The sequence below is a fragment of the Nocardiopsis deserti genome (genome assembly GCF_008638355.1).
Lineage (GTDB): Bacteria > Actinomycetota > Actinomycetes > Streptosporangiales > Streptosporangiaceae > Nocardiopsis > Nocardiopsis alborubida.
Window position 1 is genome coordinate 206,099 of sequence record NZ_ML703350.1, and the last position, 57,052, is coordinate 263,150.

Here is a 57,052-nt window from a genome sequence, read left to right on the forward strand (position 1 = left end):
CGCAGTGCATGCGTTCCCTGTCGTCCTGGGGGGTCCAGTCCGAGGCGAAGGTCTTCATGCCGGTGAGGATGGGCCGGTAGCCGGTGCAGCGGCACAGGTTGCCGTCCAGGGCGCCTTCGATGTCGGCCTTGGTGGCGCGGGGGTGGTTGACGAGGAACCCGGTCATGTTCATGACGAATCCGGGGGTGCAGAAGCCGCACTGGGTGCCGTTGTTGGCCGCCAGGCGGTAGGCGACGGGGTTCATGCCCCGGCACGGGGTGGGTTCGGACTGTGGGTCGCCCTGGGCGGTGCAGGCGGCCGGTCCCGCGGGTGCGGGGGCGCTCTCCTGGGCCTGGCGCAGGGTCTGGACGGCTTCGGTCTCGGTGGAGGGGACGAAGCCGCTGGGGGCCGCGGCGAAGGAGTACAGGGTGCCGTGGGAGAGGTGGGCGGGTGCGGGCCGCTGGGCGGAGCCGGTGCCCTCGATGGTGGTCACGGCCATGCCGTCCAGGGAGCACACCGGGCGCAGACAGGAGTTGGCGGCGCGGTGGTGGGCCGTGTTCTGGGCGCTGTCCCAGTGGGAGAGGACGACGGTGCAGGCGCCGCAGCCGCCCTGGCCGCAGCTCTTCTTGGTGCCGGTCAGTCCCACCTGGTCCGAGCGCAGGTAGTCCACGAGCAGCAGGTGGGGTGAGGGGTCGACCAGTTCGACCCGGGTGCCGTTGAGGTGGAAGGTCACACGGTTGGTCACGGTGACGTCTCCTGTCCATCCGGGCGGCCCCGCCGCCCGGGGAGTCACGGAAGGTTGCAGTGACGCGACGCTACTGTGTGTGATGAATCCTGTGCAAGGAGTCGGGGTTTCGGTCACCGTGACTTTCGGTGAGAGGAACGCGCCCAATCCGGGGCGTCAGTACGCCTGTCCGCCCCGCGGGGCGGACAGGCCGAAGGCGCGTCAGCGCCAGGCCGGTCCCCAGCCCGAGCTGTTGGACACCCCGGGGGGTAGGGGCGGCAGGATGCCGTTGCCGCCGGTGGGCTCGGCGGGAGGCCGGGGTGCGCGGGGCGGTTCGGGCCGCTGCGGGCGCGCGGAGGGCTCGGCGGGGGCGGGGCGGGCCGGTGCGCTCGGGGGCTGGGGCCGGGCGGGTTCGGGGCGGGGCTCGCTCTGCGGCTCGGGCTGGGCGGTCACGGGAGACTCGGGCTCGGGCGCGGGGGGTTCCTCGGGGAGGAAGCCGCGGACCCGGACGGGTTCGGCCTCCTCGGTGCCGAGCACGACCGGTTCGGGCAGCGGCGGGTGCTGGTCCTCGTCGGCGCTGGGGATGGCCGGTTCGGCCGGGGCGACGCGCTTCCACCACAGCGCGGCCTCCTCGGAGGGGAGTTCGGCCTCCACCTCCAGCCAGCCGCGCACCTGGGGGTGGCGCCTGGCGGCGTTCCAGGAGCGGGGGTAGGGCTGCTCGTCCAGGACCACCAGGTGTTCGCCCTCCAGGGTGGGGATCTCGGCGGGCAGGCCCTCGTTCCACACCCAGGTGCCGTCGTGGGCGACCAGGTTCCACCAGCCGCGCACGGTCTGGGCTGCGGGGTCGGGGGCGCTGTCGCGGAAGGCGGCGACCCAGCGCGGGTCGGGCGGGTCCCCGGGCAGGCCCTGGCGTTGGGGGCCGATGAGGGCGTCGGCGAGCAGGGTGTGCAGCTGGGAGTTGTCGCCGATGCCCTCGAAGCGCACGCGGAAGGCGCGTTGGGAGGCGCGGTCCAGGACCAGGGCGCCGGTGGCCTCGGCCATGCGCAGCAGGGCGCGGACCTGGTCGAACTCGGGGAGCAGGTCGCCGAGCTGGTTGGCGATGGCCAGGAGTTCGGCGTGCAGGGCGGGGTCGCGGCGGATGTGGGCGCGCACCGCGGCCTCGCTGAGCATGGTCCTGGCGGCCAGGCCGTGGCGGCGGATGGTCCACCAGCACATGGTGGCGCCGGGGGCGTCGTTTCCCAGGTCGGCGGCCACGCGGGCCTCGGCGTCGGCGGTGACGGCGTCGGGGTCGGGCGGGGCGTCGGCGCCGGTGCGCTCCCAGGCGCGGACGAAGACGATGGCGCCCCGGCCCATGGTGCGCAGGCGGCGCAGGACCTCCACGCCGGTGGGTCCGGGGTCGGTGCCCATCTCGACCAGGGCTCCGGCGACCACGGACAGGTCGGCGATGATGCCGGGGGCGGCGTGGTCTCCCGAGAGCAGGGGGGTCAGGGCCTCCAGGGCGAGTTCGCGTTCGGAGGCGGGGATCTGGGAGGCCAGGACGTAGACCTTGTGGACGGCTGGGGGGAAGTGTTGGGGGTCGGTGGCGACGGAGGCGTCGATCAGTTCTTGGAACGCCGCGCGAAACTCGTCGACCATGGGCCCGTCCCCTTTCTCACGGAACCAACCTAATGTCTCATCAGGGAAGGATCGCACTGTAACTGGTGATTTCGAGTACTACTGGTGTGTTTGTTGGCAAGCTGAGATGCCCCGGGGGGCTGCGGGGGCGGGCTCACAGGCCCAGCCGGGTGACGGCGTTGTCCTCCAGCGGGTTGGCGGTGCGGATGTAGTCGTGGACCGTGCGCGGGTTGGTCCAGCGGCCCTGGCGCATGATCTCGCGGTCGCTGGCCCCGCCCAGCGCGGCCTGGGTGGCGAAGCCCGCCCGCAGGGAGTGTCCGCCGAAGTCGTCGGGGTCCAGCCCGGCGCGGCGGGCGTAGCGTTTGACCAGCTCCCCCACGGCCCGGCCCGACATCGGACGCGTTCCGATGTGGCCGTGGCGGTCCACGGCGGGCAGCAGGGGGCGCTCGGAGCCGTCGGCCAGGTCCGTGCCCGGCCAGCCCTGGCACAGGTGGGCCGGGCCCTCCTCGGGGCGGGCGCGGCCCAGCAGGTGGGCCACCGCCTCCTCACCGCCCGCGCGGTGGGCCTGGAGCAGGGCGGCCCAGTCGGCGTAGGCGCACACCGGGCAGGTGTGGCGTTGCCGTCCCCGGGGCAGGGCGACCCGTTGGCCGTGGCGGCCCTCCTGGTCGGTCTTGGTCGCGCCCAGCCCCACCACCAGGGCGGGGGCGCCGGTGGCGGGGTCGGTGTGCAGGGTCAGGTCGTCGAAGGTCAGCGCGGCCAGCTCGCTGCGGCGCAGGGCCCCGCCGAACCCGGCCAGCAGCAGCAGGGTGTCGCGTCTGCGGGCCACCCCGTGGGGGTGCTCGGGGCCCGGGCGCACCGACAGCAGCGCCTCCAGGACGGGCAGGATGACCGGTTCCTTGCGGCGCGGGCGGGCCCGGCGGGTGCGGCGGATGCCGCGCAGGGTCATGCGCACGACCTCGGCGCGGGTGGGCGAGTCCAGGCCGTGGGCGCCGTGGACGGCGGCGATGGCGGCGGCGCGCCGTTCGATGCTGGAGGGGGCCAGGGCCCAGCCGGTGCCGTCGGGGGTGCGCTCCTGGGCGCAGGCGGCCAGGTACACGGCCACGTCCACCGGGTCGGCGGGCAGGGACTGGCGTTCCTGGGCCAGGCACCAGGCGGTGAAGGAGGTCCAGTCGGCGCGGTAGGCGCGCAGGGTGTTGGGCGACTGGGCGCTGGCCAGGTAGCGGCCCAGGGTCTGGGCCTGTTCGGTGTCGAAGCGCTCGCGGACCCGGGCCAGGGCGCGGGTGTCGACCAGGACGCTGGGGGTGGCCTGGTCCAGGCGGGCGCGCACGGCCCCGGGCAGGGCGATCTCGTGGGCGGCCGTGGGGTCGGGGGTGGGCTGGGGTGTGTTCACGGTCATCCATGATGGCCCAGGGCCCTGCGCGAAGGCGGGAGGCGGCGCGGGCGCCCGGGTGCGGCGGGAGCGGTCGGGGCGGGGTGTCAGCCAAGCAGGTGGGTGCGCAGGGCGTCCCACAGTTCGGCCGGGGGCATGACCCACAGCAGGGGCAGGGCCGAGACGACCAGGGCCGCGGTGAACCCGATCGCGGCGATCCTGCGCCGCAGGACCAGGGCGGTCACGGCCGAGGCCGCCGGGACGACCAGGGCCAGGACCAGGACCCAGACCAGGGCGTTGCCCACCGGTTCCAGGCTCTCGGGGGCCACCGGGGCGTCGGGGGCGGCGTAGATCACCGTTTCCTGTAGGTCCATGAACACGAACAGCAGGTTGGCCAGGGCCAGCGGGGTGCCCAGCAGCCACACCAGGGACAGCACCACCCACAGGGCGGTGATCCTGCGGTCGGGCGGGTCGGTGACGACCACCGGGGTGCGGCTGACACCTCCCGTCCGCGTGAGCGGGCCGGGGCCTGGTTCGCTCTCCTCCCGGGGAGGGGCGGTCGGGGCGGTGTCGGGGCGCTGGGCCCTGCGGCGCTTGCGTTTCTTGGGTGACACGTCGGTAGCTTACCGCCGGTGCGGGCGGGGGGCGGGCCCCGACGGGCGGGGGGTGCTCACAGCGCCTGGGCCAGGTGGATGGCCACGACGAAGACCACCGGCCAGGCCAGCAGGGCCAGCGACCACAGGGCGGCCCTGCGGTCCCCGGCGACGGTGGCCACGGCGGCGGCCAGCAGGGGGATGCCCACGGCGGCGCCGAAGGCCAGGGTGAACCACTCGGCCGCGGAGCCGGCGTGGGCATGGACGCTGAGCCCCCGGAGGTAGCCGGCCGGCCCCAGCACCAGGCACAGCAGGGCCAACAGGGCGATGACGACGCGGATGCCGGTGGGGTGGCGGGTGTTGCGGCCGTTGCCGGGGGCGGAGGGACGGTCAGACACGGGGGCCGTGGTGCCTTTCGAGAACGGGTGGCGGTCCAGGGCGGGCGGGGACACGCCCGCACCGGGGTGCGGGTGGTGGTTCTTGCCGTCAGAACACGCGTGGCACCGCCCCTGACGTGTGACGCCCGGGGCGAGCGCGGTGCTGTGTAAAACGTACTCCACCCAAGGGGTGTCCGAAACCGCGGGGCGAGAGCCGGGGCGGGACCGCCCCCGTTGCCGCACCGGCCCTGAACTGGGGGGCGGCGGCGCGTCTGGGCGGAGACGGCGGGCGGGGGTGAGCGCGGTCGCAGCGCCGGGGCGTGTCAGTGCGCGGCGGGCCAGGGGCGGGCGCCCTCGGTCAGGCGGGTGAAGGAGGACAGCAGGCGCAGTTCGTCGATGCTGCGCGGGGCGGTGGTGAGCAGGTCGGGTGAGAAGACCACCGCCGCGACCAGCTGGGCGCGCGACAGGGCCACGTTGAGGCGGTTGCGGTCCAGGACGAAGGCGGTGCCGCGGCTGGCCTCGGCGGCGTTGGAGGTGGTCATCGAGCAGATGACGGCGGCGGCCTCCTGGCCCTGGAACTTGTCCACCGTGCCCACGCGCACCCCCTCCAGGGCGGGGTGGGTGCGGGCGGCCCGGGCCAGGGCGCGGCGCAGGGCGCGCACCTGGAGGTTGTAGGGGGCCACCACGAGGATGTCGTGGCCGGTCAGGGGACGCGGGTGCGCTTCGGCGGCGCTGGTGACCTTGTCGGTGACCAGGTGGGTGGCCACCTCCACCACCGCCTCGACCTCCTCGGGGCTGTGGGTGGTGCGGCCCTGGTGGGGGGTGGGCAGGGTGTACACGCCCGGCGCCAGGGTGGCCAGGGCGCGGTCGGCGGTGCTGGGGTGGGCGTGCAGGCGCCCCTGGTAGGACAGGGCGGAGACGGTGGCGCACACGGCCGGGTGCATGCGGCGGGTCTGGTCCAGGAAGTAGCCGCGCGAGGGGTCGATGATCTGGCGTCCGGCCATGAGGTGTTGCAGGGCGGAGGCGTCGGCGCCCTCGCCGTGGGTGCCCTGGACGACCTGGGGCAGCTGTTGGGGGTCGCCCAGCAGGACGAGGTTGCGGGCGGCCGCCGAGACGGCGAGGGTGTCGGCCAGCGCGAACTGTCCGGCCTCGTCGATGATGAGCACGTCCAGGGGGTCGGCGAGCATGGCGGCGTTGGACATGGCCCAGGCGGTGCCGCCGATGAGGACGGGGTGGCCCTGGGCGGTGTGTTTGTCGCGCCAGCTGGCCAGGGCCTGGGGGCTGGAGGGCTGTTCCCAGGGCAGGTCCTCGGGGGCGTCCTTGCCGCGGCCCTTGGCGCGTTTGGCGGCGGCCACCTCCACTCCGGCGGCCTCGGCGGCGTGCAGGGCGGCGGTCATGACGTTCTCCACGGCCTTGTGGCCGGTGGAGCACACGCCCACGCTCTTGCCCTGGCGGGCCAGGTGGGTGATGAGCTGGGCGGCCAGGTAGGTCTTGCCGGCGCCGGGCGGGCCCTGCACGGCGAGGTAGGAGCCCTCCAGGCGGTCCACGGCGGCGATGGTGGTGGCGATGAGGTCGCCGTCGTGGTCGGCGGGGTCGGGCAGCGGGCCGGGGGCGCTCAGGCGCGGCGGGATGCGGCGCAGCACGTCCAGGCCGGGGTGGTGGGGCCAGGCGGGCAGGGTGTCCAGGGCGGTGCGGGCCACCGTCTCCAGGGCGCCGTCCTTGGGGGCGGGGTTGACCGGGGATCCGGGCAGGACGGCGACGGGGGGCCGGGAGTAGGTGGAGTCGGGGTCGCAGGTCTCGGTGATGGCCAGGGTGTCGGCGTCGGCCTCGGCGACCTTGGCCTGGGTGGTGGTGGCGGCCTGTCCGGGGGCGCCGGGGTAGAGCAGGTGCACGTCCTGGCCGGAGGTGAAGGGGTGGGGGTGGGCGGTGTCCAGGCGCAGGGACAGTTCGCGGCGGGACTTGCGCTGGCGGCCGCTGGGTTCGATCCACTTCCCCGCGCGCACCTGCCAGGGCACGGCGCAGTCGGTGTCGGACTCCAGGTCGGTCAGGGGGGCGCTGGTGCGCCGGTAGTGCTCGCGCCAGGGGGGCAGGTTCTCGCGCTGGTAGTAGCCGACCAGGGCGGCCAGTTGGGCGCGGGTGTGGTGGTCGGGTTCGCGGTCCTGGGCCTGGGCGGGGACCTGGTCGAGCAGGGGTCCGGTGAGGGCGGCGTGGCGGGCGGCCTTCTCCTCGCGTTTGCGGGCGCGTTCGGCCTCGGCCTCGGTGAGTTCGAGCTGGACCAGGGGGCGGTCGGTGATGCCCTGGTGGGTGCGGTGGTCCTCCAGCCAGTCGCGCAGGCGCGCGGTGGAGTGGCAGTCGTCGCGGTTGTAGGCGGCGATGTCGGCCAGGACCTGCGCGGCCCGGTCGGGGCGCTCGGCCTCGGTGGCGGCCAGGTAGGCGGCGTAGGCGTCGATGCTGGAGGTGGCGGTGGTGACGCCGCCGGAGCGGGCGGCGGGCAGGTAGAGGGGCTCGAGGTACTTGATGGAGTAGGAGCGCTGGGATACGCGCAGGCTCTTGCGCACGACGGTGTACAGGTCCACCAGGCGGTTCTCGCGCAGGAGCCGGTTGACCTCCTCCTCGCGGGTGGCGAACTCCGAACTCAGGTGTTTGAGGCGGTCCACCTCGTAGGAGGCGTAGTGGTAGACGTGGGCGCCGGGGTCGGCGTCCACGCGGGCGGTGGCGAAGTCGACGAAGTCCTCCAGGGCCTTCTTCTCCTGGGCGCGGTCGTGGGCCCAGAAGGCGTGGAAGGTCTCGTTGCCGTGTTCGTCCTCGGTGGTGGCGCCGAAGAGGTACTCCAGGCCGCGTTCGCCCTCGCGGGAGTGGTAGGGGTAGCCCTCCATGTCGAAGAAGACGTCGCCGGGGCTGGGGGCGGGCAGGCTGGCCAGGCCGTCGGGGGCGAAGACCTCGGCGGTGACGGTGCCCTGGGGGTTGGCGGGGGTGCGGGTGCGGTCCTGGCGTACCTGGAGGGCGGCCTGGGCGCGCAGCTGGTCGAAGGAGCGGCGGGGCAGGGTGGCGGGGCGCTCGTCGTCGCCGGCCCGGGCGAGGGCGTCGATGGTGCTGAGGCCGGCGTCGGTGAGTTTGGCGGCCTGGTCGGTGCGCAGTCCGGCGACCAGGGACAGGTGGCGGGCGGCGGTGCGCCCCTGGGAGCACCAGGCCTGGTAGCCGCAGCCCTCGCAGGCGGGGCGGGGCTGGCCCCAGGTGGGGGCGGGCAGGGCGGGTTCGCTGGCCAGGAGGGTGAGCAGGCGGGTGGTGACGGTGCTCAGGATGGGGGTGAAGTCGGCGGTGGGCAGGGTGTGGGTGTGGTTGTCGCCGGTGAGCAGGTGCATGTGCTGGGGGGTGTGGCCGGTGGCGACGCTGACGGCGTGGGCGTAGGCGGCGAGCTGGACGACGGCGCCGGGGCCGGGGCGGCGGGCGAGCTTGGTGTCCCAGGGTTCGTAGGTCCAGGCCGAGGGGGCGGGGGTGCGGGTGCGGCCGGTGGCGGGGTCCAGGTCGGAGCGGATGAGGAAGTCGGCGCGGCCGTGGAAGGACACCGCCTGCCCGTCGGGGTCGGGTTCGGTGAGGCGGTGGTGGAAGCTGCCCTGGTAGATGACGGGGACTCCGGCGGCCATGGCGTCGGCGGTGGCCTGGGCGGCCGCGGCCAGGGAGGCGTCCTCGGGGCGGGGGTCGGGCATGCGGGCGACCTCGACCAGGGCGCTGAGGCGTTCGAGTTCGGCCTGTTCGTGGGCCAGGCCGTGCTGGGCCACGAGCGCGTCGATGGCGGCGGGTGCGGGTGCGCCTTCGACGCGGGCGGCCAGGGCGGTCTTCAGGGCGCTGCGGTGGTCGCACTCCAGGGTGTCGACGAGGTCGGTGGGTGAGACGACCCAGCCGGTGGTGGTGCGGAACACGCCCCTGCTCCCCTGTGTGGTGTTGGTGTGGGTGCTGGGGATTGTGCCACGAAGCGGTGACGTGTGGGGGCTCACACGCGCGGCGGGTGCGGTGGCCGCGTGCCCGGTGGGCGCGGCCCGGAGCCGGTGGCTCGCCTCGGCCCTGGTGGGGCGGCCCTCGGGCGCGCACGCGTGTGGAGGGGGCGGGTGTTACCCCACGACCTGCCACTCGACCTGGCCCACACCGGCTCCGGTGCCGATGATCTGGTCGAAGGCCGCGGTGGACAGGTCCAGGCAGCGTCCGTCGACGTAGGGGCCGCGGTCGTTGATGCGCACGGTCACGGACTCGCCGCTGCCGGGGTTGGTGACCTGGACCTGGGTGCCGAAGGGCAGGGTCTTGTGCGCGGCGGTCATGGCGTTGGGGTCGAACGTCTCACCGTTGGCGGTGGTGCGTCCGGCGAAGTCGGCTCCGTAGTAGGAGGCCTGGCAGGTGCCGCCCTGGCCGGTGGACTCGGAGCCGGCGCCGCTGTCGGCGGCGGGCTCCTCGGCCTCTTCGGTCTCCTCCTCCTCGGGCTCTTCGAGGATGTCGGAGGCGTCGGTGCTGGAGCGCTGGGTGGCGGAGGTGACGGCCTCCTCGGCGAGCTGCTGCTGCTCCTGTCCGGCGTTGGGTGTGGCGTCGTCGGCGACCAGCGGGTCCGGGTCGGCCTGGGGGACGCCCGCGGCGTTGGTGGCGCTGCCCGGGTCGGCGCCGGTGGCGATGACGGCCGCGGCGGCGGTGCCGCCCACCAGGAGTGCGGCCCCGGTGGCCGAGGCCAGGATCAGGGTGCGCTTGCGGCGGGAGCGCTTGGCGGCCACGCGGGGACCCACGGGCGCGTCGGCGCTGGTGGCGTCTTCTTCGGCCGGCGGGTTCTGGGGCTGGTGTGTGCCCACGACGGGTAGTCCTTCGAACGGGAACAGGGCGTGGCGGCGCGGGTGCTCCGGGGTGTGGTGCGCGGTTGCCGTGGCAGGGTGCGCGGGTGGTGCGGCGCCCCGGGTCGCGGGAGGGCGCGGCGCCTGGAGCGGGCCGCCGGGTGGTGCGCGGGGTTCTGGGCGCAGATCCTAGGAGTAACGCGAGGGTAACGGTACCGGAAAGGGAGGGTTTGTGGAACTTGTCACCCGGTGATGTGGGGTTCGGGCAGTTCGGGGCGCCGTGGCGGCACGCCCTCGGGGAAGAGGGTGGCGGCCGGGTCGGGCAGGTCCACGCCGCTGAGCCGGGCGACGGCGGTGGACAGGCTGGGGTTGTCCAGGTGCCCGCCCACGGTGCGGATCATGGCGGCCAGGGTGGGCAGGACGGGGGCGCCCAGGGCGGTGACGGCGTAGCGGGTGGCCACGGCCGGGGTGCGTGAGGCGCCCGCCCAGCAGTGCAGCAGGACGCGTTTGCCCTCCGCGCGCAGGGCCGCGACCGCGGCGGCGGCCTCGTCCAGGGTGAAGTGCGGGTGGGAGTTGGCGCCCCTGCGGTCGTGCAGCCACACCCGCACCCAGTCGGTGGCGGGCAGGTGGGGTGCGTCGCTGGGGTGGGTGCGGCACAGCGAGACCGCGGCGTCCACGGTGTCGGGGCGGGCGCGCAGGTGGTCGAGGTTGCCCAGCAGGACGCCCGGGTCCAGGGGGTGGGGGACGGCGAAGGGCGGCAGGCGGCGGGGTTCGTCGACCAGGACGGGGTGCTCGGGCCACAGGGTGGGGTGGGGGCCGCGGGCGGTGGTCAGGGCGGTGGTGGTCAGGGTGTGGGGGTCGGTGGTCTCCGACAGTCGGCGCAGGGCGTGCAGGGGCAGGGCCGAGGCGCCCCACAGGGCGGTGGCCAGGGTGCCGGTGTACAGGGCGGCCCGGTCCCCGGCGGCGGCGTAGGCCGACCAGACGGCGTCGACCAGGTGGGTGCAGGCGAAGGAGCCGCGGGCGGGGTCCTCGACGGGGCGGCGGGTGCGCGTCAGGGCCCGCCAGGAGGCACCCAGGGGGTCGTCGGCGCTGGTGTGCTCCAGTGCGGGTGCGTCGGGGGGCGGGGCGCCGGTGCGGGCGGCGGTGCGCAGCGCCCCGGCCCAGGCGCGCTGGAGGGGGTCCTCGGGGGGCCGGGGCGGCTGGTCGGGTCCGGCCAGGTCGGTGAGCGCGGCGCGCACCAGGCGGGCGTGGGCGGTGTCGGGGCCGGTGGTGTGCGCGGTCAGGGAGGGGGAGGTGCCGACCAGGGCCGCGGCGGCGGGGGCGCCGAACAGGGCGCCGACGGCCCGGTCGCTGGCGGGGTCGTGGAAGTCGAGCAGGGAGGTGGATACTGCGGGCATGGCCGTCCTCGTGGGCGGTGCGGACCGGGATGGGTTGGGTGGGGAACCCACGGGTGGTCTTCCCCGACCGGTGGCCCCGCGCACCCGGCGGCCGGTTGTGGCCATGGGGGGGAGCGCGCGGCCGGGTGGGCCGGTGCCGTGGGGGTCGTGCGCGGGACGCAGACGAGCGCGGGTGCGGGGCGCTGGCCAACTGGTTCCCTTGGAGCCGGTGGCGGACGCGGGCGCCAGCCTCCGTCGCCGCCTGTGGACAACTCCCCGTACCCGGCCAGTGCGCCTCCACCACCCCGCGCGCCCACCGCGCTGACGGGCCCTCCGGTGCCGACCGGTACCCAGCCCGCGGACACCGTTCCCCTCCCCCGCCTGGTGTCGGACCCCTGAGTCAGACGGGCTGGGCGATGGCGGCCCGGCTGTAGCGGGCGGCCACGGCGTGGGCCAGCGCCGGGTCCGGGCACAGCGGACGCGCCACCACGTCCGCGCCCGCCCCGGCCAGTCGGTCGTGGAAGAGCCCCGGCGCCAGCAGCCAGCTGGCCACGGCCACCCTCCGGTGCCCCCGCTCGCGCAGACGGGCCACCTGTGCGGCCACGGTGGGGCTGCCGGTGGCGATGAACCCCAGCGCCACGGGGGTGCCCAGGCGCTGGGCCATGCGCTGGGCGGCCTGCTCCAGCTCGGCGCCCGCGAAGGGGTCGGAGGTTCCGGCGCAGGCCAGCACGACCGCGTCCCCGGGCCGGTACCCGGCCCCGACCAGGCGGCGCACGGCGGTGTCCAGGACCGCGGGGTGCTCACCTAGGGCTGGGGTGATGACGGCGTCGGCGCGTCCGGCGCGGGCGAGCTGGTGGGGGATGTCGGTGCGCACGTGGTAGCCCGAGGCCAGGAACGCGGGCACGACCACCAGGGGCCCGGGGGTGTGGGCGGCGACCTCGCCGACGGTGGGCGCGAGCACGTCGGCGAAGGCCAGTCGGGTGGGCTGGCCCGTCACCTCGGCCACGCGCAGGGCCAGGGAGTGGGCCACGGCGGTGCCGTGGGGGTCGCGGGTGCCGTGGACGGCCAGCAGCAGGGTGGGGTGTCGGTGCATCGCGTGGCGCGGACGGCCGGGGCCGGGATCCGCTTCTTCCTTCCCTTGGGCGGGTGGGCCGGTGCGCTCGTCAGAGGGCGGGTTCGGTTGTGTCCAGGGCCAGCCGGTAGCCGCGTTTGACCACGGTCTGGATGATCCGGGAGTCGCCCAGTGCGGTGCGCAGCCGGGCCACGGCCGTCTCCACGGCGTGGGCGTCGGCGTCCTCGCCCAGGCAGGTGAGCAGGCGGGTGCGGTCCAGGACCTGGCCGGGCCTGCGGGCCAGCTCGCGCAGTACGCGCATCAGGGTGGGTGAGAGGGTGCGCACGGTGCCGTCGACCAGGACGGCGTGGCCGCGCAGGCGCAGGCGGTGTCCGGCCACGGGCAGGGTGGGAAAGCGCGCGGGCAGTTCCTCGGCGAGTGCGCGGACCTGGGCGCCGACGCGGGCCCGCTGGGGCCACACGGTGGGGATGTCGTGGGCCATGAGGGGGCGTGCGGTGACCGCCCCCACGCACATGGCCAGGACGTCGCCGCGCAGGGCCTGGACCAGGGCGGCCTGGCGACCGGTGGTGTGGGCGCGGGCCAGCAGCCCCGCCGCGGCCGGGGCGCTGGTGAAGGTGACCGCGTCCACTCCCCCGCTGGTGACGGCCTCGATGAGGCGGTCCAGGGGCGCGGTGTCCTCGGGCTGGGTCCAGCGGTAGACGGGGACCTCGACGACGTCGGCTCCGGCCAGGCGCAGCGCGGCGGTGAAGTCGGGCAGGGGTTCGCCGTGCAGCTGGATGGCCACGCGCAGCCCCTGCACGCCCTGGGCGAGCAGGTAGTCCAGGACCTCGGCGGAGGACTCCGAGGGCGGCGACCACTCCTCGGTGAGTCCGGCGGCGCGGATGGCGCCCTTGGCCTTGGGGCCGCGGGCCAGCAGGCGCGAGGTGCGTAGGCTCGCCAGGAGCGGGTCGACGGTGCCCCAGGTCTCGCAGGCCTCCACCCAGCCGCGGAAGCCGATGCCGGTGGTGGCCACGACGACGTCGGCGGGGCGGCGGGCGAGCTGTTCGGAGACCGCGGCCAGGCGCTGGTCGTCGCTGAGCGGGACGATGCGCAGGGCCGGTGCGGCCAGGACCTGGGCGCCCTTGCGGCGCAGCAGGGCGCTGATCTCCTCGGCGCGGCGCGCGGCGGTGACGGCGACGGTGAACCCGGCCAGCGGCGCGGTGGTCGCGGGTTCGGCCGGGCGCCGTGCGGGCGGGGCCGCGGCCTCACCGTCCAGGGAGGTGTTCACGGTGTGCTCTCCTCGGCGCGTGCGGCGATCTGCACGGCGGTGTCGGTCTGGCGCACGGGCCAGGTGGTCAGGCGCACGTGCTCGTCGTCCAGGCTCTGGCCGGTGCGCAGGGAGAAGACGTGCTTGAGCATGGGCGAGGCGACGGTGGGCTCGCCCGCGCGGTCGCCGACGATGCCGCGCGAGATGACGGCGGCGCCGGTGTAGGGGTCGATGTTGTCGACGGCGTACAGGTGCTGGTCGCGGGTGCGGAACACGGCGACCTGGCGGCCGTCGGGGAGCAGTACGGCCACCCCGTCCTCGACGCGCAGGCCCGCCAGGGGGCAGGCGTCGATCCAGGTGGTGGGCTGGGCTTGGGCGGTGACGGTCATCGGGTGGCCTCCTGGGGTCGGCGGGCGGGCATGCCCAGGCTGACGGGAGCGGTGGGGACCGGCTGGTCGCGGGTGGTGGTGAAGCTGATGGTGGGGTCGGGGGTGTCGGGGGCGTTGGCGAAGGAGACGAAGCGCGCGAGCTTGTCGGGGTCGGCCAGGACCGCGGCCCACTCGTCGCCGTAGGAGTCCACGTGGCGTTCCATGGCCTCCTCCAGTTCGGCGGCGATGCCCAGGGAGTCCTCGACGACGACGTCGCGCAGGTGGTCCAGGCCGCCGTCCAGGGACTCGACCCAGGGGGCGGTGCGCTGGAGGCGGTCGGCGGTGCGCACGTAGAACATCAGGAACCGGTCGACGTAGCGGATGAGGGTGTCCTCGTCCAGGTCCGAGGCCAGGAGTTCGGCGTGGCGGGGGGTGAAGCCGCCGTTGCCGCCCACGTACAGGTTCCAGCCCTTGTCGGTGGCGATGACGCCGAAGTCCTTGCCGCGGGCCTCGGCGCACTCGCGGGCGCACCCGGAGACGGCCGCCTTGAGCTTGTGGGGCGAGCGCAGGCCCCGGTAGCGCTCCTCCAGTCGGATGGCCAGGCCCACCGAGTCCTGGACGCCGAAGCGGCACCAGGTGGTGCCCACGCACGACTTGACGGTGCGCAGGGACTTGCCGTAGGCGTGCCCGGACTCGAAACCGGCGTCGACCAGGCGCTTCCAGATGACGGGCAGCTGTTCGAGGCGGGCGCCGAACAGGTCGATGCGCTGGCCGCCGGTGATCTTGGTGTAGAGGTTGAAGTCGCGTGCGACCTCGCCGATGACGATGAGTTTGTCGGGGGTGATCTCGCCGCCGGGGATGCGCGGCACGACCGAGTAGGTGCCGTTGCGCTGCATGTTGGCCAGGTAGCGGTCGTTGGTGTCCTGGAGGGTGGCCTGTTCGCCCTCCAGGATGTGCCCGTTGCCCAGGGAGGCCAGGATGGAGGCCACCGCGGGCTTGCACACGTCGCAGCCGTGCCCGGTGCCGTGGGCGGCGATGAGCCCGGAGAACGTGCTGGTGCCGGTGGCGCGCACGATCTCGACCAGTTCGGCGCGCGACTGGGGGAAGTGCTCGCACAGGGCCTTGGACTGCTCGATGCCCGCCTGGGCGAGGATCTGCTTGAGCATGGGCACGCACGAGCCGCAGCTGGTGCCCGCCTTGGTGCAGGCCTTGAGCGCGGGCACGTCGTGGTTGCCGCAGGAGACGGCCTCGGTCAGCTCGCCCTTGGTGACGGCGTTGCACGAGCAGATCTGGGCGGTCTCGGGCAGGGCGTCGGCGCCCAGGGCGGCGCCCTCGGGGGTGATCAGCGACAGCGGGTCGCCGGGCAGCGGGGAGCCGACCAGGGGGCGCAGGGTGGCGTAGGCCGAGGCGTCGCCGACCAGGATGCCGCCGAGCAGCGTGGCGGCGTCGTCGGAGACCACGAGCTTGGCGTAGCGGCCGCTGGCGGCGTCGTTGACGACCACGTCCAGGGCACCGGGGGTGCGGCCGTGGGCGTCGCCGAAGCTGGCCACGTCCACGCCCATGAGCTTGAGCTTGGTGGAGGTGTCGGCGCCGGTGAAGGTGGCCCGGCCGCCCACGAGCCGGTCGGCGACGACCTCGGCCATGGCGTTGCCGGGCGCGATGAGGCCGTACACGGTGCCCCGGTGGTTGGCGGCCTCGCCCACGGCGTGGATGTGGGCGTCGCTGGTGGTGCAGGTGTCGTCCACGACGATGCCGCCGCGCTCGCCGACCTCCAGCCCGATCGCGCGGGCGAGGTCGTCGCGGGGGCGGATGCCCACGGAGAACACGACCAGGTCGGCGTCCAGGGAGCCCTCGCCCAGGGTCAGGCGGGCCACGCGCCCGTCGGGGCCGGCCTCCACGGCGGTGGAGGCCGAACCGGTGTGGACCCGCACGCCCAGGTCGGTGATCAGGTTGCGCAGCAGGCCTCCGGCGCCCTCGTCGATCTGGGCGGGCATCAGGTGGGGGGCGAGTTCGACCACGTGCGCCTGGACGCCCAGCAGGCGCAGGGCATTGGCGGCCTCCAGCCCCAGCAGGCCGCCGCCGACGACCACGCCGGTGCTCGCGCCGCGGGCGGAGGCGGTGATGGCGTCCAGGTCCTCGATGGTGCGGTAGACGTGGCAGCCGGGCAGGTCGTGGCCGGGCACGGGGGGCACGAACGGTGTGGAGCCGGTGGCCAGGACGAGACGGTCGTAGGCCAGGACGCGTCCGCTCTGCGTCGTGACGGTGCGGTTGGCGCGGTCCACGCCCACGGCGCGTTCGTTGACGTGCACGTCCACGTCGGGGCCACTCAGGTCGCCCAGGGACAGGTCCTGGGCGCTGGCGCCGTCGAAGTAGGAGGACAGGGCCACCCGGTCGTAGGCGGTGCGGGGCTCCTCGCCCACGACGGTGATGTGCCAGTGCCCGGCGGTGTCACGGTCGCGGAGGGCCTCGACGAGGCGGTGGCCGACCATGCCGTTGCCGATGACGACGAGTTCTTCCATGGGCTCCTCCTGCTGCGGGGTCGGACAGGTTTCAGGCAACCCTCCGGGTGTTTCCCGACGGTCAGCCGTATGTGTCGCGCTTGTTTCGATGTGCTGCCACCGCAGGTGGCGGGCGCGTGATGAACGGTGAAGCCCCAGGGTGAGCGCCGGTCGGGCCCCGACTGGGTGCTTGGTCACACAGGGCGCGTTCCGCGAGGCCGGGAGCGGGCCCCCTCCCCCGGGACCGGCCGCGGCGGCGGGCCGTGGACAGCGGCCCCGACCCGGCCAGGATGGGCACTGATGCACACGATCACCGCCTCGCGCCCGGCGCGCGCCCTGTCCTGTCCGTCCGCCCTGGCCGTGGGTGACGCCTTCGGCTCCCAGTTCTTCGTTCCGGCCAACCGGCGTTTCCTGGAGGAGCGGGAGTTGCCGCCGGGGCCGTGGCAGTGGACGGACGACACAGGGGGGCGGACCAAGTACGCCGGAAAGCGGCAATGGCCTGGTCAGCGGGTAGGTGAGGGTCATGGGGAAGCACACTGAGATCGACAAGGAAGCCGCCGCCCGGATCCAGTCCGCCGCGGCCCGTGACCCGGAGTCCGACACCGCGCAGAGCGGGTTCGACTCCCGCGCCCAGTCGGCGGCCGACCGGCGCGAGGACGAGGACACCGACGACGACTGATCCCGGCCGACACACCGCCGCCGGTCAGTAGTCGACGGTGGCGGCGTCCACCGCGGCCTGGACCTGTTCCTCGGTGGGCAGTGTGTAGACCCGCACGGTCTCCACCCGGGAGTGTCCGAGGAGTTCTGCGACGACCGCCAGGTCCTCCCCGCCCCGGACCAGGTTGGTGGCGAAGGTGTGGCGCAGGGTGTGCGGGGAGATCTCCAGCCCCGTCTGGCGGCCGGTAGTGCGGATGACGTGGTCGATGGTGCGGGCGGCGATGACCAGGCGGCACAGGGACGCCCATCCGGCCGCGCCCCGGGCGAGCACGACCGCGCGGCCGGGGAGGAAGACACCGCATTCGAACTGTCGTACGAAAACTGTAGCGTAGAGGAGGGCACCGTGCAGCCCTGAACTGGGAGGACACTCCACACCGGGGCGTTCCGCGCCTGGGCCGGTGACCCCGGGCGGCGAGCCGTCAGGGCGGTGCGGCCCAGCACCCTCCCGGGGTGAGCGCCTGGACGCTACGTCCCTAGACTGCCCGGGTCGATCAACGGCCAGACCGGGACAAGGGGTGGGGAAGCGGTGCGACGACGTGTGGGAGACGTGCTCGGCTGGAGCGGGGTCACGGTGCTCTCGGGCGCCCTGATCCTGACCACACCCCAGGTGGCGGGGTTCAGCGAGTACACCGCGCCCGCTGGCCAGGACCTGGCGCTCCTGGTCGGCCCGACACTGCTCCTGGCCGCCGCGGTGCTCGGGTGGGTGGCCCTGACCGCCACCCGCGACCCCGACTGGTTCACCGCGCGCCCGACTCTGGGCGGCGTGCTGGGACGCGGCGCCGTGGTTCTGGCGGCGGGGGTAGTGGTGTGGGCGGCCTTCCCCACCCGCCACCTGGCGCTGGGCGTGGACAACGACCGTTTCAGGATGTTTCCCGACGAGGTCGTGGCCCTGTGGACCGGGGTGTGCCTGGTGGCCCTGGGCGCCGCGCTGACCCTGGGGGCGGCCACGGCCCTGCCCTGGCACCGGTGGAAGCGGGTGCTGACCGGGGCGGTGGCGGGCGCCCTGGGCACGGCGCTGGTATGGACGCTGGTGCCCGCGGCCCTGTCCCGCCTGCTCATGGTGGAGCACACCGTGGCCGCCGACGGCGGGCAGGCGGCGCCGGTCCCGGCCACGATCAGCCGGGTGGGCTGGACCTGGCAACCCGAGCACCCGGTGCTGGGCGTGGAGCGGGGCCCGCGCGGGCCCCTGGTGCGCTACGCCGACGGGTTCGTGGCCCTGGACGGGGCCACCGGCGAGGAGCTGTGGACCTACCGTCTGCCCTACGCCCGCCAGACGCAGGCCGGGGTGTTCGCGGGTCAGGACCGCTACGCCTACCTGTCGCACGTCGCCCAGGCCGAGCCCGAACCCGAGACCCGCACGCTGGTGGTGCTGGACGCCGCCGCCGGGCAGGTCGTGCGCGATGCTCCCATGCCCACGCTGGCCTGGGAGGGGCAGGAGAAACGTCCACAGCTGCGTTACCTCACCCCTGACGTGCGTGTCTTCTTCGTCTACGAGGACGAACGGCCCTTGGTCGTGGCCTACCCCACCGACTCCACCGAGCGCCTGTGGGAGGTCGAACTCCAGGACGGGCCCGGTGAACGCGTGTGCCTGTGGGCTGATGACGACGGGATCCGTGGCCACGGCGACCGGGTGCTGGTGGCCCGCCTGTGCCTGGATCAGGAGCACATGCCTGACCAGGACGTGAGCGCGACTCTGTATGAGATGGACGTGCCCGCGGACACGGTGGAGAGCGTGACCGCGCTGGAGGTGTCCACCGGTGAGCAGGCATGGCGCCAGGAGTGGACGCCCCAGGCCCTACCCCGCGTGGCTCTGCCCGGTGTCGGCACCGTCCGCGAGGGGCACGGGGGCGAAGCGGTCGCCCGCACGCCGGGCGGGGTGTTCGCCCTGGACGAGGGCGCACCCGCGCAGGTGCTCCCTGCCGCCCCGGACCCCACGTATGAGTACGCCCTGGGCGTGGACACCCAGGGCGCGGTGGTGCTGCGCGACCAGGACGGCGAGGAACCTGACCTGCTGCTGGTCACCGACGCCAGCGGAAAGATCGTCCAGCGCACGGAGGTCGAGGTGCAGGCGCACCTGTGGGTGGCGATGGGCCAGGCCTACGTCCTGGGGTCGGCGCTGGTCGTGCCTCACCTGACCTGGGACGACCACGACCGCCGGGTACACACTGTCTCCGTCCTGCCCTGGGAGGGCGAGCAGGCCCAGCAGGGCTGGACGCCGATCCCGCTGGAGGGCAGCGAGGATCCTGCGGACGCGGACGATCTGCCGGGCACGGGCGACTACAGCGTTCTTCCGGTTCCCGGCGCGGTGGTCACCCTCGTGGAGAACCGCCTGTACGGGCTGGTGCCCTAGCCGCTCCGGTGCTGGTGGATCCGGGTACGCGTACTCATGCGGACGCCAGGGGCACCCCCCAGACTGGGCGGCATGACGAACTCCGCACAGACCCTCACCGGCTTCCTCCACCGTTATCCGTGGCTCGCGGTCCCGCTGTGGATCGTGGGGGTGATCGTGGTGGAGGCCGCGGGCCTGGTGCTGCTGATGGGGGCGTACATGGGCACGGCCAACGGCGCCCATCCCGCGGCCGGGCCGATGCTCTCCGTCGCCCTGTACGCGCTGGGCGCGACGCCGCTGGTGTCCCTGGTCTACCTGGTGCTGGCGCTCATCGGCCCCCGCCTGCACCGGGCTGCCACGGTCGTGGGGGTGCTGTTGGTGATCGTGCTGGCGGTCGCCTTCGGAGCGATCGGTACCTCCACCAGCCTGGAGCCGGTGTAGCCAGCCCCGAAGGAGGGCGCCCGGGCCGTGGAGTGCCCCTTCCGGTGGTTCGCTAGATTGCGGTGCATGCGCATCCCTCTCCCTCCCACCGCCGCAGCCGCAGCCGCAGCCGTTGTCGTGGCGGCCAGCGCGTGCACGGTGGCCCCCGGCCCTGGCGAACCCACCCCGGACAACGCCGTGGTGCGCCTGCAAGAGGCCGGGTACGTGCCGGTGGCCTCCGACATCAGCCCGCGCGAGCACCTGCTGTGCACCCCCGACGGGGAACGGGCTCCCGACTGTAGGCAGCAGGACCAGGTGCGCTGGTCACTGCCGCTGGAGGGTGAGTACCGCCTGACCGGCGGCCTCACCCTGCATCACCTGGACACCGGCGCACGCCCACGCGACTCCTCCAACCCCTTCAAGGCCGTGGACGCCGGTGAGAACGGCGTGCTCTACGCCGAGAACGCCCTGCTGCGCATGGTCAACGCCGACACCGGTGAACTGCTGTGGACCACCGATCTGCGCGAGGATCCCGACATCGACTTCCTGCACTCGGGGCTGTGGTCACTGCACGCCGACGATGAGCGGATCGTGCTGCGCTTCGAGGACGGATTCGTGCAGGTCGACGCCGCGGACGGCAGCGTGTCCAGCGTCGCGCCCCGAGCGGAGTGCGCCGGTGACCTGGTGGCCATCAACGGCGACGAGGCCGTCCTGGAGCACTGCGGTGCGCAAGAGGGCTTCTACCTGGCCCTGGACCTGTCCACGGGCGAGGTCCTGTGGGAGTTCCGCCGGGCCGACCCGGAGGAGATGGCCGGTGACCTGCTGCGCACCGGCTCCTCCTGGGTATGGGTCAGCGACGTCGAAGGCGGCCCGGCCACCGCGGTGGAGACCCACAGCGGCCGCCTGGGGCCCGCCGGCCTGGGCACGATCGGCCTGAACCAGATCGGCGACATCGCGGTGGCCCTGGCGTGCGCCCCCGACGGTCTGGGGCCCTTGCGCTCGCAGCCCCACGCGCCCGGGGTGGCCTGCCTGGAGCCGCGTCTGTACGCGGTGACCACCGACTAGCGGTCACGGCGCGCAGTGGGCGGTGGCGCACCGCACCAGCTCGAAGGCGTGCTCCTCTCCCGCGTTCTCGTCGGCGACCCGGTGCCAGGCCAGGTGCGGGCGGTCAGCGCCGTCCAGCTCCAGGTCGATCCACCCCGGTGCGTGGTCGTAGACGCCCACCACGGTGCGGTCATAGCTTTGGCACCGCTCATCGGCGCAGGCCAGGTAGACCACCTCGCGGGTGGAGACGTCGAACGTCGCGATCTGGGGCAGCCCGGCCGAGTCCAGGGCCAGGGCGGGCGGGGTGCGCTCCCAGCCCGGGCCCAACACCTGCTCGGTGTTGCGGTCCTGGCACATCTGGTCGGCGCAGTCGATGAGCCGCACGGAGCCGTCCCGGGTGGCGAGGTAGACGATCACCGGTGTGCGGTCCGGTCTCATCCGCATGATCGCGCCGGTGTAGCGGGCGCTGTTCCACTCCTGCGTCCGCAGGACACCGGTGGGCGGGACCAGCTCGGTGGTGGTGAAGTCGGTGCACGGCACGTCGTGGCAGGCGTACAGCGTCAGCGCGCCGCTGTCGGGGTGGTGCACGCTCACCTGCGGCACGCCCTGGTCGGTGGCGGTGACGCTGACCAGGGCCGGGTAGTCGTGGCGGGGGTGGACGGTGGAAGCCAGCGTCGAGTTGGGTTCGCGGACCAGCAGGGTGGAGGCGGGAGACGAGCACTGGTCGGCCTCGCAGCTGAACAGGGTCAGCAGGGTCTCGCCGAACCCCACAGAAGGGGTCGCGGTCACGACCATGTGGCGGCCACCGCCGACCCCTCCCCAGGCCGCGATGTTGCTGGGCAGGTCCAAGGTGGTGGCCTGGTTGGCGGGGTCGTCCTCTTCGGCGTCCCACTGCCCTTCGGGCTCCACCTGCGGCTCCAGCACCCGGGTTCGGTCACGGCACTGGTCGGGGCGCACGCACTGGTCGTGCACCACGATGCTCCCCTGCGCCAGGGCCGGGTCCAGGGAGGCGCGGATGGTGCGCACCGCGCCCCCCGCCATGCCGGTGGTGGCCAACACCGGGCCCGTCCCGTCCAGGGGCTGGTCCAGGTCCCGGCAGGCCGCTGCCTCCTCACACAGCTGCTCCTGGGTGCCCAGCACCACCGAGGCCCCGTCCTCGGGCAGGGTCAGCGGCTGAGGGTTGGCCTCGCGCCGCTCCCACGGCACCACCGAGGAGGTGTCATAGCGCAGTGTCGGCCACGGGCCGTCGGTGAGCAGGTGCTGGTAGAGCTGGAGCGGCACGGCAAGCCCAACGGTCATCGCCACAGCCGACCCCACGGCCAGGTACGGGCGCGCGGCCTGCTCCTGCGGGACCAGGCCCTGGCCGGTGGCGGCCAGGGTGAGCGCCACCGCCGCCACCGTGAGTCCCGCCAGCGCGGCGATCACCGCCAACACCCCGGTGTTGGAGGTCATGGTCGTCCACGCCAGGTAGGAGACGACGGCCGCGCAGGCGACCACGACGCAGACCGGTCCCCACTGGCCGCGACCGGTGAACAGGCCCCGTCCGCGCAGCCCCTTCCACGCGTCCCCGGGGCGCTCGTGCACGTGGACTCCGGCCAGGGGCCGCCAGAGCGGGGTCAAGGACACGAACAGGGCGGCGCCGATCCCGAAACGCAGCGACGGATGAGCCTGCGCATAAACCTGGAGCAGGGCCGTGTCCGCCGCGAGCACCACGCCCGCGAGCACCACGCCCGCGGCCAGCGTCCACGGCGACCGCTTCACGGAGCGCACCAGGGCCCGTGCCGGTGGGACGGATCGTCCGCGCAGCGCCTGGGCGGTCAGGTGCACGGCCGTGCCCCACGACACCGCGACGACGAACGCGAGCGCGACCCCGGCGGCCCCGACGGCCCAGGAGGGCACCAGGTCCAGCAGCGGGGCGTACAGCCAGGGCTGGCCGTTGACGACCAGGCCGTGGTCGGAGACGAACCAGGGCACCAGCACGGCCGCCGCCAACACCACCGGCACCATGGGAAGGAAGAAGGTGCTCGCCACCAGGGGGTAGAGGCTCCAGTGGAGGCGTTCGTTGAACGGGTCCGACGGCTGGTGTCCAGGCCTGGGTACGGCCTCGGTCTGCATGGGGGTGCCCTATCTGGTCGCTATGCGGTGTATGTCCGCGACGACGATAGCGGGGCACCGTGGCGGCCCGGGGAAGGGAAGCGGGCGCAGGAGACCAGCACGCGGGTGAACGCTCTTCAGGCTCAGCCCCTGTTGCCGGGCGCGGGACCGTGCGGGTCAGCCACGTGGCCACATGCCGAGCAGCGGGAGTAGACGGGTGGGGCGGGGTCGCGGTTGAGCCACACCATGAACAGGGACATCGACAGCTCCAAGGCGGCGGAGACGGTCAGGGCTCCTCGTCCAGGCCCAAGGCGCGCGGCCGCGCAGGGGTAGACGACCTCGCAGGTCAGGCACCGCCGCTCGGTGAGGTGGGCGTTGCCGTACAGGTAGCAGGCATGCAGCGCGCGCTCGGCCGTGGCCACGACCAACTCGGCCTCGGCCACGGCCTCCATGGCCGCGTCGGTGCGTGGCGCCTGGACCATGAGCTGGCGCTGCACGTACTCCTCGGCGCGCACGGCGGGGTGGGCGTAGGTGGCGGCGTCGTTCTCGTCCAACCCGAGGAGGTCCACGGCGTTGGCGTAGTACAGGGGGGCGAACCAAGTAAGCCCGAAAGGGGCAATGGTCTGGGTGGCGCGCAGGTACTTGCGTCGAACCGGCCAGCGGCCCCGCTCGCGCACCCGGTTGCGCGTGTGGGTGGACGGCGGCCGATGGCGCACCGCCTTGCGCGGCTCCGAGACTGGACCCCTGCGGCAGGACAATCACGAACGAGGGCGTCCATCGCGGTGAGTCACCCCGGGGTTGGTGTGCCGTGGTCGCGGTCAGCCGACCGTTGCCCCTTTCCGGCTTATCTTGTCCGCCCCCCTACCTAGACCAGGAGCTGATGGACTGGCTGTGGCAGGTCGAGGCCGCGTCCGTCGCATGACGGGAGAAGTCGGTGACCAGTCCCGCCATCCGCCTGGCCCTGCGAGAGTTGAAAAAGCGCATGAGCCCGGAACAGGTGGTGGACGCTCTCCTGTCCCAGGAACCCGATCGCACCGGGCGCCGGGGCCGCCCTCAACGATGAACACACCAGCCCACCGGTGTACCCACCGGCCGGTACGCCGGTGGGCCAATACACCGGTGTACGGGTGTGCCGGTGGGAACCGGAAAAGGGCCGCTCCCGTGGTGGGGCGGCCCTCCACAGCATCTAGGTCCAAATAGAAGCATCTAGGTCCAAGTCGCAGAAGGAAGGAGGATGAGGACCGTTGCATGCCGGGGGCAGCGGAATGTCGGACTGGGCGTGGGCGGGCGCCGCGGCCAAGGCCAGGGCGGCGGCGGTGAGTACGGTGAGCAGGATCTGGCGCATGGCAACCTCCGTGTGGTGTGGATACGTGCGCGGACGAGAGGCCTCTAACCCGCATGAGCTGGAACGATGCGCCCCCGGTGGGGAATTGGCGGTCCGTTGGCGGAGGTTTTCCCGCGTGCCGTGGACACGTTCCGCCGCAGGTAGGGGTGTTCTCCCGAACGGTCGGCCACGTGGCCGGTGTAACGGTGGGTCCGCACGCCGGTACACCGGTGTATTGGCGTAGAGACCACGTATCTGACCTGCACGAACACAGAGCTGCGGAGGGCCGCACTTTCTCGGAGCGTGCGGCCCTCCGCAGTTTCGCCGTGTGGTGCTCTCCCTCGGAGGAGTCGGCGGCCAGTGGCCCGAGTGCGGTCGACCGCAGTTCCCGGACCCAGTGATCTCATACCGGTGTGCTGGTGTGCCCGCACGCCGGTACACCGGTGGGCCGGTGGGAGGGCTGACCTGCGCACGGCGTGTTCGGAGACACCGTTTTTACTCGGACCACCCCGCCTCAATGTTGCACACTTCGGGAGGGTCAGGCTTTTCGCAGGGATCGGGTGGAGGGACGAGTTGGGCGTGGGCAGGCGCTGCGGCCAGGGCCAGGCCGGCGGCGGTGAGCGCGGAGAGCAGGATCTGGCGCATGGCAACCTCCGTGTGGTGTGGATACGTGCGCGGACAAGGGGCCTCTAACCCACTTGAGCTGGAGCGATGCGCCGCAGGTGGGGGAATTGGCGGTCCGTTGGCGGAGGTTTTCCCGCGTGCCGTGGACACGTTCCGCCACAGGTAGGGGGCGGCCCTGCGTCGCGTCCGGGGTCACTCTCTACACCGGTGTATCGGTGGACCGGCCCGCCGGTGCGAGCGTGATGCTCCCGTGATCTCCGGGCCGTTCTCCCGCTAAATCCTGTAGCGGTCCTCCTCGCCCCTATGTCGCGAGACGTGGCGTCTCACCGCAGGTAAGGTTCACCTTCCGGCGGCCAGGGTTCTTTCCGGCAGTTCAGCGGATGATGCTGTCCCAGAACTTCCATGATCCCGCCGCCGCGCCGACTCCGGCCAGCACGGCCAAGGCCGGGTGCATGTCCGCCATCGTGCTCAAGATGAACGTGGCGATGCCCGCGCCCACGGAGAAGAGCACGACGAGGGCAGTTTTGGTGCTGATGTGCGCGGAAGTGGAGTCGTCCGGGGAGGAAGGGGGCGTAGACATGGTGTCCTTTCGTCTGATGATGGAGTACCGGGAACGCGAAGCGGCCCCACAGCTTGAGCTGTGGGGCCGTTCTCGTCCGGAGTGAGTGGTGAAGCTAGTTGCTGCACTCCTTGACGACCTGGAGGAGCATGGGCTCAAGGATCTGTCGGAGCTCGTCGTCTCCGCGGGCTTCGGCATCCTTGAGGAACCGCGTGATCATGCGGTTCTTCCAGGCCCGGTCCAGGTCATTGGCGGTCTCAGAAAGAATCTGATCGAGCGCGGCCAGGCGCTGGGCCTGGTCGGTGGTGGTGCCGGGCCGGTGGCCGGCGTCGACCTCGGCCTGGGCGACCCAGTTGCGCAGCGTTTCGCGGTTGACGCCGAGCTGGTCGGCGGTACGGGCGATGGCCCCGTCGCGTGTGGCCGCGTCCCTGCGAGCCTCCACTGTCATCCGGATCGCTCGTTCGCGCAGCTCAGGCGGGTACTTCCTCGGTGCTGGCATGTCTCTCATCCTTCCCAGGATTGAGAGCCTCCACCACAACCGGAACAAGACAAGGCGTGGTGGGACTTGTCCATGCCATACCCGGCGATCTCACCCAGGCCGGAGCGGTTGACCGTGACCCGGGAGGCGCCGCAGCGCACCGGGGTGCCATCCATCAACCGCAGCCGCTCCCACCAGGTGGGCACGGCCCGGGCGAGCCACATCGCCGCTGCGAGTAGGGCCGGTCCCAGCTCGCGCAGGTGACGGTTGTACTCGGACTGGCCTGGCAGGCGGGGGAAGAGGTGGCCGATCCGGGCGGGGGCGGCGCGCATCCAGTGGCGTTCGGAGTCATGGCGCAGCAGGACCTGGGCCACCGCGACGCAGACGAGTTCGGCGTTGGTGAGCAGCCGGTTCGGGCCGCGTTTGACGGGTTGTTCGCGCGAAGGCAGGACGTGGTCGTCCAGATGGACGTAGAGTGCGGTCAGAAGGGCGTCAAGGTTGGTCGTCACACACCGATCCTCGACGCCCTTCGTCATGGGCGCAGGAGTTTCAGAAACCCCCATCAACGATCTAGGGGGACGTGTCGCCGGGGCCGCCCGATCCGGCGCCGGGGGCCTGTTCGCCGACGGATACGCCGGTACCGGGTCCCGGTTAGTGTGGCTCGGAACCGGAGCGCGAACACGCCCGGAGAACGTGTGGGTGAGTGGGGGGTGGCCTGTGCAGGTCGAGGTGTGGTCCGACATCGTCTGTCCGTGGTGCTACATCGGCAAGCGGCGCCTGGAGAGGGCGTTGGAGCTGTTCGAGCACTCCGACCAGGTCCGGGTGCGCTGGCGCAGCTTCCAGCTGGACCCCGCCTTCCCCACCGGTGCGAGCGAGCCGGTCTACGACTCGCTGTCGCGCAAGATGGGGGCGTCCCGCGAGCAGGTGCGGTCGATGACCGAGCAGGTCACGCAGGTGGCCGCCCAGGAGGGCCTGGACTACGACTTCGCGGGCGGGGTCATGGTCAACACCTTCGACGTGCACCGCCTCATCCACCTGGCCCGGACCCACGGCCTGGAGGCACGGGCGCAGGAGCGGTTCATGCGCGCCCAGCTGGTGGAGGCCCGCGACCTCAGCGACACCGCGGTCCTGGTGGAGGTGGCGGCCGCGGCCGGCCTGGAGTCCCAGGAGGTGCTGCGGGTGCTGGAGGGCGGGGAGTACGCCGAGGACGTGCGCGAGGACATCGCCCTGGCCCGCCGGTTGGGCGCGACAGGGGTGCCCTTCTTCGTCATGGACCGCACCGTCGGCATCTCGGGGGCCCAGTCCGTGGAGGTGGTGGTCTCCGCCCTGGACAAGGCCTACCGGGCCGGTCGGGGTTAGCCGGACGCGGCGGGGCGCACCGGCCCGGCCGTGGCCGCCCGGGCGGGGACACGGGCGGGGGGTGCGCGTGCGCGGGGCGCCGGATCTCCCCCGCGCGGGGGATGCGGGTCCCGCTGCACGGTGAAGTGCGCCAGGGCCCGTGCGCGCGAGGGTGTGGGGGTCAGTAACGACCGCACCTGAGACGAGGAGCAGGCCATGGCCGCCTCACCACCTGTCACCGAGACCCGCCACGACCATCCGCGGCCCACCGCCGTCCCCTGGGCGGCCCTGGCCTGGTCGGCTGTGGCCCTGGCACTGGGGCTGGCCTGGCTGAGCGGGGTGGTCGCGGCGGGCGCCCCGGGGCAGAGCGGGTTCGGCGCGCTGTTCGCCCTGCTCCCCACGGACGCCTCGGGTCCGCTGAACGCCCGGACGGTCTCGGGGGCGGTGTCCCTGCTGCTGGGCGCGGTGGGCGCGGTGGGCGCCGTGCTCATGCTGCGCCCGCCGGGAGGCGGGGGCCGCGCGGTCGAGGCGCTCTCCTGGACGCTGGGTGCGGTGGTGCTGCTGGTGTTCGTGGACGGGCAGCTGCTGTCCTGGCTGGGGTACACGATGATCCTGCCGGTGGCGGGGTGGATCGTGCCCGGCCTGTTCCAGCTGTGGGCCGAGGCGACCTTCACCGCCTCCCACCTGTCCACCCTGTTCTTCGCGGTGGGTGTGGCGGTGTGGGGGGCGGCGGCGCTCACCCACCGCCGTGCGGTGCGCGGCGCCTGCCAGCACTGCGGGCGCGCGCCGGAGTGGAACGCCGGGCGCGAGCGCGCCGTCCGGGCCCGGGCGCTGCGGGTGGGCCGGATCGCGGTGGCCGTGGCCTGCGTGGTGGCCCTGTTCTACCCGTCGCTGCGCCTGCCCTGGCTCTTCGGGATCCCGGTGGGGGTCAGCCGGGAGCAGTTCGACGCCATGGCCGCCGACGGCGGCACGATCGTCATCGGGGTGGGGCTGGGCACGGCCGGTCTGGTGGGCGTGGTGCTGATGCTGGGGCTCGTGCAGCGCTGGGGCGTGCGCTTCCCGCGGTGGATGGCCGGTCTGTCCGGTCGTCGAGTGCCGGTGGGGCTGGCGGTGGTGCCCGCGTCCCTGGTGGCGGTGGCGCTGGTGGCGATGGGCCGCAGCGTCGTGGTCGAGTTCCTGGACGCGCAGGCGCGCTCGCTGCTGACCACCGAGCCGCTGCACGCGGCGGCGTTCGCGTCGATGGCGGTCTGGGGCGCGGCGCTGGGGGTGGCCACGGCCGCCTACGCGGTGCGGCGCCGGGCCGAGTGCGCGGGGTGCGGGCGCGGGCTGCCCGAGGTGCTGCCCGGTGACATCCGCGGGGCCCGCGGGGTTCGTTAGTGGACTGGCCGAAACCGTTCCTGGTGTGACGCAAGGGCCCTGACCTGCGGTGATCTTGTACTTATGGCGAGGTTCGACCGTCGAGTCCCGCTATGAGTACAAGATCACGGGGGAAGGGACGGGCCGGTGAACCTCCGCGGTCACCGCACCAGGTCCGCGTGGTGCACGCGGTGCCAGCGCCGCCCGGAACAGCCTGGTGGCCGCCTCCTCGGTGGGGGACCGACCCGTCTGACACCGCGGACGCTCTGAGGGCCTCCTCCCCGGCCCAAGGCCCGTGTCCGGCTCACGCCGGGCGCGGGCCTTCCTCGGGTCGGGCGGCGGCCGTGTCCGGGAAGGCGGGCCCTGCCAGCGCCGCCTCGGCGGAGTGACCCACGCCACGTGTTCGGGGTCTTGAGTGTGCCGCGACGGCACGGTCTTTGCTGGGACACGGTTCACCCCGCGTTCCCCGGCACGGACGGGAGGGCGGGAGGAACGACACCCCCCGACCCGAACACCGATGGGAGGCCGGACGGTCATGCGCCGCAGCGCCACGGTCTACTTCGCCTCGTACGGGCTGTCGTTGCTGGGCAAGGGCATCGCCAGCGTCGTGATGCCGCTGCTCGTCCTGGACCGCACCGGCGACGTCCTGGCGGCGGGCGTGCTCGCGACCGCGACCACGGCGGCCTCCGCCCTGGCGGGGCTCGTCTCCGGTCTGCTCGTCGACCGGATCGACCGCCGCGGGGTCTCGGTGGTCTCCGACCTGCTCGCCGCCCTGTCGGTGGCGGCGCTGCCGGTCGTCGACGCCCTGTGGGGTCTGAACATGGCCTGGTTCCTGGCCCTGGCCGTGGTCGGGGCGGTGATCCGCGTGCCGGGGATGACGGCTCAGGAGACGCTGCTGCCCGCCCTGGCCGGGCTCGGAGCCGGCCGACCGGACCGAGCCGATCGGCCGGGTGGGCGGGCCGGTGCCGCCGGGCCGGGGCGGCTGGACCGGCTGATCGCCACCCGCGAGACCATGGGCAACGTCCTGTTGCTGGCCGGCCCCGGTCTGGGCGGACTGCTCGTCGGGCTGCTCGGGCTGTCCCCGGCGCTGCTGCTGGTGACCGCCGCCACGAGCCTGCTGGCCGCGGCCATGACCCTTCTACTCGACCCGCGGGCCGGTCGGGTGGTCCGGCGACGCCCCGATCCGGCCGACACCGTCGGGACCTCGGGTGCGGCCGCCTTCGGCGGCCCGGTGCGCCGGGCGGTGACCGACCTGGCGGACGGATGGCGGTTCCTGGTCCGCACCCGGCTGCTGCTCGGCACCACCCTGGTCAGCGCGGTGCTCGTCGCCGTCCTGAGTTCGTTGCAGACCACCCTCATGCCCGCCTACTTCACCGGCCAGGACCTTCCCGGGCTCACCGGGCTGACGCTGAGCGCGCTTGCGGCGGGCAGCATCGCCGGGTCCGCTCTCTACGCCGCCACCGCCGGGCGGGTCCGCCGCCGCGGCTGGTTCGTCCTGGGCATGGGCGGCACCCTGGTCGGGTTCGGCGCGATCGGCACCATGGCCTCCCCGTGGCTGGTGCTGGGAGCCGCGGCCCTGGTCGGGCTGACCTTCGCACCGGCCTCGGCCGTGCTCGGCGTCCTGACCGTCGAGGCCACCCCGGACCGCATGCGCGGCCGGGTCCTGGGCGCGCAGAACACCGTCATGCTCGCCGCTCCCGCCCTCACCAGCGCCCCGATCGCGGCCCTCGCCACCGCGGCCGGGCTGCCCGTCGCGGGTGCCGTCCTCGCCGTGCTCGCGGGCGTCACGGCGATCGCCGCCCTGGTCGCGCCCGTGTTCCGCTCACTCGACGACCCGCTGGCGCAGGAGTCGGCCAGCCCTTCCGAGCGGCGTCCGCGGTCGTCGGAGAGGACGCCTCCCGAGCTCGCGCTCGCGAACACCCCGCCCTCCGCTCCGGACGCCCGCGTGGTGGAGGAACCTCCCGCCGACCGGTGAGCGGGCGGGGCCCGGCGCCGCCCGCGGTCACCCTCCTCCACGGCGGGGGGTGGTTTCGGACGGAGCGCCGCGAGGGAGGTTTCGGTGGGGGCCTTGGCCTGTTCGGTCAGGCTCTCACGTGCGAAGATGTATTTTCTGGTCGAAAGGTGGCATGACGGGTAGAAGTTCGTGAGACGAACGACTGTCGTGCCGGATTCCGGGGTGCTGTCATGCCGGTGCAACACGCGTCCAACGAGTTGATGGTCTCCCTCGTGCGGGCCGGACACCTGGCCACCTTCGAGGAACTGCCCTCACTCGTGGCCAAGAAGGCCGACAGCGCCGGGCTCTCCCAGGCGCGCGTCTACCTCGCCGACCACCAGCAGCAGGTCCTGCGCGAGGTCACGGGAGAGGGGAACGACGCCCACCAGGGCGGTGAGGACCTGCCGGTGGACGACTCCGATGCCGGTCAGGCCTACGTCACGGGCGTGGCCGTGCGGGTGGAGGACGAGCAGCGCTACTGGGTTCCGGTCCTGGACGGCGCCGAACGCCTGGGTGTGCTGCACGTGAGCTACCCGGGCGACCCCGACCGCTCGGCGATGCGCGACCTGGCCTCCATGGTGGCCCTGCTGGTCATCGCCAAGCGCTCCAACAGCGACGCCTACGCCCGGCTGATCCGCACCGAACCCATGTCGGTCTCGGCGGAGATGCAGTGGACGCTCATGCCGCCGGGCACCTTCGCCGACTCACGGGTGACGATCTCGGCCGCCACCGAACCGGCCTACGACAACGCCGGCGACTCCTTCGACTACGCCCTGGCCGGGGAGACCGCCCACCTGGCGGTCTTCGACGCCATGGGCCACGACAACACCGCCGGGCTCATCGCGAACCTGGCGGTGGGGGCCTTTCGCAACGAGCGCCGCAGGGGCACCCCTCTGGTCGACATCTGCCAGGGGGTGGAGCACACCCTGATCCAGGAGTTCGTGCGCACCCGCTTCGCCACCGCGGTCCTGGCCGAGCTGAACATGGTCACCGGCGAGCTGTACTGGGTCAACTGCGGGCATCTGCCGCCGGTGCTCATCCGGGGCGAGAAGGTCCGCGACCTGGAGTGCGAGCCCTCCCACCCGCTGGGGATGGACCTGGGGCTGCCGGTGACGGTGTGCCGTGAGCAGCTCGAACCGGGCGACCGGCTGCTGCTGTACACCGACGGAATCATCGAGGCGCGCGACTCCGAGGGCCGGGAGTTCGGTGTGGAGCGGTTCGTGGACTTCGTCATCCGCCACCAGGCCGACAACATGCCGGTTCCCGAGACGCTGCGGCGCCTGGTGCACGCGGTGCTGGAGTACCACCACGGCAAGTTCGGCGACGACGCCACGGTGCTCTTCTGCGAGTGGCACGGCTGACCTACAGCTCCCGTCGTGAGCGCAGCCCCAGTTTGGCCAGCGCGTTGGCCACGTGGGTCTCCACCGTGCGCGGGGACAGGTGCAGCAGGTCGGCGATCTCCCGGTTGGTGCGCCCCCGCGCGGCCAGCGCGGTGATCTCCGCCTCGCGCGGCGACAGGCGTCCGTCGCGGCGGCCGGGCGCGGGCGCGGTCGCCACGCCGTGGGCGCGCAGCGCGCGGCGCACCCGCGCCGCGTCCCAGGTCGCGCCCAGCCGGGTGTACTCCTCCAGTGCCGACCGCAGCGCGCCCACGTCCGGCCCCACGTGGGCGGCGGCCTCGCGGACCCGGGCGGCGTCGTAGGGGCGGGGCATGCCCCGGTAGGCGGCCTCGGCCTCGGCGTACAGACCCAGCGCCCGGTCGCGCCGCCCGTCGTGGTGGGCCAGGGCCGCCTCCAACCTCAGCAGGGCGGCGGAGGCCGCGGGGGCGCTGGCGCCGCGCAGCCCCGCGCGGAAGCGGGTGCACAGGTCCCGGGCGACCGCGTGCCGGTCGAGGGCGAGCAGGGCCTCCATGCCCGGGACCAGGTCGGCGGCCCACACCCAGATGCCCTTGCCCGCCACCAGCGACACCAGCCCCTCCACCCGCGCCCAGGCGGCGTCGGGGTCCCCCTGCGCGGTGGCCAGGCGGGCCAGGAGCCCGGCGGCGAAGGCCCGTACCGGAACGGTGTAGTCGGGGCCGGGCGGGTCGAAGCGGGTCAGGCGCTCCCTCGCGGCGTCGGGATCCCCCCGGGCCAGGTCCAGGGAGGCCCGGACCAGGGTCAGTTCGGCGGTGACCGCGTGCAGGCGCGAGGAGCCCAGGTGGCGTTCGGTCTCCTCGGCCAGGTTCGTCCAGTGCCCGCGCGCCCAGTCCAGGAGCAGGCGCAGGGTCTGGGCGCTCTCGTGGAAGAAGGGCACCTCGGCCGCCGGTGACCACCGGGTGGCGTCGTCCAGGTGGCGGTCGGCGCGCACGTAGTGGCCGAGCATGACGGCGGCGTCGGCCAGGTTGAGGGAGGCGCGGGCGAACTCGCGGCGCCTCGCCACCACCTCCGGGGGCGGGTGGGCGTACGCGGCGCCCGGGTGCGGGGTGCACGGATAGGAGGTGCCCGGGTCGGGGAGGTCGACCTGCCAGGCGGCCGGATCGCCGATCTGGGCGAGCAGGGTGGCGCGGTTGACGGCCACGCTGTGGCCCACGGCCGGGTCCCGGCTGCGGCGGGCGGCGGCGACCGCCCTCTCCATCCACCTGCGGTGGGTGTCGACCGGGTCGGGGGTGGTGCGGGGGACGGCGAGCGCGCACATGGCGCGGGCGGCCAGGCCCGGGGCCGGGGCGAGTTCGGCGGCGGCGCGGACGAGTTCGCCGCGCGCGGTGCTGCCCTGGGAGGCCTGGTTGAGCAGGAGCAGGCCCAGTTCCATGCGCAGTTCGCCGCGCTGGATCGCGGACAGGCCCGGGGTGGCCAGCACGTCGCGCAGCACGGTGATGGTGTCCTCGGCGCTGTTGCCGGTCAGGGCGGCCCGGCCGAGTTTGAGGGCTAGTTCGTAGCGGCGGCGGGCGGGCAGGCCCTGGCGGGTCAGCGCGTCGCGCAGCAGGGTGACGGCGGTGGCGTCCTCGCCCTGGGACAGGGCCTGGTCGGCGGCGCGTTCGGCGTGGTCGGTCCACTCGTCCAGGTGCGTGCACTCGCGGGCGTGGTGGGCCAGGCGGGCGTGGGGCGGGTCGGGCGCCTGGCCCAGGGCGGCCAGGGCGGCGCGGTGCAGGCGGCGGCGTTTGGCGTGGGGCAGGGCGTCGTGGTAGACGCGGCGCAGCAGGGGCGAGGCCAGCGCGAGGGTGGCGGGCGCGGTGGTGCGCAGCAGGCCCAGGCGGCGGGCGCGGGACAGGGCCCTCTCGGCGCGCTGGGGGTCCAGGTCCGCCACGCGGACCAGGTCGGCCTCGTCGCAGGGGTGGTCCAGGACGCTGGCGGCGCGCAGCAGGCGGCGGGTGTCGCGGTCCAGGCGGCGCAGGCGTTCCAGCAGCCAGTCGCGCAGGGAGGCCGGTACGGGCGGGGTCGGCGGGATGGCGGCGAAGGGCGGGACGGACGCGGCGGGTGGGGTGGCGGAGGCGTCGGACGATGGCGGCGGAGCCGCGGACGCGTCGGCCAGGTGGCGCAGGGTCTCCACCGCGGCCAGGGGCAGGCCGCCGGTCCAGGCGTGCAGGCGGCGCGCGTCGGAGGCGGTGGCGCGGGGCAGCGTCCGGCGGGCCAGGTCGAGCAGGTGCTCGGGAAGCAGGGGGTCCAGGGTGATCTCGTGGTGGGGTGTGCTGAGGGGGACGCGGGTGGCCAGCGCGGCCACGGGGAAGGCGCGCGGCAGGTCCTCGGGCCGGTAGGTCAGTACCAGGCCCAGCTCCGGGGGCAGGCGCGGGGCCAGGTAGTGCAGCAGGTCGCGGGTGGCCGGGTCGGCCCACTGCACGTCCTCCAGCACGAGCACGGCGGGGCCCAGGGAGTCCAGGAGTTCGGCCAGGGCCCGGTAGAGGCGGTGGTGCTCGGTGGCGACCGAGGCGGCGGGCGGTGGCGGCGCAGGCAGCCGGTCGGCGTGCTCGGGCAGCAGGGGGCGCAGGGCTCCGCACAGCGGGCTGAGACCGTCGGGGACCACGGCCTGGCGCAGGGCCTCGACCAGGGGTGCCAGGGGGAAGAGGGGGAAGGGGGCGGTCCGGGGAGGGCAGTACCCGACCAGGACCGGGTCGTGGTCCAGTTCCCCGACCAGGCGGGTCTTGCCGGATCCGGCCTCCCCGGCCAGCAGGACGAGGGAGCCGGGGGCAGCCGCGGCGCGCAGCCGGTGTCGTTCCTTCTCACGGCCGACGAGCGGGGGGACGTCCACCTGCCCGACGGTATAGCGACAGCGGGCGCCGGGAAAGGGGTGCACGGCATACGTGTTCGCACCGTGGGTGTCCGGTGTTGTACGGGGTGTTCAGTGCAGCGGGCTGCGTTTCGCAGGGCCTCATATGGCTTCCGGTGACTGTGTGGCGTCCGGGGTCGGGGTGCCGGACACCGCACGGAGGATGCCCGGTGGAGGTGTGCGGGGCGGGTCGTGGCGTCGCGCGGAACGCCGAGTGTCCACGGCGCCGCGGACACTCCGCGCGGCACGTAGAATCCGCCCATAACGCGCGGGCGGGACAACAGAATCCGGGGTGTGGCGTGGCGGAGATGGTGCACGTGGTCGTTCCGGTGTTCGCCGTGGTGGTGACCGGCCTGTTCGCCGGGTTGTTCTTCGCGTTCTCGATAGCGGTGATGCCCGGTCTGCGCAGGGCCGGGGACCGGGCGATGATCGAGGCGATGCAGGGGGTCAACGTCGCCATCCTCAACCCGTTCTTCGCCGTGGTCTTCATCGGCGCCCCGGTGGCGGCGCTGGCCTGCGCCGTGCTCCACGCCAGCGTCGGGGCGACCTCCTCCGCCGTGTGGTCGGGGGCGGCACTGCTCTGCCTGGTCGTGGCCCTGGTGTCCACCTTCGCGGTCAACGTCCCGCGCAACAACGCCCTGGACCGGGAGGGCCCGGCCGAGCGCATCGCGGACCCGGCCGCAGTGCGCGCCGCCTTCGAGCCGGTGTGGGTGCGCTGGAACAACGTGCGCACCCTGGCCTCCCTGGCCGCGCTCGTCTGCGTGGTCATCGCACTGCGCTGATCCGGCCGGGCGCCCCTGCGAGGAGCCTCTCCCCCCCCGCGCGCCCAGCCCGACCGGCGCCTTCGGTCAGCCGGAGTCCTCGGAGCCCTGACGACGGCCGGACCAGGTGGGAAAACCCGTTGCGCACCGGCGACGCGTGAATGATGCTCCTCCCTGTGAGCACACAGCGCGCGGACATGCTCCTGGCCCTGGACGAGGATCCCCGCGAGGGTCGCCCCCGCCCCGTCGGCGAACGCGCCGTCCTGGTCGAGTTCCTTTACCTGTAACGCATGACCCTGGAGCTGAAGTGCTCGGGTCTGGACGCCGACGCGCTGGCCCGCCGCTCGGTGCGGCCCTCCACCATGTCCCTGCTGGGGCTGGTGCGGCGCATGTCGGAGGTGGAGCGGTCCTGGTTCCGGTGCCGCCTGGACGGGCGGAGCCGCGAGCAGCCCACCCCTCCCGCCCTCCCCTGGGCCGGACGGTCCGCCCGGTCGGGTTCGCGGGGAACACGTGCGCCCGACCCCCGGGGCAGAACGGTCCTTCCGGCCGGGTCCCCGGGGGTCCGAGGCCGCGTCCTCCCACACGCGCCTCCTCCCAGGGTCAGACCCCTGCGGTGGCCTGGCCCTGCATCCCCGACAGCAGCGCCTGGACGTCCCGCACACACCCCCCGCAACCCGTCGTGGCCCGGGTCCGGTCGGCGATGGCCTCGCGGGTGCGCGCCCCGTCCAGCCAGGCCTGTTCGATGTCGGTGCGGCTGACGGCGTTGCACCGGCACACCAGCGCGTCGGCCGCGCCGTCGGCCTCCTCGGGAGCGGTGGTCGGCAGCCCCTGGAGCAGCGCCAGCCGGTCGGCGGGCACCGGGGCGCCCGTGTCGTAGAGCTGGGCCAGGGTCGCGGCGGCCTCGGGGAAGCCCAGCAGCACCGCGCCCACCACCTTCTCCTCGCGCACGGACAGCTTGGCGTAGCGGCCGCCGTAGGGGTCGCTGATGGTCACCGTCTCCAGGTCCTCGGCGTCCTCCTCGTGCACCTGCCCGAACGCGGTCAGCTCGATCCCCTCCGCCTTGAGGCGGGTCAGCGGCCTGGCCCCGGCGTAGAGGGCGTGCGGCGCGGCGCCGGTCAGACGCCTGGCCAGCACGGCGGCCTGCTCCCAGCCGGGCTGGATGAGTCCGGCCCCGCCACCGGGGTGCTGGGCGCAGTCGCCGATGGCGTGCACGCGGGCGTCGGAGGTCGAGAGGCGGTCGTCCACGACGACGCCGTGCTCGACCTCGATACCGGCGTCCTTGGCCAGTTCGATGTTGCCGCGCACACCTGCGGTGACCACCAGGGCGTCGCCGGGCAGCACGCGGCCGTCGTCCAGTTCCAGGCCGGTGCCCGGAATCCAGCGGGCGGCCACCCGCCAGGAGTGCACGGTCACGCCCAGGGCGGCGTAGCGTTCGGCCAGGATGCGCGCGGCGGGCTGGTCGATCTGGCGGCGCATGATCCAGGGCGAGGACTCCACCACCGACACGCGTATGCCGCGTCCGACCAGGCCGCGTGCGGCCTCCAGGCCCAGTACGCCCCCGCCCAGGACCACCACGGGGGCGCCCGGGCGGGCCAGGGCGAGCAGCCGCTGGCAGTCGTCCAGGTCGCGCAGGGCCGTCACCCCCTCGCCGGGCGCGCCGTCGGGCCCGGCCACGCCGGTGACCGGGGGGAAGGAGGCGCGCGCGCCGGTGGCCAGGACGAGCTCGTCGTAGGGCAGCGCGCTGCCGTCGTCCAGGGTGACGGCGCGCCGTTCGGTGTCCAGGGCGGTGGCGGTGACGCCGGTGCGCACGGTGACGCCCGGGGTGTCGGGGACGGGCAGGCGGATCTGCTCGGGGGTGTAGTCCCCGGCGACCACGCCCGAGAGCAGGACCCGGTTGTAGGCGGGGTGGTGCTCGGCGCCGACCACGCTCACGTGGACCCGTTCTCCTGTCGGGTCCAGGCGTGCGGCCTCCTCGGCGAAGCGGGCGCCGACCATCCCGTTGCCCACGACCACGATCTGACGCGGGGACGCGCCCTGCACGGTGCTCAACTGCTGCCTCCTGGTGTGTGCGTGTCCTCGGGTTCCAGCCGCACCGCGCTCACCTTGAACTCGGGCATGCGGCTGGTCGGGTCCAACGCCGGGTTCGTCAGGTTGTTGGCGGACTGGGCGTCCGCGTAGTGGAAGGGCAGGAACACCGTGTCCAGGCGGGCGGTGGGCGTCAGCCGCACCCGCGCGCGCGTGTGGCCGCGCCGGGAGGTGACGCGGGCCCAGTCGCCCGCGGCGAGCCCGGCGCGCGCGGCGGTGTCGGGGTGCACCTCCACGTACGCCTCCGGTTCGGCCCGGTCCAGTTCGGCGACGCGGCGGGTCTGGGCGCCGGACTGGTAGTGGCCCATCAGCCGTCCGGTGGTCGCCACGAGGGGGTAGTCGGCGTCGGTGTCCTCGGCGGGGGGCCGGTGGGCGACCGGTACCAGGCGGGCGCGGCCGTCGGGGTGGGCGAAGGCGTCCAGGAAGAGCCGGGGCGTGGGCGGCTCCTGCGCGCGCACGGGCCAGTGCAGGGCCTCGCCCGAGGCGAGCCGCTCGGGGGTGACGCCGGAGTAGTCCGCCGCTCCCCCGGCCGAGGCCCGGCCCAGCTCGGCCAGGACGGCGTCGGGGTCGGCGGGGAAGCGGTCGGCGGGCTGTCCCAGGCGCACCGCCAGCGCGGAGAGCACCTCCAGGTCGGTGCGCACCCCCTCGGGCGGGGCGGTGGCCCGTGTCCGGCGCAGGACGCGCCCCTCCAGGTTGGTCATGGTGCCGCTCTCCTCCGCCCACTGGGCCACGGGCAGCACGACGTCGGCCATGGCCGCGGTCTCGGAGAGCACGAAGTCGGCGGCCACCAGCAGGTCCAGGGAGGCCAGACGGGCGCGCACGCGCGCGGTGTCGGGGGCCGAGACGACGGGGTTGGAGCCCAGCAGCAGCATGGCGCGCGGTCCGCCGTCGCTGCCCAGGGCGTCGAGGAGTTCGAAGGCCGAGCGGCCCGGACCGGGCAGGGCGTCGGGGTCCACGCCCCACACCCCGGCCACGTGGGCGCGGGCGGCGGGGTCGTCGATCCTGCGGTATCCGGGGAGCTGGTCGGCCTTCTGGCCGTGTTCGCGCCCGCCCTGGCCGTTGCCCTGGCCGGTGATGCACCCGTACCCCGAACCCCGGCGGCCGGGCAGGCCCAGCGCCAGGGCCAGGTTGATCCAGGCCGAGACGGTGTCGGTGCCCTTGGCGTGCTGTTCGGCGCCGCGTCCGGTCAGGACGTAGGCGGAGCGGTTGCGGGCGGCTCCGCCCAGCAGGTCGGCGGCGGCGCGGATGCGGACGGCCGGGACGCCGGTGACCTGTTCGGTGCGTTCGGGCCACCAGGCGGCGGCGTGCTCCCAGGCGGCCTCGAAGCCGGTGGTGCGCTCGGCGAGGAACTCCTCGTCGCACCAGCCCTGGACGCGGGCGGCGTGCAGCAGCCCCAGGGCCAGAGCCAGGTCGGTGCCGGGTCGCGGTGCCAGGTGCATGCCGCCGCCCGAGAGCGCGGCCTGGGCGGTGGCCGAGCGGCGGGGGTCGATGACGATCAGGGCGGGCGCGGACAGGTGGCCCATCATCGGCGGCATGGTCTCGGCCGGGTTGGCCCCGGCCAGCAGGACCACCTCGGCCTCGCCGACGTCGGTCAACGGGAAGGGCATCCCGCGGTCCAGGCCGAAGGCCCGCGTGCCCCCGGCCGCGGCCGAGGACATGCAGAACCGGCCGTTGTAGTCGATCTGGGAGGTGCCCAGGGCCAGGCGGGCGAACTTGCCCAGGGTGTAGGACTTCTCGTTGGTCAGGCCGCCGCTGCCGAAGACCGCGACGGTGTCGGGTCCGGACTCGGCGCTCAGGGCCAGCAGGCGTTCGGCGACGTGGTCCAGGGCGGTGTCCCAGTCGGTCTCGACCAGGTCGGAGCCGCGGTCCTTGCGCACCAGGGGGCGGGTGAGGCGGTCGGGGACGGTGAGGACCTCGGCGGAGGTCCAACCCTTGCGGCACAGGCCGCCGCGGTTGGTGGGGAAGGGCGCGGGGCGGACGGCCAGGCGCCCGTCGGGCCCGGGCTCCAGGTGCATGGCGCACTGGAGCGCGCAGTAGGGGCAGTGGGTGGTGGTCATCGGTTGGCATTCTCCACGCTGGCGGCGCCGACCGGGGAGGCGGCGGGGCGGTGCAGGTAGACCGCCCAGGTGACGGCGGCGCACACCAGGTAGAAGGCGCCGAAGGCGGCGAAGGCCGGGGCGGTGGAGCCGGTGGCGGCGAAGGACTCGCGGAAGGCGATGTTGACGCCCACCCCGCCCAGGGCGCCGACCGCGCCGATGAGGCCGAGCACGGAGGAGGCCACGCGCTTGGTGCGGGCCAGGGCCTGTTCGCGGGGTTCCCCTGCGGCGACGGCGTCCTCGGCACGGGCGGCGTAGAGGGAGGGGATCATCTTGTAGGTGGAGCCGTTGCCCAGGCCGGTGAGGACGAACATCACCGCGAACGCGCCGATGAACAGGGCCAGTTGGGCGGCCTGGACGGAGAGCACCAGGACGGCGGCGCAGGCGGCCATGGCCAGGAAGACCCACAGGGTGACGCGGGCCCCGCCCAGGGAGTCGGCCACCCGGCCGCCCACGGGGCGGATGAGGGAGCCGATGACCGGGCCGAGCACGGCGATCGCGGCGGACTGCACGGGCGCCAGCCCGAACTGGGACTGCAGCAGCAGGCCGAAGGCGAACCCGGTGCCGATGAAGGAGCCGAAGGTGCCCACGTACAGCAGCGACAGGATCCAGAAGTGGCGGTCGCGGACGGCCGACAGCTGCGCGGAGACGTCGTTGCGCACGTGGGCCAGGTTGTTCATGGACCGGTACGCCCACCAGGCGGCCAGCAGGATCAGCGGCGCGTAGAACAGCGGGACCAGGTGTCCGGCGGAGGTGGTGAACAGGGCGATGACGGCCAGGCCCACCAGTTGGACGGTGGCCACGCCGATGTTGCCGCCGCCCGCGTTCAGGCCCAGTGCCCACCCCTTCTCCCGTTCGGGGAAGTAGGAGTTGATGTTGGCCATGGAGGAGGAGAAGTTGCCGCCGCCCACGCCCGCGGTGGCGGCCAGGGCCAGCAGCAGCCAGAAGGGGGTGTCGGGGTCGCGGACGAGGAGGAAGGCGGCGGCGGTGGGGACGATGAGGGTCAGGGTGGAGATGACCGTCCAGTTGCGTCCGCCCAGGGCGGGCACGGCCAGGGTGTAGGGCACGCGCAGGATCGCGCCGACCAGGGTGACCACCGACAGGAGCAGGAACTTCTGCTCGGGGGTGGTGGAGAAGCCGTGCTCGGGGATCATGAAGAGCACGAGTACCGACCAGATGCTCCACACGGAGAAGCCGATGTGCTCGGAGGCGATGGAGGCCCACAGGTTGCGGCGGGCCACGCGTCGCCCGCCGTCGTTCCAGAACCCCTCGTCCTCGGGGTCCCAGGCGGAGATCCAGCTCTTACCGGTGCGCGGTGTGCGCGGGCCAGACTCTGAGGCCACGGCCGTGCCTTCCTGCTCGACGGCTGCTGACGAAACCGAAGGTAGGGAGCCCGCGTTGCCTGGAGGTGTCCAGCCGTAACACGCGGGAAACAGTCGGCTCACCCGGAGCGCCCGGCCTCGGTGAGAAGCCCCGTCATACCTGGTGGGATGGGGTGCGGGCGTTCGCGGTGCGACGGGTCCCACACCGGCCGGTGTGGGGCGGATCACCCCCGGCGGGCGGGCGCCCGGGTGACCGGGGTCGCTTCCCCCGCCGTGCGGCTCCCGGGAGCGGCGGACCGCCGGAAGGAGGCGCCGTCCTCGGAAGGTACCGGACATCCGTGTCGCCGAGGGGGCGGAAAGCGTGAGTTGTGGCCGGAAACCGACCGCTTTCCTCCCTAACGTGTGAGCACTGCCGTCGAGCACAAGGAGTCCGTGATGCGTGTCGCTGTGACCACCCCCACCGGCAACGTCGGCCGCCACGTGGTGACCGGCCTGGTCCGCGCGGGCGTGCGCCCGCGCGTGCTGATGCGCGACCCGGCCCGGTTGGACCCGGCGCTGGCCGACTGGGTCGACCCGGTCGCCGTGGACCAGGGCGACCGGGACGCGGTCCTGGCCGCGACCACGGGCGTGGACGCGCTGTACTGGGTGAACCCGCCGACCCTGGCCGCCGATCCGGTCGCCGAGTACGCCCGGATGGGTGCGCACGCCGCCCGTGCCGTCACCGCCAACGGGATCTCCCGCGTCGTCTTCCAGAGCAGCGTCGGCGCGGAGAGGCGTTCCGGGGCCGGGGAGATCGACGGGCTGGCCCGCACCGAACAGCTGCTGGAGGAGACCGGCGCGACCGTGGCGCACCTGCGGTGCGGTTTCTTCTTCAGCAACCTGCTGATGGAGCTGGACGCCATCCGCTCCGGCACAATCTCGGTGGTGCTGCCCGTGGACCACCCCATGCCCTGGGTGGCGCCGCGCGACATCGCCGACACCGCCGTGGGCCTGCTGCTCAACCCCGACCTGGCGGGCCGGACCGTGCGGGCCGTGCACGGCCCCGCCGACCTGACCTGGGAGCGGGCCGCGGCCGTGGTCACCGAGGTGACGGGGCGCCGCGTGCGCGCCCAACGCGTTCCCGACGAGCGCATGCGCGAGGTGCTCGCGGGCGCGGGCCTGGGGCCGGGCTCCGTCGAGGCGGTCATGGGCATGTCCACCGGGCTGCGTGAGGACTTCACACCGGAGCAGCCCCGCACCACCGCGACCACGACGCCGACCACCCTGGCCGCCTGGTGCCAGGACGAGCTGCGGCCCCTGCTGTGACCCCGCGTGCGCGGCGGCCCGGGAGCCCGGGCCGGGAAGCGTCACAGGGCGCTGGTACCAAAGGAGCGCCCCCGCCCCCTGACGAAGGAGTACCGCGCATGCGACCGGCCATCGACTTCGGCGACGGACACGACTTCGCCGTCGTCCGGACCCACCACGAGGACGAACGCGCCTGGCGGGCACTGGTACGGGCCCTGGAGTCGGAGTACGCCAGGTACAACCCGGACCTGTTCCGGTTCCTCGTCGTGGACGATCCCGGCTGGGCCGGCGCCACACCCGAGGAGGTCCTGGACGCCGTACGCGCCTCAGGCGCCGAGGCCGTGCTCGCCGTGTTCCTCGCCGACCGGGAGGCCCTGTCGGAGGCGGAGGGCTGGCCCCTGCTGACGGTGTACGTGCCCGCCCCCGACGAGAAGCCGCGGCCCCCGCACGAGACGCTGTTCCGTACGGGGCTGGACATGGTCTTCTACGTCGACAGCAACCTCTTCATGGGCAACACGGACGTGGCCGACTTCGCAGAGGGAGCGCACGAGGCCCCCGACGGGGTCCTGCGGTTCGCGGCCTTCTTCGGACCGGACCGACCGCAGTACCCCGACCTGGACAGCCCCCGTGCCTTCACCTTCACCCCGCGGTCACTGGAGTGGCTGTGGGAGGGTGACCGCTGACGCCGTGGTGTACCGGCTCCCGCTGGACCACCACCCGGGGTCCCGTGTCCGGTCCGGGGCGGAGCGGTGCTCAGGAATCGGTGTCCGGGGCGCGCATGGCGTCGGCGATCCAGGCGTAGGGCAGCGTGTCCTCCTCGGGCGGGGTCCCGTTGACCGCCGCCACCAGGGACAGGTACCGGCCGTGGGTGTCGTCGTGGACGGGGCCCGCGGAGGCGGCGTCCTCCTCGGCGATCTGGCGTTCCAACTCGGGGATCTGCCGGAACGCCTCTGCCTGCCGGTTGCGGCTCTCGGGGGTGACCGGGGTGTCGGACACCGCCGCGGCCGCCTCCATGAAGCGCGTGATGGCCTCCTGCGACCGGGGGGACCGGGGGGACTCGCCGTCGCGGTGCGCGGCCAGGACCTCCTCGATGAGCGGGACCCCGCTCTCGTACATGAACTCCTGGAACCGCGGGCTGGCGATGCTCCTGCCCACGTCCGTGGAGTAGGTGTCGCGCAGGTAGGTGCGGACCGCCTCGCGAAACTCCGGGTCCCGCACCAGGTCGGCCAGTTCGATCCAGGCTTCGAGCTGGGCGACCGTGGGGTCCGCGGGCAGGACCGGGCGCATCGCGCGCAGCCGGTCCACGAAGCCCTCGGGGACGTCGAGGCCCTCACCGACGTCGTTCCAGAAGTCGTCGATGACCTGTTCGCGCTCCTCGTCGGTCATCGAGACGAGCTTGTGCATCAGGTCGGCCTGCGCGGTCGTGCCGCCCTGCCTGATCAGGGTCCGCAGCACCGCCCTCCTGGCCCGCAGGGTGCGCTCCTGGCGCTCGACGACCTCCAGGTGGGTGGTGAGCAGGTCGTGCAGGGTCGTGCCGCCGTCGATCAGTCGGCGGATCTCCTCCAGGTCGGTGTCCAGTTCGCGCAGGGTGCGGACGAGTTCCAGGCGGGCGATGGTGTCGATGTCGTAGAGGCGGTGGCCCGCCTCGCTCAGGCGCGTGGGCTCGACGACTCCGGCGTCGGCGTAGAAGCGGACGGCGCTGACGCTCAGGCCGCTGCGGCGCGCGGCGTCTCCGATGGGGTACAGCTCGTGGTCGTGCATGGGAGCCACTGTGGTACCTCAAGCCGCTTGAGATGCAAGCCGTTGAACGCCCGGATCCGTGCCGGGTGCGGGACGGGGCCGGTCCCGCGTCCCGGCGCCGCATGACATCTGTCATGCCCGACCCGTGCGGACCGCACAGGGAACACATGACCCGGGACACTCCGTCACAGACCCGCTCCGGTCTAGGTTCGAAGCACGGAACGGCGGACCACGAGACGGCAGGGAGCCCGAGATGTTCGAGGAACGGCGTCGGCGTCGGGCCGTGCGACGGGTCGGGCCCGGGAACGGACGTCCGCTGAAGCCCTTCCGCTGGTGGCAGCAGACGTCCCGTGCACTGTTCCACCTCGCACTGGGCGACGCCGACGGTCGGCGGACGGTCTACGCCGTCCACGTCAACCACACGCAGCGGTTCTTCTCGGAAGACGGCAAGGGCAGGGCCCACCTGTACCTCGACGGCAGGCACCACGCCGAGTCCGGGCTCCCCGCCGTCTTTCCCGTCCGGGGCGGGGTGATCGAGGTGGCGGCGACGGCCTTCGGTCTCAGGCGCTGCCACTACGTCACCGACGAGGGGACCGAGCACCAGCTCGTCCCGGACCCACGCTCCGGGGAGGGGCGCCGCGCGCGATTGGACCGCGAGCACCCCGTACTGAGCCGCTGGATCGGTGTCCTCTCGCTGCTCCTGCTCGTCGTCCCCGCGCTTTTGCTCATCCCCCAGCTCGCCGAGGTGGTCTTCCAGGTGCCTCCCGTGGCCGAGCGCTTCGGGATGTTCACCTCGCCCGTTCACCTGCCCGTGTGGCTCAACACCGCGCTCACGCTCGGCGCCGCGGCGGCCAGCACGGAGCGCGCGCTGCGCCTGCGCTACAACTGGCTGCTGGACTCCGCGGCCCAGGGGTGAGGGCGGACGCCCGGCCAGCGGTTCGGACCGGGCGTCACCGCCGTCGTGGGGTGCGACGGCCCCGTCGGGGGCCGAAGGCCGGGTGCGCAGTCCCGGGCGACGGCTATTCGCCCTTGTCGGTGGTCTTCTTGCCGCTGGCCACGCCGAAGGCGACGCCCATGCACAGGCCCATCGCCACACCGAGCGCGAGGTTGTCCATGAGCAGGCCGAAGGAGGTGCCGAAGCAGACGCCGAGCGCCAGCCCCAGTGCGAGGTGGTTGTTCTTGTCCTTGTCCTTGTTCATGCGTCCCCTTTGTGGCCGTGTGTCGGTTCTTGGACGCGGGGGCGCCGTCCGCGGTTCCCCGTGGGAGGGCTCCGGCTCACTGCGGTGGCTCCAGGGGCGCGGCGACGTGCTTGCGGGCGCTGTCGTAGATGATCTGGCTGCGGAAGCTGGTCACCTCGCGGCGCTGGGTGAGCCGGTCGATGAGGAAGCTGTGCAGCGCGTCCAGGGAGGGCACGGACACGTGCACCAGGAAGTCCTGCTCCCCCGCCACGACGTAGACCGCCAGCACCTCGGGCAGGGCGAACATCGCGCCCTTGAAGCCCTCGATGACCTGGCGGCTGGGCGGGCGCAGCTGCACCGACACGAAGGCCTCCACCTCCCGGTTGAGCGCGGCCGGGTCGATGTCGGCGTGGTAGCCCCGGATGACCCCGCGCCGGTGCAGCAGGCGCACGCGCTCCAGGCAGGTGGAGGGTGCCACGCCGAGCTTGTGCGCGAGTGCGCGGTTGGTCTGTCGCGCGTCCTGCTGGAGTTCGCGCACGATCGCCGAATCAAGTTCGTCCATGACCTCCACGGTAGTCCTCTGGGCGAATAGTATTCGGAGTCAGGGCCATGAGTGCACTCGTATGGCTAGGTTCTGCACCGTTCGCAAGCCATATGAACGGGGTAATCATGGGGATGTCCACCAAGATCGTCGTCGTCCTGCGCGAGGGCCTGGAGCCAGCGCTCGCCGCCAACGCGGGGGTGGTGCTCGGCCTGGCGCTGGGCGGACGGATGGAGAACTCGCTGGCCGCCGACGGCAAGGACGCGGGCGGCGGCCTGCACGCCGGACTCAACCCGCACCCGGTGCCGACCCTGGTGGCCTCCGCGGAGCAGCTGCACGTGCTCAAGGCCGGGGCCGACGAGCGCGACCTGACGGTGGTGGGCTTCAACGAGGTGGCCCGCCGCTCCCGCGACTACGTGGAGTACCTGGACGCCCTCGCGGCCACCGAGTCCCAGGACGTGGAGTACGTGGGGGTGGCCGTCTTCGGGGCGCGCAACGCCGTCAACAAGCTCACCAAGAAGCTGGCGCTGATGCGCTGAGGCCGGTGCTTGCGGTGCGCTGGGGCGCGGGTGGGGGAACCCGCGCCCCAGCGCCCTGCCGGGGGAGGGACCTGTTCTCCCTCGGCCGTGCGGCGGAGAGGAGAGGGGTGCGCGGTGGGTCGGGCGCCGCCGGAAGGGGCGCTTCCTGGAGCGTTCACGCGCCTCCGGTGAGCTCCTCCAACTCCTGGTAGGAGGACACGGTGCGCAGCTGCCGCTCGGTGAGGCGGTTGATCCGGGCCTTGGCCGCCCGCGCCCGCGCCCCGGTCGGCAGGAGGCCCCGGTGGATCTCGGGCAGACCCAGTTCCCATCCGCACACCGCCGTGGCCGGATAGCGGTACCACTGGCGCACGACCACCGAGCCGACCCGGATCGCGTGTTCGTTGCCCGGGGGAACGTTCGGGCGGTCGGGTTCCCGGCCCAGGTAGCGGTGTCCGTCGGCCAGGTCGCAGGGCCCGCAGCCCGGTTCTCCCGAGCCCAGTGCCCGCCCGCACTCGGGGCACACCAGGCGGTCCATGGCCGCGTCCACCACCCGCCAGGAGAACTGGCCGGGGTCGGAGAGCACGAGTTCGGCCAGATGGCGTTCCGCGTCGCTGTCCGGTTCGGCGTCCCACTCGGCGCACGCCTCAGCCCAGGCGCGGTCGGTCTCCGCGCGGATGAGGCGCATGGTCTCGGCCAGTTCCGGGGTGCGCCAGCCGTCGCGGGTGGGTGCCATACCCCGGACGCTAACCTGCTCGGACCCTCGCGTGCCACGGGTTTTGCCGGTCCTCCCCCCGGTCGGCGCCCGCGCCCACACCCGCCGAACCGGTCGGCACCGCTGGCGGGAACCGTGTTCGGGGCCGAAGGTGTTCACACGCGCCCCGTGTCGCTGCCGTCCCTGCGCTCCAGAAACCGCCCGCCTCCGCCGCCCGCGCCGGTTCGACCAGTACGGGCAGCGGAGGCGGTGAGGTCACATCACGCGACGGCGGTTCCCTCCAGTTCGACCATCAGGGTGGGGATCGCCAGCCGTGTCACCCCGAGCATCGTGGTGGTCGGCGCGACCCCGGCCGCGCCCAACCGCGACGCCAGCACGCCGTAGTGCTGGAAGAGCAGGTCGACGTCGGTGGTGTAGACGTTGAGCCGGACCAGGTTCACGAGGGACATCCCAGCCTCGCCTAGGACGGCCTCCAGGTTCTCCAGGCTCAGCGCCAACTGCGCCGCCATGTCGCCGGGGTGCCGGGGCTCGCCTTCGCCGCTCATCGCGGTCTGCCCGGAGCAGTACAGGGTCCGGGCGTTCCCGGACACGATCTCGCCCTGGTTGTACCCCATCCCCACCGACCACGTCCACGGGTTGACCACCGTTCGCTCCATCGCCACATCAGCTCCGTTCGGTTCATCGACAGGCACGTACGTCCATCGGCTCGGCGGCCGTATTCTTCGACGTCGTGCTGACAAGCCTCCCGGCAAATCACGACATCCTGTGTCATGTATTCCGGTAGGTTCTTCGTATGCGAGCTGACCGGCTGGTCTCACTGGTTCTGCTGCTGCGCCAGCACGGTCGGCTGTCCGCGGCCACGCTGGCCCGCGAGCTGGAGGTGTCCACACGCACCGTGCTGCGCGACATCGAGGCGCTGTCCGGGGCCGGTGTCCCGGTCTACGCCGAACGTGGTCGGCACGGCGGTTTCGCGTTGCTGCCCGGTTTCCAGACGGAGCTGACCGGCCTGAACCACGATGAGGCGCTCGCCCTGCTGGTCGCCGGATCACGGCGGGGCGCGCAGGCGTTCGGTCTCGGGGCGGCGCTGGCCTCGGCCATGCGCAAGGTGGTCGACGCGTTGCCCGAAGGCGATCGGGCCACCGCGGCCGGTGCGGCCCAGCGGTTGCTCATCGACCCGGAGACCGATCTGCTCTCGCGTCGACCGGCCGTCGAGGAGGTGCCCGACACCGTGGTGGCCGCGATCCGGCGGGCGGTGTTCGACGGGCACAGGCTGCGCATCCGCTACGCGGCTGTGGACCAGGACCCGAAGTGGCGCACCGTGGACCCGGTCGGTCTGGTCACCGTGCGCGACCGGGGCTACCTGCTGGCCACCAGGTCCGGCCAGGACCGCACCTACAAGCTGTCCCGGGTCCTGGAAGCCGAAAAACTCCCCGAACCCGCACAGCGGCCGGAGCGGGTCGACCTGGACCGGGTCTGGCAGGAGCGCAGCACGCGGTTCCGGACCGGCGGCGACCAGGTCACCGTGCTGGTGCGGGCGGCCCCGGAGCGGCGGGAGGACCTGGTGGGTACGGCGCTGGCCGTCCGCGCCGAGGAAGTCGACGCGGACGGCTGGCTGCGGCTGGAGCTGGCCTTCCAGGACGCGAGGCACGCCGAATGGGCGCTGTGGCAGCTCGCCACGGACGCGGAGGCCCTGGACCCGCAGTGGCTGCGCGCCTGCCTGCGCGACCGGGCCGTCGCGATCGCCGCCCGCTACGGAATGCCGTTCTGATCGGCCGACCCGCCGTGGAGGACCCGGCCCAACCCCGCCGGGCCCTCCCGTCACGTCGACCGACCGGATCAGCCGCCGTGTGCGGCCGACTGGCCGACCAGATCGGACGCGGACGCCCGCGGGGCCAGGGTGAGCCGGTCCCACGAGGCGACGTCGCGCTGGAGCTGCCGGTCGTGGGTGGCGAGCACCACCGCCGCCCCGGTGGCGCCGAGGCCCTCGGTGAGCTCGTCGACGAGGGCGATCGAGAGGTGGTTCGTCGGCTCGTCCAGCAGCAGCACGTGCGGCCGGGACGCCAGCGCCAGGGCCAGGTCGAGCCTGCGCTGCTGTCCCATGGACAACTCACGCAACGGCTTGTTGACGTCCGCCGACGAGAGCAGCCCGAGAGAGCTCAGCGAGACCGTCTCGCTCTCCCTGAGCACGCCCTTGCTGACGAGTCGTCCCAGGTGGGCGGTGAACACCTCCCGAGCACGGCGTGTCCCTGCCCGCGGTGACTCCTGGGTCAGCAGTTGCACCCGTGCGGTGCGCGCGGTGCGCACACCGCCGCCGGTCGGTTCGATCCGCCCGGCGAGTACCGACAGCAGCGTCGACTTGCCCGCCCCGTTGGCCCCGGTGACCACCAGCCGCGAACCGGAGTCGAGGGCCAGGGTGACCGGCTGGTCCAGCCGCCCCGCGACGGTGACCTCGTCGGCCCTGACCAGGGTCACGCCGGGCAGCGCCGCCAGTTCCGGCATCCGGAACCGCAGCGGGGGCGGCGGCGTGGTGACCGCGTGCGCCTCCAGGTCCTCGCGCCGACGGTGGACGGAGCGCACGAGTCCGGGCGCGCGGGTCGCCCGCTGGTGCTTGCCGGTGCCCTTGTCGGGCCGCCAGCCGCTGACCAGCCGGTTCCGCGCCTCGGACAGGTCCTGGGTGAGGCGGGCGTGCTCGGCCCGCTGCTGCTCGTACTCGGCGGCCCAGCGTTCGCGCTCGGCGCGCCGCCCCTCCTGGTACCCGGCGAACCCGCCGCCGTACACGCGGGGCCCGCCGTCGCGGCTCGGGTCGAGGTCGAGCGTCGTCGTGGCCACGTCCGAGAGCAGGGCGCGGTCGTGGCTGACGAGCACCACACCGTTGCCGTGCCCGCGCAGTTGGGCGGTCAGGAAGTCGAGCCCGGCGGCGTCGAGGTGGTTCGTGGGCTCGTCCAGCAGAAGGAAGTCGTGCGAGGCGCCCAGCAGGCAGGCCAGCCGGACGCGGTAGCGCTGGCCCACCGACAGCTCCGCCAGCGGCCGGGACCGGTCGGTGACGGCGCCCAGGTTCTCCAGGGCGAGGTCGACGCGCCGGTCGGCGTCCCAGGCGTCGAGCACCTCGGCGGCCCGGGGATCGTCCTCGGCCAGTCCCTCGGCGCTGGCGTCGAGCGCGGCCAGGGCCGCGCGGGCGTCGGCGAGTTCGACGTCGACCAGGTCCCCGACGGTGCGGCCGCCGGTCGCCCGCATCTCCTGTTCGGCGACGCCGAGGGTGCCGATGCGCCGCACGGTCCCGGAGTCGGGTTCGAGCGCACCGGCGAGGATGTGCAGCAGCGTGGACTTGCCGCGGCCGTTCTCGCCCACGACTCCCCAGCGGGATCGCGGTGTGACGGTCATGTCGACGCCGCAGAGGACCGTGCGGCCGCCGCGGTCGATGTGGACGCCGTTGGCGGTCAGTTGCGCCCGCTCACCGGCGGGCAGCACGAGTTTGGGGTTGAGGGTGGTCACTGTTCCTCCGAACAGAGCTCCGCCCGGCGCGGTGGCGTCGGGGTGTGCGGGAGCTCTTCGAGCTGACGGGAAGACCCGGAAGCGGGTCGGTGTACACGTCGGGCACCCGCGGCCACGCGGAGGTGGGGCGGGCGCTCAGGCTCGGATCAGAGGTACAGAGGCAGATGCACGGTTTCACGGTAGCAACCGGTCGGCGCGAACGGAAAGGATGTACGGGAAGCTTGTGTCCCGCGGCCGCGGTTCGCCACAGCGGTCCCACATGTTACGGATCCGGGCGCTGAAAACCGCGGATAAGGGCATGTGAGCAGGAATTCCAGGTGTTGTTGACCGCCTTACCAGTCGGGCAGACCATACTGTCCGCAGTGTGGCGACATGTCCTTCTTTGCTGTCAAAGATGGGCCTGAACAGCTGGAATGCCAGGTGGGTGCGCGTGATGACCGAATCCTTCGTGCGGGCATGCGTCCGACACGGGAAACGCCCGTCACGAAGAGAAAGGACGTGCTCATGCCTGTTCCCGCTGAGGAGATGGGATTCCTGTCCGAGGAGGAGTGGGGAAAGCTGGCCAGGGCGCTCGAAGCCAACCCCGAGCGCCTCAAGGCCCAGTACGCCGAGGCTGTCGCCGCGCACCTGCGCGACCCCCAGCCGGTGGTGCTGAAGGAGCAGCGCAACGCCCCGGCCCCGTCCAACGCCCACGCCTTCGACTTCAGCAAGACCTTCGAGGCGACCATCGTCCCGGGTGTGCTGACTCTGCGGGTCGTGGTCTCGGCCTCGACCGGCGAGAACTGGTCCGCCCACGTCAAGGTCAGTGCGGTGGTCTTCGGTACGGAGCTGGGCAGCGCCGAGGCCAACCTCTCGGCGGTCAACTCCTACGTCGAGATCCACCCCAGCGTCCTGCTGGCCAAGGCCGATCTGAGGATCGGTTTCTCCGGTGAGCGGCTGTGCTTCTTCGTGCAGGGGCAGGCCTGCTACTGGGCTCTGAGCTGGCACTGCACCTCGGTGGACGCCCACAACCTGTTCTGCCTGCGCTCCTGAGGTCGGGGCCAGGACCGGGGAGGCGCAGGTGCCCCTGCACTTCTCCGGTTCGGACCCCGTCGTGGAGACACCCTTCCCGCGCCGGTCGCCGTGTCGACGGTCAGGACGGGAGGACAGCGGCCTCCGCGTGACGCCGAACCGACGTCGTGCGGGGGCCGCCGTGTGTCCGTGCGGCGGCGGAGGCCCTCACTCCCGGCCGGTGGCGTACAGGTACAGCAGCGCGTTCATCGAGGTGCCGCTCACCAGCTGACGCCGCCTGATCAGTTCGGGGAGCCGGTCCAGCGCCACCCACTCCACGCGCTCGGCCTCCCAGGCGTCGAGCACCTCGGCGGCGTTCAGGGCCGCGCGGGCGTCGGCGAGTTCGACGTCGACCAGGTCCCCGACGGTGCGGCCGCCGGTCGCCCGCATCTCCTGTTCGGCGACGCCGAGGGTGCCGATGCGCCGCACGGTCCCGGAGTCGGGTTCGAGCGCACCGGCGAGGATGTGCAGCAGCGTGCGAACAGAGCTCCGCCCGGCGCGGTGGCGTCGGGGTGTGCGGGAGCTCTTCGAGCTGACGGAAAGACCCGGAAGCGGGTCGGTGTACACGTCGGGCACCCGCGGCCACGCGGAGGTGGGACGGGCGCTCAGGCTCGGATCAGAGGTACAGAGGAAGATGCGCGAGGTCACCGTAGCAACCGGGTCAGCGCGAACGGAAAGGATGTACCGCGGGCGCCCGTTCCGCGTCCCGCATGGCGGCGCTGTCCGGGGCTTCGCCGTCCAGCGGATGGCCGCAGAGCTCCGCGACCGCGGGGCCTGCCCCGTCCTCCGTGCCCGGCTCTTCGGGGAAACGCCGGCTGGAAGAAGACGGGTTCCTGGAGGGCGACGACGCTCCTGTGTAAACGTCAGACCGTCCTGGTAGGACTTTCCGTTCGACCTTGTGTACCGCAGAGGGAGCAGAAGACCGTGGCCGCTGCCAGCCAGTCCACCAACAAGCGAACAGTCGAGCGCTACATCGACGGGTTCAACAAGTCCGACCACGAGCAGATCCTGTCGTGCCTGACCGACGACATCGAGTGGACCGTGTTCGGCCACTACCGGATCACCGGCAAGGAAGCCTACGACGCCAACATCGAGGGACCCGACCCGGTCGGCGTTCCCCCGAAGGTGACGATCACGAGGATGGTCGAGGAGGACGACGTCGTCATGGCGGAGATGACCCTCGAAGCGCTCCAGAAGGACGGCAGCGTGATGCGCGCCGCGATGGGTGAGGTGTTCGTGATGCGCGAAGGCCTGATCCGCGAGCGCCGGGCCTACGTCGTGCCGCTGGTCGAGAACGACTACAAGTGAGGGATCGCCGCGTCGGTGGTCAGCCCGCGTCCGCCCCGCGGTAGCGGGGTGCGGCCCCGGGTTCGCGCACCAGGGGATGAAGGCACTCCACAGCTATGCCCACATGCAGGACCACGCTCCGCCGCCGGGTTCCGAGGGCCTCTAACCCCGGGCCCGGCCGGAGGTCGCGCAGCGGCTCCCCGCGGCTGCGGGAGAAGCGGCCCGTGATGTCGATGGCGCCGCAGTGACGACACAGCGCTGACCGGTACGGAAGCAAAAAAGGGAGTGCGCTCTGTGGCCGCGCTCCCCCACGGTTCCGGGAAGGCCGCACGCGGTGCGGCGCACGGGGGGGCGCTACCGGTGCGCCCCCTCACTCCCGGCCGGTGGCGTACAGGTACAGCAGTGCGTTCATCGAGGTGCCGCTCACCAGCTGACGCCGCCTGATCAGTTCGGGGAGCCGGTCCAGCGCCACCCATTCCACGCGCTCGGCCTCCCAGGCGTCCTGGGGCTCGCCGACCCTCTCCGCCGTGTCGGCGACGAAGATGTGGTGCTCGCTGTCGGTCAGCCCGCTGGAGGGCTGGACGTAGACCAGTGGGCGCAGCGCTCCCGGCCGCCACCCGGTCTCCTCCAGTACCTCGCGCGCGGCCGCCCGTTCGGGGCTCTCCCCCGGGTGCACGCCGCCCATGGGGATCTCGTATCCCCAGGTGTCGGTGATGAACCGGTGCCGCCACAGCAGCAGCGCCCGGCCCTGTCCGTCGAGCACCACGGCACCGGCGCCGGGCGGTCGGCGGATGAGCCGGTGGTCGAACCGGTGCCCGTCGGGCAGTTCGACGTCCGCGGCCCGCACGTCGATCCACGGATCGGTGTACAGGGGCTTCTCGGAGTGGACGGTCCAGCGCACGGGCGGCCCTTTCCGTTGGCGGGGAGCGGAACCACCAGAATCCCATGTCCCCGCGTTCGCGCATCCTCGTCGGTTCGTGCGGCCGGGACGGCTGGCCGCGCTGCCTCTCGCGACCACCCTGCTTGGTCGCCGTGAGCGCGGCGGGACTACGCGGGTTTCCCTGTCCGGCGGCCGGTGTGGTCCGGGCGCGCTCGGACCGGACTGTTGCCACGGTCACGTTCGCTCTGGTCCCGCCGCTGGCGGCGCACCGACGATGCGCGAAACCGGGCCCACGCCGCCTGACCAGGGGGTTGCCTGGACTTGGTGTTGCCTTTCCCACTCGCCCCAAGTGGTTTCAAACACTTTCCAAAGCCCTGACCAGCGCATACGTTGCACGGGTGAACTTTATGCGATCGATACCCAAGCTGACGTTTACCGCGACCTCCAGCCTGCTCATCACTGGCGGGCTCCTCCTGGCCGGACCGGGCGCCGCCGCCGCGGACACGGCCTCGGACAAGGAGCTCGCTGCCACCCTCAACGACAAGCTGAACGACGACATGGCCGGTCACATGACCGAGGAGCACGTCGAGAACGCCCGTGCGATGGTCGAGGCGGCGCAGGAGCGCGACCTGGACGAGGACGCCGCCGCCATCGCGATCGCCACCTCCATCGTCGAGACCCACCTGGACAACCTCGACTGGGGCGACCGTGACAGCGTCGGCCTGTTCCAGCAGCGCGACCACTACGGCTCGCAGGAGGACCGACTCGACCCCACCTGGGCCACCAACGCCTTCTTCGACGAGCTCGAGCGCGTCCACCCCGACGGCAGCTGGGACGACGACCCCATGGGCCAGGTCGCCCAGGACGTCCAGCGCTCGGCCTACCCCGACCGGTACCAGCACCAGGTCGACGACGCCCAGACCATCGTGGACCACCTCTGGTAACAGACCGTTCCTGAACAGACAGGGGAGCGTGCGAACCCCGCTCTCGCATGCTCATCCGGCGGAGGCCGGTGACCGGACACCCGGTCACCGGCCTCCGCCGTTTCCGGCCTCCGCGCCGGGCTCTCGGGCCCCGCGCGTGCGCGGGGCCGTTTCACGCCTCCTGGCGGGCGGCGTTGGCGGCGAAGGCCTCGCGCAGGTACACGCTCAGCCCCTCGGCGTGGGCGTCGACGGTGGCGGTGAAGCGCTCGTCGTCCACGTACAGCTGCCCCAGTCCCCGGTGGACACAGGTGGTGCAGTCGTAGAACCAGCGGGTGATGTGGGCGCGGTGCCGCTCGGCCAGGTCCATCACGGCGGGGCTGTCGGGCGCCTGCCCGTCGTTCATGGCCCCGGCCAGGGCCAGGTAGATCTCCTCGCCCTCGGCGTTGATCCGCTCCCAGTCGGCCTTGGTGTAGGAGCTCGCCCTGCGCTGGGACTGGGTGTAGGCCTCGCTGCCGCCCCAGCGCCGGCGGGCCTCCTCGGAGTGGGCGTCCACGTCGAAGTCGCCGAAGAGTTCGAGGCGTTCGGCGGCGGTCAGGTTGAGTCGCATGGTGTCGGCCTCCATCAGGCGTTCGATGCCGTGCGCCATCGTGCGCAGGCGTTCGATGCGTTCGGTCACCAGCCGGTGCTGACGGGCCAGATGCGCGCGGGTGTCGGCGGCGGGGTCGTCGAGCAGGACGGCGATCCGGTCCAGGCCGAAACCCAGTTCCCGGTAGGTCAGGATCTGCCGGAGCCGTTCCATGTCCCCGTCGCTGTAGCTGCGGTATCCCGACGGGGTGCGTCCGGCGGGAACGAGCAGTCCGATCCGGTCGTAGTGGTGCAGGGTCCGGACGGTCTGTCCGCTCATCCGGGCGACCTCGCCGACGGTGTGTCCCATCTGTCCTGGTGCTTCCTCGCTGGTGGTGACGTGTGCCCGAAGTTAGGGCCTGACGCCGCGTCAGGGTCAACCGCTTTCCTTGGCCGTGATCGCCAAGGGAGGTCTGTGGTGGTCCTCCGTTGGCTCTCCCCGGCACGAACGCGGTCCAGGCGGTGTCCGAATCCGCTCCGACGTCCCCCGCGTGCCGAAGCGCGCACTCTCGGGTGAGACGTCGCTGGGGCCGCCGCATGGGATTTCCAGGACGGTGTGAGAACACGGCGCCTGGTGGCGTCCGGGCTCTCCTTCGTCGACGTCGGCTCTACCTGGGGTCGAGACCACGGACGAAATTTGTTGTCGGGCCATGACAGATCGGTGAAAGCCGTGTCCGGCTTCCTGCAAGAAACGTGAAGGGCCTCGCTGCCACGATCACTATGCCTCTCCGGCCGACGAGGGGCGTGGGCGGACCCGTGACCCCACAGAACTGGAGACTCCCCCTGCGCATCAGGAAAGCCCTCCTCGCCACCACGCTGGCCGGCCTCATGGCGACCGGCCTGTTCGCGACCGCCAACCCCGCCTCCGCCGCCACGACGACCGCCGCGGCCCCCGCCGGGGACTCGGTGTCGGCCCAGGCCTACCGCGTCACTGCCTGGAGCAACGGGCGCACCCCGGTGCGCTCCGCACCACGCAACACCAGCAGCCAGATCAGTCACGTCGTGGCCCCCACTCCTACAACGCCGAGTGCTGGGGGCGCTACCAGGAGACCACCTGTCTCGGCTACGCCAGCGACGTGTGGATCCGGCTCCGGTTGAACTCCGGCGGCGTCGGCTGGGTCACCGCGATCGCCTTCAACGGCGACTACAAGGCCAACCTGCCCGGTGGCGCCCTGCCCTGATCGCGCCTCCGCGTCCTCCGCCTGGTCCTACTCATCGGTAACATATGGGCATGAGCCCTGACCACACCGCCGATGACTTCCGGTTCGACCGGGACACCCGTGTCGAGAAGCTGGCCGACGGCGAGTTCGCCGCCACCCTCACCGACGCCTGGACCACCTTCACCTCCCACCCCAACGGGGGCTACGTCCTGGGCGCCGCCCTCAACGCGCTGCGCCAGAACCTGAGCCAGCCCGACCCCCTGGCCGTCTCGGCGTTCTTCCTGCGCCCCGCGGCCCCCGGCGCGGCCACCGCGAGCACCGAGGTGGTGCGCGAGGGACGCCGCACCGCCACCGGCCAGGTCCGCCTGGAGCAGGGCGGCAAGGAGATCGTGCGCGCCACCGCCACCTACGGCGATCTGTCCCCCGACCCCTCGGCCCGGGTCCTGACCCTGGACGAGCCCCCGCGCCTGCCCGCCCCCGAGGACTGCCCGGTCCCGCCCGAGTTCGACAACCCCGAGGGCCTGGGCATCGCGCGCAGCGTCGAGTACCGCTACCCCGGGCGTCCGGGCTGGCTGGACGGACGCAAGGACGGCCGCCCGCACGCCGAGTTCTGGATGCGCTTCGCCGACGGGCGCGAGCCCGACACCCACGCGCTGGCCTCGATGGTGGACTTCGCTCCCCCGGCCGTGCTGGAGATCGGCGAGTTCGCCACGATCACCGTCGAGCTGAGCGTGCACGTGCGTGCCAGGCCCGCCCCGGGGTGGCTGGCCTGCCGGGTGTTCACCAAGCACGTCTCCGGCGGCCTGCACGAGGAGGACATGGAGATCTGGGACGGCACGGGCACACTGGTCGCCCAGTGCCGC

The 57,052-nt window shown here is 73.2% G+C and carries 46 protein-coding genes and 4 pseudogenes (2 of these 50 cut by a window edge); 19 read left to right on the forward strand and 31 right to left on the reverse strand.

Annotated elements, in window-relative coordinates:
* The 12 genes and pseudogenes from FYW99_RS32245 to nirB form a co-directional block, all read right to left on the reverse strand.
* Positions 1-841: pseudogene (locus FYW99_RS32245) on the reverse strand (2Fe-2S iron-sulfur cluster-binding protein); its annotated part reaches 869 nt to the left of the window's first position; the annotation flags it as partial.
* Positions 842-925: 84 nt separating this feature from the next.
* Entirely contained in the window at positions 926-2,338 is a 1,413-nt protein-coding gene (locus FYW99_RS08215) for a hypothetical protein (RefSeq protein ID WP_150251377.1), read from the reverse strand.
* A gap of 133 nt (positions 2,339-2,471) precedes the next feature.
* Positions 2,472-3,713 carry a tyrosine-type recombinase/integrase gene (locus FYW99_RS08220; protein ID WP_190394590.1) on the reverse strand — a complete coding sequence of 414 codons (1,242 nt, stop codon included), beginning with the start codon at positions 3,711-3,713 and terminating at the stop codon, positions 2,472-2,474.
* A gap of 80 nt (positions 3,714-3,793) precedes the next feature.
* Positions 3,794-4,300: a hypothetical protein gene (locus FYW99_RS08225; RefSeq protein ID WP_150251381.1), complete on the reverse strand. Its 507-nt coding sequence runs from the start codon at positions 4,298-4,300 to the stop codon at positions 3,794-3,796.
* 56 nt (positions 4,301-4,356) lie between these two features.
* Entirely contained in the window at positions 4,357-4,677 is a 321-nt protein-coding gene (locus FYW99_RS08230) for a hypothetical protein (RefSeq protein WP_150251383.1), read from the reverse strand.
* A 302-nt stretch (positions 4,678-4,979) separates the two neighbouring features.
* On the reverse strand, positions 4,980-8,576 hold the full coding sequence (locus FYW99_RS08235; RefSeq protein ID WP_150251385.1) for a TM0106 family RecB-like putative nuclease: 3,597 nt from the start codon (positions 8,574-8,576) through the stop codon (positions 4,980-4,982).
* 189 nt (positions 8,577-8,765) lie between these two features.
* Positions 8,766-9,485: a septal ring lytic transglycosylase RlpA family protein gene (locus tag FYW99_RS08240; protein WP_190394591.1), complete on the reverse strand. Its 720-nt coding sequence runs from the start codon at positions 9,483-9,485 to the stop codon at positions 8,766-8,768.
* Positions 9,486-9,706: 221 nt separating this feature from the next.
* Positions 9,707-10,861 (reverse strand): protein-tyrosine phosphatase family protein, encoded by a 1,155-nt coding sequence (locus FYW99_RS08245; RefSeq protein WP_150251387.1) that lies wholly within the window; start codon positions 10,859-10,861, stop codon positions 9,707-9,709.
* Positions 10,862-11,240: 379 nt separating this feature from the next.
* Positions 11,241-11,933 carry a sirohydrochlorin chelatase gene (locus FYW99_RS08250; protein ID WP_150251389.1) on the reverse strand — a complete coding sequence of 231 codons (693 nt, stop codon included), beginning with the start codon at positions 11,931-11,933 and terminating at the stop codon, positions 11,241-11,243.
* A gap of 70 nt (positions 11,934-12,003) precedes the next feature.
* Positions 12,004-13,179: a uroporphyrinogen-III synthase gene (locus FYW99_RS08255; protein ID WP_150251390.1), complete on the reverse strand. Its 1,176-nt coding sequence runs from the start codon at positions 13,177-13,179 to the stop codon at positions 12,004-12,006.
* Positions 13,176-13,547 carry a nitrite reductase small subunit NirD gene (gene nirD, locus FYW99_RS08260; protein WP_150251391.1) on the reverse strand — a complete coding sequence of 124 codons (372 nt, stop codon included), beginning with the start codon at positions 13,545-13,547 and terminating at the stop codon, positions 13,176-13,178. Before nirD ends, FYW99_RS08255 begins: the two co-directional genes overlap by 4 nt.
* Positions 13,544-16,045: a nitrite reductase large subunit NirB gene (gene nirB, locus FYW99_RS08265; RefSeq protein ID WP_150251396.1), complete on the reverse strand. Its 2,502-nt coding sequence runs from the start codon at positions 16,043-16,045 to the stop codon at positions 13,544-13,546. The genes nirD and nirB overlap by 4 nt, the downstream gene beginning before the upstream one ends.
* A 502-nt stretch (positions 16,046-16,547) precedes the next feature.
* On the opposite strand from nirB, the gene FYW99_RS31715 reads away from it, so the two are divergent.
* Positions 16,548-16,703 carry a hypothetical protein gene (locus FYW99_RS31715; RefSeq protein ID WP_190394592.1) on the forward strand — a complete coding sequence of 52 codons (156 nt, stop codon included), beginning with the start codon at positions 16,548-16,550 and terminating at the stop codon, positions 16,701-16,703.
* Between the two features lie 24 nt (positions 16,704-16,727).
* Here FYW99_RS31715 and FYW99_RS32255 read toward each other — a convergent pair whose 3' ends face one another.
* On the reverse strand, positions 16,728-17,012 hold the full coding sequence (locus FYW99_RS32255) for a tyrosine-type recombinase/integrase (RefSeq protein ID WP_223838861.1): 285 nt from the start codon (positions 17,010-17,012) through the stop codon (positions 16,728-16,730).
* Between the two features lie 255 nt (positions 17,013-17,267).
* Between FYW99_RS32255 and FYW99_RS08280 the strand changes: the two genes are divergently transcribed.
* The 3 genes from FYW99_RS08280 (at position 17,268) to FYW99_RS08290 (ending at position 20,555) form a co-directional block, all read left to right on the forward strand.
* Entirely contained in the window at positions 17,268-19,091 is a 1,824-nt protein-coding gene (locus tag FYW99_RS08280) for an outer membrane protein assembly factor BamB family protein (RefSeq protein ID WP_223838862.1), read from the forward strand.
* 72 nt (positions 19,092-19,163) lie between these two features.
* A complete protein-coding gene (locus FYW99_RS08285) occupies positions 19,164-19,511 on the forward strand; it encodes a hypothetical protein (protein ID WP_150251401.1) in 348 nt (115 codons plus the stop codon).
* Between the two features lie 66 nt (positions 19,512-19,577).
* Complete coding sequence (locus FYW99_RS08290) at positions 19,578-20,555, forward strand: outer membrane protein assembly factor BamB family protein (protein ID WP_150251403.1); 978 nt, start codon at positions 19,578-19,580, stop codon at positions 20,553-20,555.
* Positions 20,556-20,558: 3 nt separating this feature from the next.
* Here FYW99_RS08290 and FYW99_RS08295 read toward each other — a convergent pair whose 3' ends face one another.
* From FYW99_RS08295 to FYW99_RS08315, 5 genes and pseudogenes are all read right to left on the reverse strand, one after another.
* Positions 20,559-22,649 carry a hypothetical protein gene (locus FYW99_RS08295; RefSeq protein ID WP_150251405.1) on the reverse strand — a complete coding sequence of 697 codons (2,091 nt, stop codon included), beginning with the start codon at positions 22,647-22,649 and terminating at the stop codon, positions 20,559-20,561.
* Positions 22,650-22,771: 122 nt separating this feature from the next.
* Positions 22,772-23,344, reverse strand: coding sequence for a hypothetical protein (locus FYW99_RS08300; protein ID WP_150251407.1), 573 nt, complete (start codon positions 23,342-23,344; stop codon positions 22,772-22,774).
* Positions 23,345-24,949: 1,605 nt separating this feature from the next.
* Entirely contained in the window at positions 24,950-25,156 is a 207-nt protein-coding gene (locus FYW99_RS08305) for a hypothetical protein (protein ID WP_150251409.1), read from the reverse strand.
* Positions 25,157-25,250: 94 nt separating this feature from the next.
* Positions 25,251-25,634 (reverse strand): transposase, encoded by a 384-nt coding sequence (locus FYW99_RS08310; RefSeq protein ID WP_190394593.1) that lies wholly within the window; start codon positions 25,632-25,634, stop codon positions 25,251-25,253.
* A 53-nt stretch (positions 25,635-25,687) separates the two neighbouring features.
* Positions 25,688-26,122: pseudogene (locus FYW99_RS08315) on the reverse strand (IS982 family transposase); the annotation flags it as partial.
* A gap of 208 nt (positions 26,123-26,330) precedes the next feature.
* On the opposite strand from FYW99_RS08315, the gene FYW99_RS08320 reads away from it, so the two are divergent.
* From FYW99_RS08320 to FYW99_RS08335, 4 genes are all read left to right on the forward strand, one after another.
* On the forward strand, positions 26,331-26,972 hold the full coding sequence (locus tag FYW99_RS08320; protein WP_150251413.1) for a DsbA family oxidoreductase: 642 nt from the start codon (positions 26,331-26,333) through the stop codon (positions 26,970-26,972).
* Positions 26,973-27,167: 195 nt separating this feature from the next.
* A complete protein-coding gene (locus tag FYW99_RS08325; RefSeq protein WP_150251415.1) occupies positions 27,168-28,328 on the forward strand; it encodes a hypothetical protein in 1,161 nt (386 codons plus the stop codon).
* Between the two features lie 514 nt (positions 28,329-28,842).
* A complete protein-coding gene (locus tag FYW99_RS08330; RefSeq protein WP_223838864.1) occupies positions 28,843-30,282 on the forward strand; it encodes an MFS transporter in 1,440 nt (479 codons plus the stop codon).
* Positions 30,283-30,491: 209 nt separating this feature from the next.
* The gene (locus tag FYW99_RS08335; protein ID WP_150251418.1) at positions 30,492-31,661 is read left to right on the forward strand and encodes a PP2C family protein-serine/threonine phosphatase; all 1,170 of its coding nucleotides are present in this window, start codon (positions 30,492-30,494) and stop codon (positions 31,659-31,661) included.
* Between the two features lies 1 nt (position 31,662).
* Here the strand turns inward: FYW99_RS08335 and FYW99_RS08340 are convergent, their stop codons facing one another.
* Positions 31,663-34,518 carry a helix-turn-helix transcriptional regulator gene (locus FYW99_RS08340; RefSeq protein ID WP_150251420.1) on the reverse strand — a complete coding sequence of 952 codons (2,856 nt, stop codon included), beginning with the start codon at positions 34,516-34,518 and terminating at the stop codon, positions 31,663-31,665.
* A 317-nt stretch (positions 34,519-34,835) separates the two neighbouring features.
* On the opposite strand from FYW99_RS08340, the gene FYW99_RS08345 reads away from it, so the two are divergent.
* A complete protein-coding gene (locus FYW99_RS08345) occupies positions 34,836-35,318 on the forward strand; it encodes an anthrone oxygenase family protein (RefSeq protein ID WP_150251422.1) in 483 nt (160 codons plus the stop codon).
* A gap of 269 nt (positions 35,319-35,587) precedes the next feature.
* Positions 35,588-35,743, forward strand: a pseudogene (locus FYW99_RS32260) (mycothiol transferase); the annotation flags it as partial.
* Positions 35,744-35,897: 154 nt separating this feature from the next.
* Here the strand turns inward: FYW99_RS32260 and FYW99_RS08355 are convergent.
* From FYW99_RS08355 to FYW99_RS08365, 3 genes are read right to left on the reverse strand one after another with little or no spacing between them, the layout of a single operon-like run.
* Entirely contained in the window at positions 35,898-37,346 is a 1,449-nt protein-coding gene (locus FYW99_RS08355) for an FAD-dependent oxidoreductase (RefSeq protein WP_150251424.1), read from the reverse strand.
* Positions 37,343-39,439, reverse strand: a complete 2,097-nt coding sequence (locus tag FYW99_RS08360) for a molybdopterin oxidoreductase family protein (protein ID WP_150251426.1) — start codon at positions 39,437-39,439, stop codon at positions 37,343-37,345. Before FYW99_RS08360 ends, FYW99_RS08355 begins: the two co-directional genes overlap by 4 nt.
* Positions 39,436-40,821 carry an MFS transporter gene (locus FYW99_RS08365; protein WP_150251428.1) on the reverse strand — a complete coding sequence of 462 codons (1,386 nt, stop codon included), beginning with the start codon at positions 40,819-40,821 and terminating at the stop codon, positions 39,436-39,438. Before FYW99_RS08365 ends, FYW99_RS08360 begins: the two co-directional genes overlap by 4 nt.
* Positions 40,822-41,235: 414 nt before the next feature.
* Here FYW99_RS08365 and FYW99_RS08370 point away from each other — a divergent pair, with 414 nt between their 5' ends.
* Both FYW99_RS08370 and FYW99_RS08375 read left to right on the forward strand, forming a co-directional pair.
* Positions 41,236-42,105, forward strand: coding sequence for an NmrA family NAD(P)-binding protein (locus tag FYW99_RS08370; RefSeq protein ID WP_150251430.1), 870 nt, complete (start codon positions 41,236-41,238; stop codon positions 42,103-42,105).
* A gap of 98 nt (positions 42,106-42,203) precedes the next feature.
* On the forward strand, positions 42,204-42,767 hold the full coding sequence (locus tag FYW99_RS08375; protein ID WP_150251432.1) for a DUF6924 domain-containing protein: 564 nt from the start codon (positions 42,204-42,206) through the stop codon (positions 42,765-42,767).
* A gap of 70 nt (positions 42,768-42,837) precedes the next feature.
* Here FYW99_RS08375 and FYW99_RS08380 read toward each other — a convergent pair whose 3' ends face one another.
* A complete protein-coding gene (locus FYW99_RS08380) occupies positions 42,838-43,845 on the reverse strand; it encodes a MerR family transcriptional regulator (protein ID WP_150251434.1) in 1,008 nt (335 codons plus the stop codon).
* Between the two features lie 232 nt (positions 43,846-44,077).
* On the opposite strand from FYW99_RS08380, the gene FYW99_RS08385 reads away from it, so the two are divergent.
* On the forward strand, positions 44,078-44,740 hold the full coding sequence (locus tag FYW99_RS08385; protein WP_150251436.1) for a hypothetical protein: 663 nt from the start codon (positions 44,078-44,080) through the stop codon (positions 44,738-44,740).
* A 103-nt stretch (positions 44,741-44,843) separates the two neighbouring features.
* Here the strand turns inward: FYW99_RS08385 and FYW99_RS08390 are convergent, their stop codons facing one another.
* The gene (locus FYW99_RS08390) at positions 44,844-45,023 is read right to left on the reverse strand and encodes a hypothetical protein (RefSeq protein ID WP_150251438.1); all 180 of its coding nucleotides are present in this window, start codon (positions 45,021-45,023) and stop codon (positions 44,844-44,846) included.
* 76 nt (positions 45,024-45,099) lie between these two features.
* On the reverse strand, positions 45,100-45,564 hold the full coding sequence (locus tag FYW99_RS08395) for an Lrp/AsnC family transcriptional regulator (RefSeq protein ID WP_043706442.1): 465 nt from the start codon (positions 45,562-45,564) through the stop codon (positions 45,100-45,102).
* Between the two features lie 107 nt (positions 45,565-45,671).
* Between FYW99_RS08395 and FYW99_RS08400 the strand changes: the two genes are divergently transcribed.
* Complete coding sequence (locus tag FYW99_RS08400) at positions 45,672-46,082, forward strand: DUF2000 domain-containing protein (protein WP_150251440.1); 411 nt, start codon at positions 45,672-45,674, stop codon at positions 46,080-46,082.
* Positions 46,083-46,236: 154 nt separating this feature from the next.
* On the opposite strand, the gene FYW99_RS08405 is transcribed toward FYW99_RS08400, so the two are convergent.
* A complete protein-coding gene (locus tag FYW99_RS08405) occupies positions 46,237-46,794 on the reverse strand; it encodes a hypothetical protein (protein WP_150251442.1) in 558 nt (185 codons plus the stop codon).
* A 239-nt stretch (positions 46,795-47,033) separates the two neighbouring features.
* A complete protein-coding gene (locus FYW99_RS08410; protein ID WP_150251688.1) occupies positions 47,034-47,429 on the reverse strand; it encodes a RidA family protein in 396 nt (131 codons plus the stop codon).
* A gap of 137 nt (positions 47,430-47,566) precedes the next feature.
* Here FYW99_RS08410 and FYW99_RS08415 point away from each other — a divergent pair, with 137 nt between their 5' ends.
* On the forward strand, positions 47,567-48,541 hold the full coding sequence (locus FYW99_RS08415; RefSeq protein WP_150251444.1) for a helix-turn-helix transcriptional regulator: 975 nt from the start codon (positions 47,567-47,569) through the stop codon (positions 48,539-48,541).
* Between the two features lie 68 nt (positions 48,542-48,609).
* Here FYW99_RS08415 and FYW99_RS08420 read toward each other — a convergent pair whose 3' ends face one another.
* Entirely contained in the window at positions 48,610-50,265 is a 1,656-nt protein-coding gene (locus FYW99_RS08420) for an ABC-F family ATP-binding cassette domain-containing protein (RefSeq protein WP_150251446.1), read from the reverse strand.
* Between the two features lie 504 nt (positions 50,266-50,769).
* On the opposite strand from FYW99_RS08420, the gene FYW99_RS08425 reads away from it, so the two are divergent.
* Positions 50,770-51,297 (forward strand): hypothetical protein, encoded by a 528-nt coding sequence (locus FYW99_RS08425; protein WP_150251447.1) that lies wholly within the window; start codon positions 50,770-50,772, stop codon positions 51,295-51,297.
* 225 nt (positions 51,298-51,522) lie between these two features.
* Here the strand turns inward: FYW99_RS08425 and FYW99_RS33060 are convergent.
* Positions 51,523-51,792, reverse strand: a pseudogene (locus tag FYW99_RS33060) (ABC transporter ATP-binding protein); the annotation flags it as partial.
* Positions 51,793-52,239: 447 nt separating this feature from the next.
* Between FYW99_RS33060 and FYW99_RS08435 the strand changes: the two are divergent.
* Complete coding sequence (locus FYW99_RS08435) at positions 52,240-52,623, forward strand: nuclear transport factor 2 family protein (RefSeq protein WP_150251448.1); 384 nt, start codon at positions 52,240-52,242, stop codon at positions 52,621-52,623.
* 349 nt (positions 52,624-52,972) lie between these two features.
* Here the strand turns inward: FYW99_RS08435 and FYW99_RS08440 are convergent, their stop codons facing one another.
* Positions 52,973-53,503, reverse strand: a complete 531-nt coding sequence (locus FYW99_RS08440) for an NUDIX hydrolase (RefSeq protein WP_150251450.1) — start codon at positions 53,501-53,503, stop codon at positions 52,973-52,975.
* A 386-nt stretch (positions 53,504-53,889) separates the two neighbouring features.
* Here FYW99_RS08440 and FYW99_RS08445 point away from each other — a divergent pair, with 386 nt between their 5' ends.
* Entirely contained in the window at positions 53,890-54,426 is a 537-nt protein-coding gene (locus tag FYW99_RS08445) for a hypothetical protein (RefSeq protein ID WP_150251689.1), read from the forward strand.
* 151 nt (positions 54,427-54,577) lie between these two features.
* Here the strand turns inward: FYW99_RS08445 and FYW99_RS08450 are convergent, their stop codons facing one another.
* Positions 54,578-55,339 (reverse strand): MerR family transcriptional regulator, encoded by a 762-nt coding sequence (locus FYW99_RS08450; RefSeq protein WP_150251452.1) that lies wholly within the window; start codon positions 55,337-55,339, stop codon positions 54,578-54,580.
* A gap of 921 nt (positions 55,340-56,260) precedes the next feature.
* Between FYW99_RS08450 and FYW99_RS08455 the strand changes: the two genes are divergently transcribed.
* Positions 56,261-57,052, forward strand: partial view of a thioesterase family protein gene (locus tag FYW99_RS08455; RefSeq protein WP_150251454.1) — the 5' portion only. Its footprint extends 21 nt past the window's final position; 792 of the gene's 813 nt are visible here — the first part of the coding sequence; its start codon is at positions 56,261-56,263; the stop codon falls past the right edge of the window.

Excerpts from the sequence above, each read along its gene's own strand:
- FYW99_RS08215 (WP_150251377.1), bottom strand. The coding sequence starts at position 2,338 with ATGGTCGACGAGTTTCGCGCGGCGTTCCAAGAACTGATCGACGCCTCC.
- FYW99_RS08220 (WP_190394590.1), bottom strand. The coding sequence starts at position 3,713 with ATGACCGTGAACACACCCCAGCCCACCCCCGACCCCACGGCCGCCCAC.
- FYW99_RS08245 (WP_150251387.1), bottom strand. The coding sequence starts at position 10,861 with ATGCCCGCAGTATCCACCTCCCTGCTCGACTTCCACGACCCCGCCAGC.
- FYW99_RS08250 (WP_150251389.1), bottom strand. The coding sequence starts at position 11,933 with ATGCACCGACACCCCACCCTGCTGCTGGCCGTCCACGGCACCCGCGAC.
- nirD (WP_150251391.1), bottom strand. The coding sequence starts at position 13,547 with ATGACCGTCACCGCCCAAGCCCAGCCCACCACCTGGATCGACGCCTGC.
- nirB (WP_150251396.1), bottom strand. The coding sequence starts at position 16,045 with ATGGAAGAACTCGTCGTCATCGGCAACGGCATGGTCGGCCACCGCCTC.
- FYW99_RS31715 (WP_190394592.1), top strand. The coding sequence starts at position 16,548 with ATGGGGAAGCACACTGAGATCGACAAGGAAGCCGCCGCCCGGATCCAG.
- FYW99_RS08285 (WP_150251401.1), top strand. The coding sequence starts at position 19,164 with ATGACGAACTCCGCACAGACCCTCACCGGCTTCCTCCACCGTTATCCG.
- FYW99_RS08290 (WP_150251403.1), top strand. The coding sequence starts at position 19,578 with ATGCGCATCCCTCTCCCTCCCACCGCCGCAGCCGCAGCCGCAGCCGTT.
- FYW99_RS08295 (WP_150251405.1), bottom strand. The coding sequence starts at position 22,649 with ATGCAGACCGAGGCCGTACCCAGGCCTGGACACCAGCCGTCGGACCCG.
- FYW99_RS08305 (WP_150251409.1), bottom strand. The coding sequence starts at position 25,156 with ATGTCTACGCCCCCTTCCTCCCCGGACGACTCCACTTCCGCGCACATC.
- FYW99_RS08310 (WP_190394593.1), bottom strand. The coding sequence starts at position 25,634 with ATGCCAGCACCGAGGAAGTACCCGCCTGAGCTGCGCGAACGAGCGATC.
- FYW99_RS08325 (WP_150251415.1), top strand. The coding sequence starts at position 27,168 with ATGGCCGCCTCACCACCTGTCACCGAGACCCGCCACGACCATCCGCGG.
- FYW99_RS08330 (WP_223838864.1), top strand. The coding sequence starts at position 28,843 with ATGCGCCGCAGCGCCACGGTCTACTTCGCCTCGTACGGGCTGTCGTTG.
- FYW99_RS08335 (WP_150251418.1), top strand. The coding sequence starts at position 30,492 with ATGCCGGTGCAACACGCGTCCAACGAGTTGATGGTCTCCCTCGTGCGG.
- FYW99_RS08360 (WP_150251426.1), bottom strand. The coding sequence starts at position 39,439 with ATGACCACCACCCACTGCCCCTACTGCGCGCTCCAGTGCGCCATGCAC.
- FYW99_RS08370 (WP_150251430.1), top strand. The coding sequence starts at position 41,236 with ATGCGTGTCGCTGTGACCACCCCCACCGGCAACGTCGGCCGCCACGTG.
- FYW99_RS08375 (WP_150251432.1), top strand. The coding sequence starts at position 42,204 with ATGCGACCGGCCATCGACTTCGGCGACGGACACGACTTCGCCGTCGTC.
- FYW99_RS08380 (WP_150251434.1), bottom strand. The coding sequence starts at position 43,845 with ATGCACGACCACGAGCTGTACCCCATCGGAGACGCCGCGCGCCGCAGC.
- FYW99_RS08385 (WP_150251436.1), top strand. The coding sequence starts at position 44,078 with ATGTTCGAGGAACGGCGTCGGCGTCGGGCCGTGCGACGGGTCGGGCCC.
- FYW99_RS08390 (WP_150251438.1), bottom strand. The coding sequence starts at position 45,023 with ATGAACAAGGACAAGGACAAGAACAACCACCTCGCACTGGGGCTGGCG.
- FYW99_RS08395 (WP_043706442.1), bottom strand. The coding sequence starts at position 45,564 with ATGGACGAACTTGATTCGGCGATCGTGCGCGAACTCCAGCAGGACGCG.
- FYW99_RS08400 (WP_150251440.1), top strand. The coding sequence starts at position 45,672 with ATGGGGATGTCCACCAAGATCGTCGTCGTCCTGCGCGAGGGCCTGGAG.
- FYW99_RS08405 (WP_150251442.1), bottom strand. The coding sequence starts at position 46,794 with ATGGCACCCACCCGCGACGGCTGGCGCACCCCGGAACTGGCCGAGACC.
- FYW99_RS08410 (WP_150251688.1), bottom strand. The coding sequence starts at position 47,429 with ATGGAGCGAACGGTGGTCAACCCGTGGACGTGGTCGGTGGGGATGGGG.
- FYW99_RS08415 (WP_150251444.1), top strand. The coding sequence starts at position 47,567 with ATGCGAGCTGACCGGCTGGTCTCACTGGTTCTGCTGCTGCGCCAGCAC.
- FYW99_RS08425 (WP_150251447.1), top strand. The coding sequence starts at position 50,770 with ATGCCTGTTCCCGCTGAGGAGATGGGATTCCTGTCCGAGGAGGAGTGG.
- FYW99_RS08445 (WP_150251689.1), top strand. The coding sequence starts at position 53,890 with ATGCGATCGATACCCAAGCTGACGTTTACCGCGACCTCCAGCCTGCTC.
- FYW99_RS08450 (WP_150251452.1), bottom strand. The coding sequence starts at position 55,339 with ATGGGACACACCGTCGGCGAGGTCGCCCGGATGAGCGGACAGACCGTC.